Source organism: Prescottella sp. R16 (assembly GCF_030656875.1).
In the GTDB taxonomy this organism is placed as follows: Bacteria; Actinomycetota; Actinomycetes; order Mycobacteriales; family Mycobacteriaceae; genus Prescottella.
Window position 1 is genome coordinate 2178304 of the sequence record NZ_CP130943.1, and the last position, 57671, is coordinate 2235974.

52 protein-coding genes, 1 tRNA gene, 1 pseudogene and 1 riboswitch (2 of these 55 only partly in view) are annotated in these 57671 nt (G+C 69.0%); of the genes and pseudogenes, 22 read left to right on the forward strand and 32 right to left on the reverse strand.

Annotated elements, in window-relative coordinates:
* Positions 1-359 carry the 5' portion of a ScbR family autoregulator-binding transcription factor gene (locus Q5696_RS10270; protein ID WP_370654893.1) on the reverse strand. Its footprint begins 319 nt before the window's first position, so the window shows 359 of its 678 coding nt (coding positions 1-359); its start codon is at positions 357-359; its stop codon lies beyond the left edge, outside the window.
* A gap of 90 nt (positions 360-449) precedes the next feature.
* Positions 450-1472, reverse strand: coding sequence for a nucleoside hydrolase (locus Q5696_RS10275; protein ID WP_305095021.1), 1023 nt, complete (start codon positions 1470-1472; stop codon positions 450-452).
* A 97-nt stretch (positions 1473-1569) separates the two neighbouring features.
* On the opposite strand from Q5696_RS10275, the gene Q5696_RS10280 reads away from it, so the two are divergent.
* Complete coding sequence (locus tag Q5696_RS10280; RefSeq protein WP_305095022.1) at positions 1570-2445, forward strand: class II glutamine amidotransferase; 876 nt, start codon at positions 1570-1572, stop codon at positions 2443-2445.
* A gap of 69 nt (positions 2446-2514) precedes the next feature.
* Positions 2515-3057: a DinB family protein gene (locus Q5696_RS10285; RefSeq protein ID WP_305095023.1), complete on the forward strand. Its 543-nt coding sequence runs from the start codon at positions 2515-2517 to the stop codon at positions 3055-3057.
* An 11-nt stretch (positions 3058-3068) separates the two neighbouring features.
* Here Q5696_RS10285 and Q5696_RS10290 read toward each other — a convergent pair whose 3' ends face one another.
* Genes Q5696_RS10290 through Q5696_RS10305 form a run of 4 tightly spaced genes read right to left on the reverse strand, consistent with a single transcriptional unit; the run spans position 3069 to position 5804 of the window.
* Positions 3069-4316, reverse strand: coding sequence for a saccharopine dehydrogenase family protein (locus tag Q5696_RS10290; RefSeq protein WP_305095024.1), 1248 nt, complete (start codon positions 4314-4316; stop codon positions 3069-3071).
* A gap of 42 nt (positions 4317-4358) precedes the next feature.
* A complete protein-coding gene (locus tag Q5696_RS10295) occupies positions 4359-4727 on the reverse strand; it encodes a DUF2784 domain-containing protein (protein WP_305095025.1) in 369 nt (122 codons plus the stop codon).
* 21 nt (positions 4728-4748) lie between these two features.
* Positions 4749-5150, reverse strand: coding sequence for a universal stress protein (locus Q5696_RS10300; RefSeq protein WP_305095026.1), 402 nt, complete (start codon positions 5148-5150; stop codon positions 4749-4751).
* A 51-nt stretch (positions 5151-5201) separates the two neighbouring features.
* Positions 5202-5804, reverse strand: a complete 603-nt coding sequence (locus Q5696_RS10305) for a hypothetical protein (RefSeq protein ID WP_305095027.1) — start codon at positions 5802-5804, stop codon at positions 5202-5204.
* A 102-nt stretch (positions 5805-5906) separates the two neighbouring features.
* Here Q5696_RS10305 and Q5696_RS10310 point away from each other — a divergent pair, with 102 nt between their 5' ends.
* Together Q5696_RS10310 and Q5696_RS10315 are read left to right on the forward strand one after the other, a co-directional pair.
* Positions 5907-6476, forward strand: a complete 570-nt coding sequence (locus Q5696_RS10310) for a netrin-like domain-containing protein (RefSeq protein ID WP_305095028.1) — start codon at positions 5907-5909, stop codon at positions 6474-6476.
* Positions 6477-6550: 74 nt separating this feature from the next.
* Positions 6551-6736: a hypothetical protein gene (locus Q5696_RS10315; RefSeq protein WP_305095029.1), complete on the forward strand. Its 186-nt coding sequence runs from the start codon at positions 6551-6553 to the stop codon at positions 6734-6736.
* 46 nt (positions 6737-6782) lie between these two features.
* Here Q5696_RS10315 and Q5696_RS10320 read toward each other — a convergent pair whose 3' ends face one another.
* Positions 6783-8240: an SDR family NAD(P)-dependent oxidoreductase gene (locus Q5696_RS10320; protein WP_305095228.1), complete on the reverse strand. Its 1458-nt coding sequence runs from the start codon at positions 8238-8240 to the stop codon at positions 6783-6785.
* Between the two features lie 235 nt (positions 8241-8475).
* On the opposite strand from Q5696_RS10320, the gene Q5696_RS10325 reads away from it, so the two are divergent.
* Entirely contained in the window at positions 8476-9702 is a 1227-nt protein-coding gene (locus Q5696_RS10325) for a S8 family peptidase (protein WP_305095030.1), read from the forward strand.
* 70 nt (positions 9703-9772) lie between these two features.
* On the opposite strand, the gene Q5696_RS10330 is transcribed toward Q5696_RS10325, so the two are convergent.
* Positions 9773-9858: transfer RNA gene (locus Q5696_RS10330), tRNA-Leu, on the reverse strand.
* 196 nt (positions 9859-10054) lie between these two features.
* Here Q5696_RS10330 and Q5696_RS10335 point away from each other — a divergent pair.
* Both Q5696_RS10335 and Q5696_RS10340 read left to right on the forward strand, forming a co-directional pair.
* Positions 10055-11410 (forward strand): M20/M25/M40 family metallo-hydrolase, encoded by a 1356-nt coding sequence (locus tag Q5696_RS10335; protein WP_305095031.1) that lies wholly within the window; start codon positions 10055-10057, stop codon positions 11408-11410.
* A gap of 18 nt (positions 11411-11428) precedes the next feature.
* Positions 11429-11962, forward strand: coding sequence for a YbhB/YbcL family Raf kinase inhibitor-like protein (locus Q5696_RS10340; protein WP_305095032.1), 534 nt, complete (start codon positions 11429-11431; stop codon positions 11960-11962).
* 80 nt (positions 11963-12042) lie between these two features.
* Here Q5696_RS10340 and Q5696_RS10345 read toward each other — a convergent pair whose 3' ends face one another.
* From Q5696_RS10345 to Q5696_RS10380, 8 genes are all read right to left on the reverse strand, one after another.
* Complete coding sequence (locus Q5696_RS10345; protein ID WP_305095033.1) at positions 12043-12594, reverse strand: hypothetical protein; 552 nt, start codon at positions 12592-12594, stop codon at positions 12043-12045.
* Between the two features lie 151 nt (positions 12595-12745).
* Entirely contained in the window at positions 12746-13813 is a 1068-nt protein-coding gene (locus tag Q5696_RS10350; protein WP_305095034.1) for a quinone-dependent dihydroorotate dehydrogenase, read from the reverse strand.
* 55 nt (positions 13814-13868) lie between these two features.
* Positions 13869-14864, reverse strand: coding sequence for an NHL repeat-containing protein (locus Q5696_RS10355; RefSeq protein WP_305095035.1), 996 nt, complete (start codon positions 14862-14864; stop codon positions 13869-13871).
* 35 nt (positions 14865-14899) lie between these two features.
* Positions 14900-15757: a heme ABC transporter ATP-binding protein gene (locus Q5696_RS10360; protein WP_305095036.1), complete on the reverse strand. Its 858-nt coding sequence runs from the start codon at positions 15755-15757 to the stop codon at positions 14900-14902.
* Positions 15757-16815, reverse strand: coding sequence for a FecCD family ABC transporter permease (locus Q5696_RS10365; RefSeq protein WP_305095037.1), 1059 nt, complete (start codon positions 16813-16815; stop codon positions 15757-15759). The genes Q5696_RS10360 and Q5696_RS10365 overlap by 1 nt, the downstream gene beginning before the upstream one ends.
* A gap of 13 nt (positions 16816-16828) precedes the next feature.
* Positions 16829-17848 carry a heme/hemin ABC transporter substrate-binding protein gene (locus tag Q5696_RS10370; RefSeq protein ID WP_305095038.1) on the reverse strand — a complete coding sequence of 340 codons (1020 nt, stop codon included), beginning with the start codon at positions 17846-17848 and terminating at the stop codon, positions 16829-16831.
* Complete coding sequence (locus Q5696_RS10375) at positions 17848-18531, reverse strand: biliverdin-producing heme oxygenase (RefSeq protein WP_305095039.1); 684 nt, start codon at positions 18529-18531, stop codon at positions 17848-17850. Before Q5696_RS10375 ends, Q5696_RS10370 begins: the two co-directional genes overlap by 1 nt.
* Before the next feature lie 119 nt (positions 18532-18650).
* Positions 18651-19586, reverse strand: coding sequence for an aldo/keto reductase (locus tag Q5696_RS10380; RefSeq protein WP_305095040.1), 936 nt, complete (start codon positions 19584-19586; stop codon positions 18651-18653).
* A 172-nt stretch (positions 19587-19758) separates the two neighbouring features.
* Here Q5696_RS10380 and Q5696_RS10385 point away from each other — a divergent pair, with 172 nt between their 5' ends.
* Entirely contained in the window at positions 19759-20604 is an 846-nt protein-coding gene (locus Q5696_RS10385) for an undecaprenyl-diphosphate phosphatase (RefSeq protein ID WP_305095229.1), read from the forward strand.
* Between the two features lie 25 nt (positions 20605-20629).
* On the opposite strand, the gene Q5696_RS10390 is transcribed toward Q5696_RS10385, so the two are convergent.
* Both Q5696_RS10390 and Q5696_RS10395 read right to left on the reverse strand, forming a co-directional pair.
* Complete coding sequence (locus tag Q5696_RS10390) at positions 20630-22297, reverse strand: hypothetical protein (RefSeq protein WP_305095041.1); 1668 nt, start codon at positions 22295-22297, stop codon at positions 20630-20632.
* A gap of 85 nt (positions 22298-22382) precedes the next feature.
* Positions 22383-22766, reverse strand: coding sequence for a hypothetical protein (locus Q5696_RS10395; RefSeq protein WP_305095042.1), 384 nt, complete (start codon positions 22764-22766; stop codon positions 22383-22385).
* A gap of 29 nt (positions 22767-22795) precedes the next feature.
* Positions 22796-22907: riboswitch (SAM riboswitch) on the reverse strand.
* Positions 22908-23043: 136 nt separating this feature from the next.
* Between Q5696_RS10395 and Q5696_RS21460 the strand changes: the two are divergent.
* Together Q5696_RS21460 and Q5696_RS10410 are read left to right on the forward strand one after the other, a co-directional pair.
* Positions 23044-28042 (forward strand): annotated as a pseudogene (locus Q5696_RS21460) (DEAD/DEAH box helicase).
* A gap of 33 nt (positions 28043-28075) precedes the next feature.
* Positions 28076-28699, forward strand: coding sequence for a hypothetical protein (locus Q5696_RS10410; RefSeq protein ID WP_305095044.1), 624 nt, complete (start codon positions 28076-28078; stop codon positions 28697-28699).
* A gap of 98 nt (positions 28700-28797) precedes the next feature.
* Here Q5696_RS10410 and Q5696_RS10415 read toward each other — a convergent pair whose 3' ends face one another.
* Genes Q5696_RS10415 through Q5696_RS10425 form a run of 3 tightly spaced genes read right to left on the reverse strand, consistent with a single transcriptional unit; the run spans position 28798 to position 30463 of the window.
* Positions 28798-29601 (reverse strand): hypothetical protein, encoded by an 804-nt coding sequence (locus tag Q5696_RS10415; RefSeq protein ID WP_305095045.1) that lies wholly within the window; start codon positions 29599-29601, stop codon positions 28798-28800.
* Between the two features lie 32 nt (positions 29602-29633).
* A complete protein-coding gene (locus Q5696_RS10420) occupies positions 29634-29990 on the reverse strand; it encodes a hypothetical protein (RefSeq protein ID WP_305095046.1) in 357 nt (118 codons plus the stop codon).
* Positions 29987-30463, reverse strand: coding sequence for a hypothetical protein (locus tag Q5696_RS10425; protein WP_305095047.1), 477 nt, complete (start codon positions 30461-30463; stop codon positions 29987-29989). Before Q5696_RS10425 ends, Q5696_RS10420 begins: the two co-directional genes overlap by 4 nt.
* Positions 30464-30800: 337 nt before the next feature.
* Between Q5696_RS10425 and Q5696_RS10430 the strand changes: the two genes are divergently transcribed.
* Positions 30801-31598, forward strand: a complete 798-nt coding sequence (locus Q5696_RS10430; protein WP_305095048.1) for a GNAT family N-acetyltransferase — start codon at positions 30801-30803, stop codon at positions 31596-31598.
* Positions 31599-31608: 10 nt separating this feature from the next.
* Here Q5696_RS10430 and Q5696_RS10435 read toward each other — a convergent pair whose 3' ends face one another.
* A complete protein-coding gene (locus Q5696_RS10435) occupies positions 31609-32013 on the reverse strand; it encodes a hypothetical protein (RefSeq protein WP_305095049.1) in 405 nt (134 codons plus the stop codon).
* Positions 32014-32052: 39 nt separating this feature from the next.
* Between Q5696_RS10435 and Q5696_RS10440 the strand changes: the two genes are divergently transcribed.
* Genes Q5696_RS10440 through mgtE form a run of 5 tightly spaced genes read left to right on the forward strand, consistent with a single transcriptional unit; the run spans position 32053 to position 36869 of the window.
* Positions 32053-32736 (forward strand): histidine phosphatase family protein, encoded by a 684-nt coding sequence (locus Q5696_RS10440; protein ID WP_305095050.1) that lies wholly within the window; start codon positions 32053-32055, stop codon positions 32734-32736.
* Positions 32737-32775: 39 nt separating this feature from the next.
* A complete protein-coding gene (locus tag Q5696_RS10445) occupies positions 32776-33369 on the forward strand; it encodes an Rv2134c family protein (RefSeq protein ID WP_305095051.1) in 594 nt (197 codons plus the stop codon).
* On the forward strand, positions 33366-34172 hold the full coding sequence (locus Q5696_RS10450) for an Rv2133c family protein (protein ID WP_370654915.1): 807 nt from the start codon (positions 33366-33368) through the stop codon (positions 34170-34172). Before Q5696_RS10445 ends, Q5696_RS10450 begins: the two co-directional genes overlap by 4 nt.
* A 46-nt stretch (positions 34173-34218) precedes the next feature.
* Positions 34219-35463, forward strand: a complete 1245-nt coding sequence (mshC, locus tag Q5696_RS10455) for a cysteine--1-D-myo-inosityl 2-amino-2-deoxy-alpha-D-glucopyranoside ligase (protein ID WP_305095053.1) — start codon at positions 34219-34221, stop codon at positions 35461-35463.
* A 47-nt stretch (positions 35464-35510) separates the two neighbouring features.
* Positions 35511-36869: a magnesium transporter gene (gene mgtE / locus Q5696_RS10460; protein ID WP_305095054.1), complete on the forward strand. Its 1359-nt coding sequence runs from the start codon at positions 35511-35513 to the stop codon at positions 36867-36869.
* A gap of 3 nt (positions 36870-36872) precedes the next feature.
* On the opposite strand, the gene Q5696_RS10465 is transcribed toward mgtE, so the two are convergent.
* The 8 genes from Q5696_RS10465 to Q5696_RS10500 all read right to left on the reverse strand — a co-directional run bounded on the left by Q5696_RS10465 (position 36873) and on the right by Q5696_RS10500 (position 49856).
* Complete coding sequence (locus Q5696_RS10465; RefSeq protein ID WP_305095230.1) at positions 36873-38078, reverse strand: Nramp family divalent metal transporter; 1206 nt, start codon at positions 38076-38078, stop codon at positions 36873-36875.
* A 136-nt stretch (positions 38079-38214) separates the two neighbouring features.
* On the reverse strand, positions 38215-39072 hold the full coding sequence (locus Q5696_RS10470; RefSeq protein WP_305095055.1) for a glycoside hydrolase family 19 protein: 858 nt from the start codon (positions 39070-39072) through the stop codon (positions 38215-38217).
* A 272-nt stretch (positions 39073-39344) separates the two neighbouring features.
* Positions 39345-43508, reverse strand: coding sequence for a TIGR02680 family protein (locus Q5696_RS10475; RefSeq protein ID WP_305095056.1), 4164 nt, complete (start codon positions 43506-43508; stop codon positions 39345-39347).
* Positions 43509-43521: 13 nt separating this feature from the next.
* Positions 43522-44967 carry a TIGR02678 family protein gene (locus tag Q5696_RS10480; protein WP_305095057.1) on the reverse strand — a complete coding sequence of 482 codons (1446 nt, stop codon included), beginning with the start codon at positions 44965-44967 and terminating at the stop codon, positions 43522-43524.
* A complete protein-coding gene (locus Q5696_RS10485) occupies positions 44964-46409 on the reverse strand; it encodes a TIGR02677 family protein (protein WP_370654916.1) in 1446 nt (481 codons plus the stop codon). The genes Q5696_RS10480 and Q5696_RS10485 overlap by 4 nt, the downstream gene beginning before the upstream one ends.
* A 73-nt stretch (positions 46410-46482) precedes the next feature.
* Positions 46483-47580: a helix-turn-helix domain-containing protein gene (locus Q5696_RS10490; protein ID WP_305095059.1), complete on the reverse strand. Its 1098-nt coding sequence runs from the start codon at positions 47578-47580 to the stop codon at positions 46483-46485.
* A 186-nt stretch (positions 47581-47766) separates the two neighbouring features.
* Positions 47767-48930, reverse strand: coding sequence for an MFS transporter (locus tag Q5696_RS10495; protein ID WP_305095060.1), 1164 nt, complete (start codon positions 48928-48930; stop codon positions 47767-47769).
* Positions 48927-49856 carry a PAC2 family protein gene (locus tag Q5696_RS10500; protein WP_370654894.1) on the reverse strand — a complete coding sequence of 310 codons (930 nt, stop codon included), beginning with the start codon at positions 49854-49856 and terminating at the stop codon, positions 48927-48929. The genes Q5696_RS10495 and Q5696_RS10500 overlap by 4 nt, the downstream gene beginning before the upstream one ends.
* 51 nt (positions 49857-49907) lie before the next feature.
* Between Q5696_RS10500 and metH the strand changes: the two genes are divergently transcribed.
* From metH to Q5696_RS10520, 4 genes are read left to right on the forward strand one after another with little or no spacing between them, the layout of a single operon-like run.
* The gene (gene metH, locus Q5696_RS10505) at positions 49908-53477 is read left to right on the forward strand and encodes a methionine synthase (protein WP_305095061.1); all 3570 of its coding nucleotides are present in this window, start codon (positions 49908-49910) and stop codon (positions 53475-53477) included.
* Positions 53470-54165 (forward strand): HAD family hydrolase, encoded by a 696-nt coding sequence (locus Q5696_RS10510; RefSeq protein ID WP_305095062.1) that lies wholly within the window; start codon positions 53470-53472, stop codon positions 54163-54165. The genes metH and Q5696_RS10510 overlap by 8 nt, the downstream gene beginning before the upstream one ends.
* 2 nt (positions 54166-54167) lie before the next feature.
* Entirely contained in the window at positions 54168-55019 is an 852-nt protein-coding gene (gene trhO, locus Q5696_RS10515; protein ID WP_305095063.1) for an oxygen-dependent tRNA uridine(34) hydroxylase TrhO, read from the forward strand.
* A gap of 44 nt (positions 55020-55063) precedes the next feature.
* Positions 55064-55912, forward strand: a complete 849-nt coding sequence (locus Q5696_RS10520; RefSeq protein WP_305095232.1) for a pseudouridine synthase — start codon at positions 55064-55066, stop codon at positions 55910-55912.
* Here Q5696_RS10520 and Q5696_RS10525 read toward each other — a convergent pair.
* Complete coding sequence (locus tag Q5696_RS10525) at positions 55902-56246, reverse strand: hypothetical protein (protein ID WP_305095064.1); 345 nt, start codon at positions 56244-56246, stop codon at positions 55902-55904. The genes Q5696_RS10520 and Q5696_RS10525 overlap by 11 nt on opposite strands.
* A gap of 74 nt (positions 56247-56320) precedes the next feature.
* Between Q5696_RS10525 and Q5696_RS10530 the strand changes: the two genes are divergently transcribed.
* Positions 56321-56602: a phosphoribosyl-ATP diphosphatase gene (locus tag Q5696_RS10530; RefSeq protein ID WP_305095065.1), complete on the forward strand. Its 282-nt coding sequence runs from the start codon at positions 56321-56323 to the stop codon at positions 56600-56602.
* A gap of 73 nt (positions 56603-56675) precedes the next feature.
* Positions 56676-57524, forward strand: a complete 849-nt coding sequence (hisG, locus tag Q5696_RS10535; RefSeq protein WP_305095066.1) for an ATP phosphoribosyltransferase — start codon at positions 56676-56678, stop codon at positions 57522-57524.
* A gap of 67 nt (positions 57525-57591) precedes the next feature.
* On the opposite strand, the gene Q5696_RS10540 is transcribed toward hisG, so the two are convergent.
* Positions 57592-57671, reverse strand: partial view of a thioesterase family protein gene (locus tag Q5696_RS10540; protein WP_305095067.1) — the end only. The gene runs 730 nt beyond the window's last position; only the last 80 of its 810 coding nucleotides appear in the window; the start codon falls outside the window, past its right edge; the stop codon is at positions 57592-57594.

Below are 57671 nucleotides of genomic sequence, written 5' to 3' on the forward strand. Positions count from 1 at the left end.
TCCCGGCCGCCGACGGAACCGAATTCGAGGACGAGCCGGATACCGGCCCGCACGATCGGATCCTCGATGAGCTGCCGCGCCGTCTCGTGCGTGAGCATCACGAGCTGGCGCAGCGCGTCCGTCCCGGTGTCCGCGATCGCAGCGACCGTGTCGAGCGATATGCGGTGCTGTTCGGCGATGACGACGCTCGCGAGGTCGTCCTTGGATTGGAAGTGGAAGTAGAGGGCGCCCTTGGTGGTGCCCGCGCCGGCGACGATGTCGCCGAGGCTCGCGCCCTCGAATCCGCAGCGCTCGAACATGCGCGCCGCACCGGTGATGATCTGCTGCCGTGTTGCCACGGCTCGTGCTTGCTTTACCACGTGAAATGCCTTTCCCCGACTTTCGACGATCCGGTGTGCCACCCACCGGGCTCGGCGGGGCGCACGCGCGGATCGTCGAAACCGTACCAGTTACGAACCTAACGTTCGGTTGACCTGGTGAACGTCGAGGAGACGGGCGAGTGCCGCCACGTGCCGGACGACGTCGTCGACGAAGGCGTCGGGGTCGGCGTCGACGACGATCCGAGCGTTCGGCGGGCGGCCCCACAGGCCTGCGTGATCGGCGACGGTCTGGCCACGGGTGATCCGTCCGGCGGTCTCGACGTCCACCGCCGTGGGCCGCATCCGGGCGATCCCGGGGTCGAGGGCGACGGCTGCAGCGAACGGGTCGTGCAGGTGCGCGAAGTACTCGTACCCGTGGTCGCGGTGGAACTCGAAGTAGAACCGCAGGGCATCCGAGACGAGTCGCACGACCGGATTGTCCGTGCTCGCCGGACCGCCGGCGAGCACGGACAACCGGTGCAGATGCTCGGGGCGCAGGATCATCCGTTCGGTGATGTCGAGTCCGCACACGATCGGTGACCGCTGCGGTGGGACGACGGAGAACGCGTCGAACACCTCGGCCGCAGCCTCGGGGTCCACCGAGATGTTCCACTCCGCGACCGGGGTCGTGTTGCCGGGGTGCGCGAACGCGCCGCCCATGATCACCAGCTGCCGCAGCCGGTGCGGCAGTTCGGGATCCGAGCGGATCGCCAGCGCCAGATTCGTCAGCGGCCCGGTGACCAGGCCGGTCAGCTCGCCGGGGCGGGCTCGCGTCAGTTCGATCCAGGTCTGCGCTGCGGACCGCGCCGACGGCCGCCGCAGGGTGCGGGGGAGCCGCGCATATCCCAGCCCCCGCGGGCCGTGGGTGTCCTCGGTGGTGCGCAGCGGCGCCGACAGCGGGCCGGGTGCGCCGGCCGCCACCTCGATGTCGGTGCGTCCGCACAGTTCGAGCAGGGCCAGATTGTTCTCGACGACCTGCTCGGTGGGGACGTTGCCGGCCGTGGAGAGCACCGCCACGACGTCCGCATCGTCGTGGGAGAGCAGGTACAGCAGCGCGATCGCGTCGTCGATACCGGTGTCGACGTCGACGATCAAGGGGGTCGGACCGGTCACGCTGTCGAGGTTAGAGCCACCACCGGCGGATGTCGCGGAGGCATACTGGCAGTGGATCCGTGTCGAACGCGATGTCGAGACGAGGAGAGCGACCGTTATGTGTCGACTGTTCGGACTGTCCGCGGCCCCGCACCGCGTCCGTGCCACCTTCTGGCTCCTCGACGCCGAGGACAGCCTCGCCGAACAGAGCCGCCGGATGCCCGACGGCACCGGCCTGGGCACGTTCGACGTCGACGGCACGCCGCGGGTCGAGACGCAGCCGCTCGCCGCGTACGAGGACCGGCAGTTCGCGTGCGAGGCTCGGGAGCGTCGGTCGCGGACGTTCGTCGCGCACGTGCGGTACGCCACCACGGGCGCAGCGGTCCCGGCCAACACGCACCCGTTCGCGCAGAAGGGCCGGCTGTTCGCCCACAACGGGATGATCGAGGACCTGCCGGTGCTCGAAACCGAGCTCGGCCCCTACCAGGACCTGGTCGGCGGGGACACCGACTCGGAACGGTTCTTCGCGCTCGTCACCCGCCGTATCGACGAGCACGACGGGGACGTCGCGGCCGGAATCACGTCGGCCGTCGGCTGGCTCGCCGACAACGTGCGCCTGCTGGCCCTGAACTTCGTGCTGGTCGACGCCGACGAACTGTGGGCGTTCCGGTACCCGGACGTCCACGACCTGCTGGTGTTGCAGCGCCGTCCGGGTGGCCGCAGCGGCCGCCGGCACTTCGACCATGCGAGCGCAGCCGGCACCGTCCGCGCCCGTTCCGGGGAACTGTCGACGCTGCCCGCGGTCGTCGTGGCGACCGAGCAGATGGACGAGGACCCGGGCTGGGAGTCGTTGGGTTCCGGTGAACTCCTCCACGTCGGACCCGGACAGGACGTGACACGGACGACGATCCTGGACCGGCCACCGGCGCATCCCCTGACACTCGACGACCTCACCGGTCGGGCGGCCGCGGCACAGGCGCCGAGCCACCGCTGATCGCCGCGGTCGGGCCCGGACGGCGAGCAACCGCGGCAGCATGTCGGAGGTTCGTCGTACAGTCCTCCCATGGCAGAAAACGAGACCTTCGTCACTACCGGTGAGCGCGCCGATCTACTCGGACTGCTCGCGGATCAGCGCCACAACCTGCTGATCACGGTCCGCGGCATCGACGACGAGCAGGCGCGAGCCCGCACCACCGTCAGCGAGTTGACGCTCGGGGGACTGATCAAACACGTCACTCGAACCGAGCGGAACTGGCTCGAGTCGATCCGGGAACCCGACGAGAACGCCGAGTTCGACATGGCGGACGCGGCGGCCAGTCATGCCATGACCGGCGACGAGACGATCGCCGGACTGATCGACGACTACCGGAAGGTGGCCGCCGAGACCGAGCGCACGATCGCCGCACTGGACGACCTGGACACGCTGATTCCACTACCGACGGCACCGTGGGCGCCGGAACGTCAGTGGTGGACGGCGCGGCGGGTGCTGCTGCACGTGCTGCGGGAGACCGCCCAGCATTCCGGTCACGCCGACATCATCCGCGAATCGCTCGACGGCGCGAACACGACCCGGCAGATGGGTGAGGACGCCGGCATGGAGTTCTGAGCGTCCGGCGCTCACTCCTGCCGCACCGCGATCTCGAATCCGGCGGCGCGGAGTCGGTCGACGAGCACGTCGCCGATTCCGGTGGCCGGGGTGAGAACACCACCCGGGGTGTCTGGGAGGTCGTCGTGTTGCAGGGCGAGGGACAGTGCGGACTCGCCGAGCATCACGGCGGTCGCCGCGTAGCCGGGGTCGCCCTGCGCCGCGACCCGGGACGTGTAGCGGTTGCCCGTCGACGTGGTGGCGTACACGTCGATCGTGAAATGCCCACTGCTGCGGGTCTTCTCGCTCGGACCCTCGCCGGGCTTCGGCAGGACCCGGTCCAGCAGCCAGCGGCTCGGTGGGAACGCGAGTCCCGCGACGGCCGCCCCCATGCCGGCGGCGAGACCACCCGCGACCACCGCCGACAGCGGCGACGAACCCACGTTCATCACCTCCCGGTAGCGGAACCGGGACCCGTACGCGTGACCGGTGAGGGCGTTGCTGCGCCGCACCACCCGCGTGTTGTACGGCCCCATGAAGAACGGCGCCTTCCACCCGGACAGCCCGGGTGCGATGTCGGTGCCGCGAACCACGGCCAGGTCGTTCTGTGAACCGACGTCCGGTTCCGTGGCCCGGTCCGGGCTCAGCGAATACGGCGACAGCGCCACCTTCCGCAGGGCGGCATCGCTCTTGACGGCGTCGATCTGCATCCGCAGCGAGTCGACGGTGCCGCCGCTGACTCCGCCGCGCATCGATGTCACCACCAGGGTGGTGTCGGTGAGCTCACCGGCACGGTCGGCGGACACCTGCCGGTGCAGGGTGTGGACGCCGAGATCGGACGGGACGGAGTCGAACCCGCACGAGTGCACGATCCGTGCCCCCGTCGACGCGGCGACGTCGTGGTAGCGGTCGATGCTCTCGCGCACGAACAACACCTCACCGGTGAGGTCGACGTAGTCGGTGCCGGCCTCGGCGCAGGCCCGCACCAGCGGCAGCCCGTACCGGGCGTACGGGCCGACGGTCGACGCGACGACGTGCGTGGCCGCAGCCAGTTCGTCGAGCGAGGCGTCGTCGGTGGCGTCGGCACGCAGCAACGGCCAGCCGACGGCTGCCGGGCCGAGGTCGGCGCGGATCCTCTCGAGTTTCTCGACGGACCGTCCGGCGAGCCCGATGCGGGTGCCGTCGGGGGCGTGCCGGGCGAGGTACTCGGCCACGAGACGGCCGACGAATCCGGTGGCGCCGTAGACGACGACGTCGAGATCGCGTGCGCGTGAGGTCATGAAGCCGACCCTACTGGTCGGTAGGGGCCGATGCGAGTGTCGTCACACCCGCATGCGGTCGCGGCGACGCAACCGCACGTAGCCGATCCACGACGCGAGCACGGCCGCCGCGACGAGGGCCTGCACGAGCGTCGCCGCACTCGCCGGGTACACGACACCGGTCAGATAGTGGGCGATGAACCCGTCCGGGGGCAGCGGCGGCTCACCGCCGCGGGCGCGCGCCCAATCCTCCAGATAGGTGAGCGGACAGTCGAATCCGATCGCGACGATGCCCGCCGCCCACGCCGCGGCGGCGAGATGCAGCCAGATCGTCCGCTGCCACCGCCACGCCAGGAAGCCGCCGACCACGACATAGCCGATGAACAGCAGATGCACGAGGACGGTGACGTCCACCAGCAGCCGGTACGGCATCGGGCACCTCCCACGACCGGGTCAGTCGTCGTCGAGTGGTTCCTTGACGACGAGGACCGGAACCTCCACCTCCAACAGGATGCGCTGCAGGGTCCGGTCGAGGAGGAACTTGCCGACCGCGTTCCTGCGGCGCGTGCCGGCAACGAACAGGGCCGCACCACTGTCGGCGATCAGCTCGATGAGCGCCCCCACCGGATCACCGCTGTGCTCCGCGGTCCGCAACTCCCACGGCGACTCACCGACACCACCGGCATCCAGCGCCGCCCGCACCGCCGTCCGGACCGACTCCGGCTCCGTCGACGACACATCGTCCACGATCCGTAGCACCAGCAACTGCTCCCGCCGCTGCATCGCCGCCCGCGCGGCATACACGGCCGCCCACCGGCCTTCCGGAGAGTCGTCGAAAGCGACGGCGATAACCATGGAACCTCCCGGACGGGTCGAAACGAGGTGTGTCGGTTCCAGTATCCCCGATCATCGGGGACACGTGATGGTGCCGACGGCTGTGGTCGGAGACCCGTTGTGCCGATCGGCCTTCGCCGCGTTGATCATCGAGAACGCCACCGCCGAACGGTCTGGTGCGCTGTCGACGACGAGGCTGTCGTTGTCCGGCGCGTACATCTGCACGTAGGTCCCGGTCGAGTCCGCGAATGCGATCACGATCTGCGCAGCCCAGGTGATCCCGCCGTCCTGCTGGGGTTCGTCCGGGAGGATGACGGAAAGATGGTAGTAGTCCACGGTCGGATAGTTGTCGACGCCGGAGAACTGCTGTGCCGTAGAGGTTGTGACACTGTAGGTCCAGCGGTGGCTGTTCTCGTCGTAGATGCACGAGAGTTCGGCCGGTTCGTCGGATACCGCTGTACCCGAACACAATCCGTCGAGGGTGAACATCGCGCCGGGTGTCGTCGCCGTCGGCAGCAGCGGCACCTCGGGAAGATCTCTCGGACCGGTGTACCAGTTCCGTGAGAACACTCCTGCAGCTGCCGGGTCGAGAGTCTCGGTTGCCGAACAAGCGGCGAGGAGTCCGGGTGCGAGGAAGAGAGCGCCTACTCGGAGGCTGATCGTCGGTGGCAGCATCGTGAGCACAGTGTGGCACGGCATGTTCGGACAAATCGATGATCGAGATCCGGTGTTTCGGGATATCGTCCGCCGAGTTCACCTACATGATTGGGGGAGGAAATGGTACGTCGACTGCTGTCGATCGTAGTGCTGACGGGATTCGCCGGTGTGCTGCCGTTGATCGCGCAGGCAGAGGCGTCGGCCTGCTCGTGTGTCTATATGCCCGACGATCCCCGGATCCTCGAGCAGGTGTCGCACGCGTCGTCGGTGTTCACCGGGACCGTCGTCTCGGAGCGGGTCGCGGGGCAGACCGCATTCTTCGAGTTCGAGGTGCGGGACGTGTTCGACGGTGACGTCGACGGAACCACCACGGTGTCGTCGAGCATCCAGGGACCGGCGTGCGGGCGCGGTTTCGAGGTCGGCACCGAGTATCTCGTCTTCGCCTCGGACTACGAGACGAACGGCGCGGACTTCTCGGACAACAGTTGCTCGGCGACGACGGTGTCGACGAACCAGCGGACGAGGGACGCCGCGACCACCGTCTACGGGGCACCTCGCACGGTCACTGTCGAAACCGGGACGGCCGTCGAGTCGAACGGCGTCCGGGTATGGGGTGGAATCGCCGCAGGCGTGGTCGTTGTCGGCCTTATCACGTTCGGTTTCGTTCGTCGGCCGAGTTCTCGGTCCTGATACGGTGTCGCCCATGAGCGCGCACCAAGGCTAGCCCCACCGTGGGGCCGGCCACTGGACGAGAGGAACTCTCGATGCGTGCTGCCTTCTGTGACGGTCTCTTCCGGCTGTTCGGGCATCGGGTCTGCTGCGGACCGCTCCCGGACTGGACCGCGAGTGTCGGTCAGACCCCGTGGGACACGTTCGATGTGAAGCCGTGGAATCTGTACAACATGCTCTGGCGGGTACAGCAGTGGATCTGCGCGGGAATGACGCAGTGAGGTAGACGCGGCGGGCGGTGTCGTGGACACCGCCCGCCGTGGACCTCTACCAGGGTGACGGCACGTAGTCCTTGAGGAAACAGCCGTGCAGGTCGACACCGGCCTCGCCCTGCACGATGGGGTCGTAGACGCGGGCGGCGCCGTCGACGAGGTCGAGGGGCGCGTGGAAGCCCTCTTCGGCGAGCCGCACCTTGGTGTAGTGGGGGCGTTCGTCGGTGATCCATCCGGTGTCGACGGCGGTCATGAGGATGCCGTCCTGTTCGAGCATTTCCTTGGCGCTGGTGCGGGTGAGCATGTTCAGGGCGGCCTTGGCCATGTTGGTGTGCGGGTGGCCGGGGCCCTTGTAGCCGCGCCCGAACTGGCCTTCCATCGCGGAGACGTTCACGACGTACTTGCGTCTGGCCGCGGCTGCCGCCATCGCCGGCCGCAGCCGGTCCACGAGGATGAACGGGGCCACCGAGTTGCACAGCTGCACCTCGAGCAGTTCGATCGGATCGACCTCGCCGACGGTCTGCACCCAGCTGTTGGTGTGCGCCAGATCCGGCAGCAGACCGCCCGCATCGATCGCGATGCCCTGCTCGATACGGTCCGGGGTCGCCGACCCGGCAACGAGGGCGAGGGAGCTGACGTCGTCCACCGACAGGTTCGCGGCCGCCGCCAGATTCGCCGTCGACAGCGACCCGGCCAGTGCCGCCGGATGCGCGTCGCTGGTCTTGCCGAACGTCACCACGTCGGGCAGGGCACCGGAGGGCAGCGGACCCGACTCGGCCTCGGCGAGCGCGCTGTACGCGCCGGGGGAGCGGCGCACGGTCTGTGCCGCATTGTTGATGAGGATGTCGAGCGGGCCCTGCGCGGCGACGTCGTCGGCGAGAGCCACCACCTGCGCGGGATCACGCAGGTCGATACCGACGACGCGCAGCCGGTGGATCCAGTCGGCGGAGTCCTCCATGGCGGTGAAGCGGCGGATCGCGTCGTTCGGGAACCGGGTCGTGATCGTCAGGTGTGCGCCGTCACGGAGCAGCCGCAACGCGATGTACATGCCGATCTTCGCGCGGCCACCGGTGAGCAGTGCGCGGCGCCCGGTCAGGTCGGTGCGCTGGTCCCGCTTGGCGTGACTGCTCGCCGCGCACTCCGGGCACAGCTGGTGGTAGAACGCGTCGACCTGCGTGTAACGCTGCTTGCAGATGTAGCAGGGCCGCGGCCGGATCAGGGTGCCCGCCGTCGCACCGGCGGCGGTCGACGTCAACGGAATGCCCGCGGTCTCGTCGTCGATCCGGTCCGGCGATCCGGTCGCGGTCGCGGCCACCACCTTGCGGTCGGCCGCCGAGACCGCGTCGCGGGTCTCCTTGCGTCGCGTCCGCTTCAACTTCTTGAACATGTGGCCGACGGCCCGCTGCACGACCACCGAATCCGGGTGGTCGATGTCGAGGTGCGCCGCCTCCGACAGCACTCGCAGGCAGACGTCGAGTTCGGCGGGATCGATCCCGGTCACGGTGTGGGCCATCGGTGAGTAGCTCGGTTCCTGATCTCGTGCGGGCACGCGGGCCCCGTGGTGGCGGCACCCGCAGCGTGGGGCGGCCCGATTCCGGCGTCCGAGTCTACCGACCCCCGGGATCCGGGCCGACGTCGTGTCCACCCTGGTGACACGGCGTGCCCGGCGGAGGACGATGGAGACGGACCAGGGGACTGCCCCGCGGTGGTCCCCACTCGAGCGACGAACCTCGAGGAGGGCGAGAACCATGAACGAATCGGACGGTGCGCCGGGGCGGCAGGCGACCGCGGTGACGGCCGCCGCGAACCCGATCGGCGGCTTCACCGCATTACATGCAGAGTCGGTGGTCCCGGTCGATCCGCCGCTGCAGAAGGACGGCCCGTTCCTTCCCGAACTGACCGAGATCGCCCCGCTGGTGCAGGCGACGCAGGCCCGACGGGACTTCAACGTTTCCGGGGCGGGGGTGACGGTGGCGGTCCTCGACACCGGACTGCGCACCACCCACGTCGACTTCGCGGGCCGGGTCGTGCCGGGCCGCAACTTCACAGCCGACTACGGCGGCGATCCGACGGAAGTGAGCGACGGCCACGGCCACGGCACATCGGTGGCCGGGATCGCGTGTGCCGGCCGCATCCACACCGGTATCGCCCCCAACGCGCGGATCGTGCCGCTCAAGGTGCTCGGCAACGACGGCACCGGACGGTTCACCGACATCCGCGACGCCCTCGACTGGCTGCTGGACCGTCGTGCGGCACTGGGGGTTTCGGCTCTGTGTCTGGCCGCCGGCGCCCCCGACAACCGGACCACCGACACCGACATGCCCGGTGACGCGATCGGCGCGCTGCTCCAGGAACTCTGCGACGAGGGCGTGTGCTGCTGTGTGGCCGCCGGCAACGACTACTACGCCCACGGCGGCATGCAGGGCATGTGCTATCCGGCGATCTTCCGGCAGACGATCAGCGTGGGCGCCGTGTACGACGCCGACGAGGGCAGCTTCCGGTACCGGGACGGCGCCAAGGCGTTCGCGTCCGACGCCGACCGGCTCACCCCGTTCACGCAGCGTCTGCACCACACGGTCGGCGGGCCGTGCGCGACGGACACGTTCGCGCCGGGTACGCCGGTGTCGTCGTCGGGCATCCTCAACGACACCGGCGAATCCCTCCAGTACGGCGCGAGCCAGGCCACCCCGACGGTGTTGGGGGTGGTGGCGTTGCTGCAGTCGTTCGCGCTGCGTACCACCGGACACCTGCCGACGGTGTGGGATGTGAAGCGCTGGCTGCAGCGGGGTTCGGCCGTCGTCTACGACGGCGCCGACGACCACGACAACGTCGACCACACCGGGCTGACGTTCGGTCGGGTCGGTGCGCTCGGGTCGCTGCTGGTGTGCGCGAAGGATCTCGCGGTGCGGGAACTCGCGAAGGCCGACCGGGCCGGACTGCGGTCCGGGCCGGGCGCCGGACCACCGGACCGGTGACGGACGACCGAAACGAGAAGATCCCCGGTTCTTGCGAACCGGGGATCTTCTCGTCTGTCTCAACTCAGAGTGTCCGAGGGGGGACTTGAACCCCCACGTCCGTTAATAGGACACTAGCACCTCAAGCTAGCGCGTCTGCCATTCCGCCACTCGGACTCGTTGTTTTCCCGCCTGTTCGCGGGGCCTTCAGTTGTTTTCGTTTGCCCCCGCTCTCCGGGTGCCAGGAAAGATTATCCGATATTGCGCCAGGTCCAAAATCGGCTGGTCAGAGGGGGTTTTTGAGCGGTATGTGCGTACTTGTCGGGTCTCGGACGGGGCATCGTGGGGGTGGTAGGAAAGGGATGTGGCAGCAATGGACGAAACACAGCGACCGCAGCAACCTGCAGGCCGCGCCGAAACCGAGGTCGTCGACCTCGTCAGTGCGTTGATCCGGTTCGACACCTCCAACACCGGTGAACTCGAGACCACCAAGGGTGAGCGCGAGTGTGCGCTCTGGGTGAAGGAACAACTCGAGGAGGTGGGCTACGAGACCGAGTACGTCGAATCGGGCGCGCCGGGGCGTGGCAACGTGTTCGCACGACTGCGCGGCGCCGACCCGCGCCGCGGCACGCTGCTGATGCACGGGCACCTCGACGTGGTGCCGGCCGAACCCGCCGACTGGAGCGTGCACCCGTTCTCGGGTGCCGTCGAGGACGGCTACGTGTGGGGTCGCGGCGCCGTCGACATGAAGGACATGTGCGGCATGATGCTGGCGCTCGCCCGCCAGTTCAAGGCCGAGGGCACCGTGCCTCCGCGCGACATCCTGTTCGCGTTCGTCGCGGACGAGGAGGCCGGCGGCAAGTACGGCTGTCAGTGGCTGGTCGACCACCGGCCGGACCTGTTCGAGGGCGTCACCGAGGCGGTCGGGGAGGTCGGCGGTTTCTCGCTGACCGTCCCGCGCGCGGACGGCACGGAGAAGCGCCTGTATCTCGTCGAGACGGCCGAGAAGGGTCTCGGGTGGATGCGGCTGACCGCGAAGGCCACCGCGGGCCACGGGTCGTTCCTGCACGAGGACAACGCGGTGACGATCCTCGCCGACGCCGTCTCCCGGCTCGGCAACCACACCTTCCCCCTCGTGATGTCGGATTCGGTCGCGGAGTTCCTCACCGTCCTGTCGGAGGAGACCGGTGTCGCATTCGATCCGAACTCCCCGGACATCGACGGCGCCCTCGCCAAGCTCGGGTCCATCGCCCGCATCATCGGCGCCACCCTCCGCGACACCGCGAACCCGACCATGCTGAAGGCCGGCTACAAGGCCAACGTCATCCCGCAGACCGCGGAGGCCGTCTTCGACTGCCGGGTGCTGCCCGGACGGCAGGCCGCGTTCGAGCGGGAGGTGGACGAGTTGATCGGCCCGCACGTGACCCGCGAGTGGATCACCAAGCTCGACTCGTACGAGACGACGTTCGACGGCGACCTCGTCGACGCGATGAACGACGCGATCCTCGCGCACGACCCGAACGGCCGGACCGTGCCCTACATGCTCTCGGCCGGTACCGACGCGAAAGCGTTCGCGCGGTTGGGGATTCGCTGCTTCGGTTTCGCTCCGCTGCGGCTGCCGCCGGACCTGGACTTCGCCGCGCTCTTCCACGGCGTCGACGAGCGTGTCCCGGTGGACGCATTGCACTTCGGCACCCGAGTGATGGAACACTTCCTGCTACACAGCTGATCGCAAGAGAGGAACACCATGGCGTACGACCCGTACGACGCACTGCCGTCCCTGCCGTCCTTCACCCTGACGTCCGAGCAGGTCACCGACGGCGCCCCGTTGGGCAACGATCAGGTCAGCGGCATCTTCGGGGCCGGTGGCCACGACATCTCGCCGCAGCTGTCGTGGTCCGGCTTCCCGGCCGAGACCAAGAGCTTCGCCGTCACCGTGTTCGACCCCGACGCCCCGACGGCATCGGGCTTCTGGCACTGGGTGGTCGCGAACATTCCGGCCACCACGACGTCGCTGCGTGCCGACGCCGGCGACGAGACCGGTTCCGGTCTGCCTGCCGGCGCCGTGACGCTGCGCAACGACGGTGGCCTGGCGCGCTTCCTGGGCGCAGCACCGCCGGCCGGTCACGGCCCGCACCGCTACATGTTCGTCGTCCACGCCCTCGACGTCGAACGCCTCGACGACGTCACCGCCGACTCCACCCCGGCGTTCCTCGGCTTCAATCTGTTCTTCCACGCGATCGCCCGCGCCACCGTCACGGGCACGTACGAGCAGAAGTAGGACGACACCGGCCCGCCGCGGGAGGTTGCTGTGCCATTGTTCGAGTGGCGTCCGCAGCAACCTCCCGCGGCGGGTTCAGGTCACGCGATCCACACCGGCCCGGTCGTGCCCGTCACCGTCCACTGCCCGTCGACGTGGTCGAGCACGTAGGTGAGCCAGGTGCCGCAGTCGCCACCACACCACGCTCCGGCTCCGACGTGGACGGTGCCGTCGTCCTGGTGTGCGGGTGCATCGAGGGCGACGACGAAACCGTCCTCGTCGCCGCCGACCACGCCGCCGCGGCCCGCGATCGCCTGTTGCTCGGTGGGGGTGACGAACTCCACCGGCGCGAGGGACGCGGACTGCACCGTGATCTCACGCTCCAGGTCCTCGCCGAACGGTGGACCGTCGGCCTCGGGTCGCAGATCCGCATTCTGCGGAATGATCCTGTCCACCACGCGGATCGCCCCGGTCGGTGCCGACGTGCCGCCGACCGGATTGTCCACGGTCGTGAGCTGCCGCAGGACGCTCGTATAGATCTGCGACTGCTCGCTCGGTGGCGCGGGGGCCGGGGTGTCGTCGGTACCGGTGCCCGCACACCCGGCCGAAACCGCGGCGACGGCAACAGCGGTGATCGCTGCTCGAAGGTTCATGCGCCGAACCCTATGTCCGCGAACACGCGGAATCCGGGCGATCCGGAAATCGGGCGCCGACACGCAGACGGCCCGCCGCGGGAGGTTGCTGCGTCATCGCCCGAGAGGCGTCCGCAGCAACAGCCCGCGGCGGGCCATCCGGTGGATGGGTCTACCGCGCCCCGGCGCCGACCGCCTGCTCGATGGACGAGAAGCCGGCCTCACGAACCTTGCGGGCCAGACCCTTGTGCAGTTTCTTGGCGTAGAACGGGCCACCGTAGATGAAGCCGGTGTAGCCCTGGACGAGGGTGGCGCCGGCGAGGATGCGTTCCCACGCCTGATCGACGGTCTCGATACCACCCACCGAGATCAGCACCAGCTTGTCGCCGACACGGGCGTGCAGACGGCGCAGCACCTCGAGGGAACGCGCCGCGACAGGCGCGCCGGACAGGCCACCCGCCCCGATCTCGTCGATCCGGGCCTGGGAGGTGTTCAGGCCCGCGCGGGAGATCGTGGTGTTGGTGGCGACGATGCCCGCCAGACCGAGTTCCACGGCCAGGTCGGCGACGGCGTCGACGTCCTCGTCGGACAGGTCGGGCGCGATCTTCACCAGCACCGGGATGTGCACGGTGTCGAGCACCGCGGCCAGCAGCGGCCGCAGCGATTCCACGGCCTGCAGGTCCCGCAGCCCCGGCGTGTTGGGGGAGCTGACGTTGACGACGAGGAAGTCGGCGAGCGGCCCGAGGAGCTGCGCGCTCGCGGTGTAGTCGCCGGCCGCCTCCTCCGCGGGCACGATCTTCGTCTTGCCGATGTTGGCGCCGATCGGCACGTCGCCGCGGCGGTGCCGCAGATAGTTCGCCGCGTTCCCGGCGCCGTGATTGTTGAAACCCATCCGATTGACCAGCGCACGGTCGTCGGGCAACCGGAACAGGCGTGGCGCCGGATTACCGGGCTGGGCCTGCGCGGTGACGGTGCCGACCTCGGCGAACCCGAAGCCCAGCGGGCCCCACGTGTCGACGCCGGTGGCGTCCTTGTCGAACCCGGCCGCGAGTCCGACCGGGGCCGGGAACTCCACCCCGAACGCGCGGGTGCGCAGCACCGGATCGTCGACGACGAGCACCTTCGCGACCAGCGCCCGGATCGGAGCGAACCGGGTGACCAGCCGCATCGCCGCGAACGCGAGATGGTGGATGCGTTCCGGTGGAACCCGGAACATCAGACGCAGAAGCAGGTAGTACACGAATCTCCCTAGATACCGGGGACGGATGTGGAGCGACGCTCGGTCACGAGCCGGGTCAGCCGGCCAGTGGGATCCGCTGCAGGCCGTCACCGGTCGCCGAACCGATCAGCAGGGCGCCGCCGGCCGTGTCGACCGCGACGGTGTCGGGCTGGCGGACGGTGTCGAAACGGGCCTGCTCGACGGGAATGCCGGTCGCGATGTCGTAGCCGACCACCTGGTTCTCGGCGGTGAGCGTCACCCACACCAGATCGGTGCGCTCGTCGTAGGCGATGCCGTACGGGCTGCCCGAGACGGGGTAGCGCTGCCGCATGATCAGCTGATCGGTCGTGAACACCAGCAGTTCGCCGCCGCGGGTGTCGGTGACCAGGATCCGCCCGTACTCGTCGGTGACGAGGTTGGTGGCGCCCTCGCCGGCGCGCAGCGCCAGCCCGAGCTTGTCGTCCTCGAGATCGATCGCGGTGAGCGAGGTCTGGCCCCGATCGAGGGCGCTGAGGTCGTCGCCGGTGACGGCCAGTACGTCCACCGAGGCGAGACCGGAGATGGTCCGGTCCACCGTGCCCGACGCGTCGAGGACCAGGATCCGGCCGGACGACAGACCCACCGCGAGCCGGCCGTCCTCGAGGAACACCGCGGACCGGGCGTCACCGTCGACGACGGTCGTATCGGCCTTCCCGGTCACGATGTCGACGATCTGCACCTTGCCGTTCGCGGGTGCCAGCAGCCGCCCGTCGGGGGCGACCGTGAGCTGCGCAGCGGGACCGTCGAGCACGACCTCCCGCGGCTCCTTGCCTGCGGTCTGCAGCAGCACGCGGGTGCCGTCGTCGACGAGCATCGCGGTCGTCGCGGTCGACGGATCGAACACGAGCGCGTCGATCGACCGTCCGAGAGCCTCGACCGTGCCGGCCGGGGTGGTGGCGGCGGGGGAGTCGGCGGCGGTGGCCACCGGGATCGTCTTGAGATCGTCCGCGCTCTGCTCCGTCGAGCATCCGGCCGTCAGCAACAGGGCGACGCCGATCGCGACGGCCGTGACGCGTGGGGCAGGTATTCGCATGGGGGAGCTCCTCGGGAAGATGCGGGCGGGCCCCTCTAGCATTCCCGATCGTCGCGGAGCGGCAGCACCAGGGTCGCCCCCGACCGCGGGTGCGGGAACACCTCGACCGGATGCTTGTAGACACGGGACAGCAGCTCGTCGGTGAGGACCTCGGACGGGGGACCGTCCGCCGACGCCTGCCCGTCCTCGAGGACGCAGATCCGGTCGGCGTACGCGGCCGCGAGCCCGAGATCGTGCAGTACCACCACGACGGCGGCGCCTGCACGCGCCCGGTCCTGGGCGATCCGCATGACGGTTTCCTGGTGGCCGAGGTCGAGGGCCGCGGTGGGCTCGTCGAGCAGGATCGTCTCGGTCGACTGCGCCAGCACGCGGGCCAGGGCGACGCGGGCGCGTTCACCTCCGGACAGGACGGTGAACGGGCGGTCCGCGAGATGCCGGACGTCGCAGATGTCGAGGCAGTCCTCGACCTGCTGTTCGTCGTCGGCGGCCTGCGGTGTCCGCTGCCACGGTGCCCGGCCCATCCGCACCACCTGGCGGGCGGTGAAGGAGAATCCGACAGTGTGCTGCTGCGGCAGCACCGCACGGCGGCGCGCCATCTCCGGGGCGGACCACGCATCCAAGGGTCTGCCGTCGAGTTCGATCGTGCCCGAGACCACCGGCTGGTCCCCGGACAGCGCCGCCAGCAGGGTCGATTTACCGGCCCCGTTGGGGCCCACCAGGGCCAATATCTCGCCGGCCCGGACCTCGACGCTCACGTGGTCGAGGACGGTGCGTCCGCCCCGCTGCACGCTGATGTCGGTGGCACGCATCGTGACCGTGCCGCGGGTGGTGGGGGCGGGAGCGGTGTCGTCGTGCCCGAACAGTCCGCGGGCCCGGTCGAGGAGCGAGGTCATTACGCCCATCCTCCCTGCTTGCTGCGGGTCTTGCGGAGCATCCAGAAGAAGAACGGGCCGCCGACGAGGGACGTGAGCATGCCGAGCGGCAGATCGGCGTTGGTGACGAGGGTGCGGGCACCCAGGTCGGCGGCCAGTAGCACGATCGCGCCGCCGAGCGCGCTCGCGGGCAGCAGGAGACGGTGACCGGGGCCGACGAGTCCGCGCATGAGGTGCGGCACCACCAGACCGACGAACAGGATGATGCCGGTGAACGCGACACTCGAGGAGACGAGGACCGCGACGATCACGATCACGATGATGCGCAGTTTCTCGACGTCGACACCGAGATGCCGGGCGGCGCTCTCGCCGAGCGCGAGCAGATCGAGTTTGGGGGCCAGCACGATCGCCGCCGTGATCCCGGCGATCGCCATGGGCACGACGATCGCGACCGCGTTCCAGGTGGCGCCGTTGAGGCTGCCCATCTGCCAGAACACGATCTGGTCGCGGGCGGCGGGGCTCGCGACGAACGTGAAGTAGGCGATCAGGCCGCCGGCGAACGCGTTGATCGCGACACCGGTGAGGACCAGCGTCACCACCTCGGTGCGGCCCTCGGAGCGGGCGAGGAGATAGACGAGGCCGGTGGTGATCAGCCCGGTGACGAACGCGGCCGTCGCGACGATCGGGCCGGCCGCGAACGCGCCGCCGAGCACGATGACCGCGCTCGCGCCGACCGCGGCGCCCGCCGACACACCGATGACACCGGGTTCGGCGAGCGGGTTCGCGAACACGCCCTGCAGCAGCGCGCCGGCGCAGCCGAGCGCGGCCCCGACGAAGATCGCCAGCACCACCCGCGGGAACCGCACCTGCCACAACGTCACCTCGCCGGCCGGGTGCGCCGGCATCGGCCCGATGTCGAGTCCGATCCGGTGCAGGATCGAACCGAGCACCTCGGCCGGCCCGGTGGGGACCTGACCGAGGCACGCCGACACGAGCGCGAGCGCGACGAGGAGAACGATCAGGCCCGTGAGGACGGAGCCCGCACGGATCCGGGGGCGGGAGGTGGCGACGGTGCTCATGTAGTGGTGCGGCTCATTCTGCGGTGGGATGGTAGATCGCGGTCGACAGGGCCGTGAGGACCTCGCCGGTGTTGGGTCCGAAGGAGAGCAGGATGCCGTCGGCCATGTCGACGACACGGCGATTCTGTCCGGCCGGGGTCTGCGCGATTCCGGGGATCTTCTCGACTCCGTCGACGCCACCGATGGAATCGAGTCCCCCGGTCATCATCAACAGGACGTCGGGGGCGGACGCGATCATCGCCTCACTGGTGATGGGCACGAACTCGGACGTGAGCCCGGACGCGGTTCCGGCGTCGACGGCTCCGAGGGTGTCGATGATCGAGTCGGCGCCCGAGCCGGGACCACCGAGCATCGTGATCGACGACCCGCGCATGTAGAGGAACGCGATCTTCAGCGGGTCGCCGTCGGTCGGGACGGTGGCCTTCGCGGCGTCGATCTCCGACTGGGTGCGGGCGACGAGCTCGGCACCCTGCTGCGGCACGCCGAGGGCGTCCGCGACCGCGGTGATCTGGTCCGGTACCCCGTCGAGGGTCCGGGCCGGGTCGAAGAAGACGACGGGGATCCCGGCCGCCCGCAGCTGATCCTGTACCGCCTTGGGGCCGATGCTGGTGTCGGTGAGTACGACGGTCGGTGCCAGGTCGAGGATCGCCTCGGCGCTCAGCGACACGCCGCCGGGGGTGATGCTCGGAACGTGCTGTGCCGCCGGGAACGCCGACGCCGTGTCCCGGCCGACGACGTTGTCGCCGAGGCCGAGGGAGAACACCGTCTGGGTGAGGGTGCCGTACCGGTCTGCGGTGACGATGCGGCTGACGTCGGTGACGGTGACGTCGGCGCCGTCGAAGCTGCGGACCGTGACCGGCAGTTGCGGCGACGGGTTCTCGGCGATCGGCCGCGGATCGGGATTCGCGACGACCGCGGTGGTCCGGCCCTGCTGGTCGGTGTCACCGGTCGTCGTCGCCGACGTGCACGCGGTGAGACCGACCAGCGAGGCGATCGCCGTCGACGCGGCCAGGACCCGGGTGAGTTTCCTCATCAGACGGCGTACCGGTCGATGTCGGCTTCGAGGTCGGAGAACAGGCCGCTGTTGAGTTCGTAGCCGAGGACGACCTCGTCGATGAACGCCTGCTGTTCGTCGGCGGACAGCGGTGCGGCGTCGAGCTTGGCGCGGTACTCGTCCTTGAACACCTTCGGCTTGGCGATGCCGTCGAAGATGTAGAAACGCAGGCCGTCGACGTCGTAGTCGTAGGCGCGGGACAGCATGCGGCGGATGATCTGGCCGCCGGACAGGTCACCCATGTAGCGCAGGTAGTGGTGGGCGACGAACGCGGTCGGCGCCGTCGACGCGACGTCCTCGATGCGGGTGATGTAGCGGGTGGTGGCGGGGGTCGCGGTGACCTGCTCGCGCCACGCGGGGCCGAGCAGGAACTCGAGGTCGGCCGCCAGCGACGGCAGGCGCACGAGTTCCGGAGACAGGAACGGTGCGACGACCGGGTGGTCGGCGTACGTGGTGGCGACGCGCTCGAGGGCCTCGTACACGAGGTACGTCTGCGCGAGCAGAGCCGCGTAGCCGTCCTTGTTGATTCTGCCTTCGAGGAGTTCCCCGACGAACCGGGAGCTCTCGGTGCTGCGGTGGGCGGCATCGGATTCGGTCCTGATGCGTGCCGAGAAGGCGGGGGTGCCCTCCTCGATCGGGGCTGCCTGATCGAGCACGTCCATGGGGTCTCCTTCGTGACAAACCGTCGTCTGACTCAACGGCTGCGAGGTTAGCCTAGCCTCTCTACTCGAGTCACTGACATTCACCCGGAATCAACCGAAAGTTGGAAGCGTGGACGCGGTCAGGCGCTGACATCGTCCAGGGCCGCCGCGATCGCCGCCGGAAGTTCGAGTTCCTCCGCCGACAACACACCCGTGAGCTGCGCCAGATCCCGCGACCCGACCACGGCGCTCGCCACCCCGGGCCGATCCCGCGCCCACGCCAGCGCCACCGCGAGCGGGGACGTGCCGAGCCCGTCGGCGGCGGTGAGGACGGCGTCGACGACACGGATCGACGTCTCGGTGAGATAGCTGCGCACCTCGGACGCGTGGACGTCGTCGGCGCCCCGCGAATCGGCGGGAATCCCGCCCCGATACTTGCCGGTCAGCACACCCCCGGCGAGCGGGACAGCCGCGAACACCCCGATCCCGTGGTGCGCGGCGGCCGGCAGCAGCTCCTCCTCGACACCGCGGGCCAGCAGCGAGTACTCGGCCTGCGTGGCGACCAGGCGGCCGGGGCCGCGATGGCTCGCCGCCGTGGCCAGCTGCCAGCCGAGATAGCCGCGGGCACCGGTGTAGCGGACCCGGCCACTGGACACCGCGTAGTCGAGGGTGGCGGCGATCTCGCCGACCGGCGTCACCGGATCCCACGTCGCGACCTGCCACATGTCCAGATAATCGGTGCCGAGTTCCCGCAGCGTCGCATCGAGTTGAGCGAGCAGGCTGCGTCGCGAGCAGTCCACCCGGTGCCCGCCCGGGGCGGCCGCGTCGATACCGGCACTGCCACCGATGACCAGGTACTCGCGGGGGACGACGTCGTCGAGGAGTTCGGCGAGGATGCGCTGCGCCTTGCCGTCACCGTAGGCGGGCGACGTGTCGACGAGAGTGCCGCCGGCGTCGACGAACGCCGACAGCTGTGCGGCCGCCTCGTCTCCGTCGGTGTCCCGCCCCCAGTGCAGTGTGCCGAGACCGAGCCTCGACACTCGCAGCCCGCTCGCTCCCACCGCTCTGTATTCCATAACCGCCTTCTCGGAAACCGCGCCGCTTCGACACCGGATGTACTCGTAGATGAACTGTGTTCGCCACCGAGAACATTAGTGCCGCGCACGACGCGCCGAGAACAGCCACGCCGGGTACCGTCTGCCTCGTGAAAATCGGACCTTCCGTGTGTAATCCGGAGCCTCCCGCATGATCGGTGAGGCGATGACCTGGCTCCAGGCGATCGTCCTGGGTGCCGTGCAGGGTCTGACGGAGTTCCTGCCCATCTCGTCGTCGGGACATCTGCGGATCGTGTCGGAGATCTTCTTCGGCACCGACGCCGGTGCGTCGTTCACCGCGGTCACCCAGCTCGGCACGGAGGCGGCGGTGCTGCTGTACTTCGCCCGCGACATCGGCCGCATCGTCGCAGCCTGGTTCCGTGGACTGCTGCACGCCGAGCACCGCAAGGACCTCGACTACCGGATGGGCTGGTATGTGATCATCGGCACCATTCCCGTCGGGGTGCTCGGATTCCTGTTCAAGGACCAGATCCGCACGGGTGCGCGGAATCTGTGGCTCATCGCCACGATGCTCATCGTGTTCGCCCTCGTCATCGCCGCCGCCGAACACTGGGGTCGCAAGACCCGCCCCATCGAGGACCTGCGGGCGCGGGACGGCATCATCATGGGTTCCGCGCAGGCCCTCGCCCTCGTGCCCGGCGTGTCGAGGTCCGGCGGCACCATCAGTGCCGGCCTGTTCCTCGGTCTCACCCGTGAAGCGGCCGCACGCTATTCGTTCCTCCTCGCCATCCCCGCCGTCGTCGCGTCCGGCCTGTTCAGCCTCCCCGACGCCTTCGAACCCGCCGGCGAAGGACTCAACGCCTCCGGCCCGCAGTTGCTCGTCGCCACGCTCATCGCGTTCGCCATCGGCTACGCCTCCATCGCCTGGCTCCTCCGCTTCGTCGTCGACCACTCCATGTACTGGTTCGTCGGCTACCGTGTGATCCTCGGCGTCGTCGTCCTCGGGTTGCTGGCCACGGGAGTGGTGTCGGCGACGTAGGGGGGGCGACGCAACCGACTGTGGGTCAATCCCAGAGGTATGAAACAGGGCGTGCAGCTGCCTGGCGGACCAGATCCAGATGACGTCCCAACTCCCCGCTGTACGAGATGTCGGGCAGATGCAGGGTGTTCTCAGACGTACTCCAGGCCAGCGGCGTGTAGACGTCCGTGCCGGATTCATCACTGAACGAGACCACGACGTACAGCCCGGTACCTCTTCGTTGCCATGCGGCCCGTAAAGCGGCGAGGTCCGGGGCAGGCAGATTCCACGGGGCGTCGAGGATGTTCTTGGTCATGTAGTGAGCGCTGAGAACGGCAGGGCCGGCATCGTCCGACGACACGAATACCTCACGTGCCGCGATCTGCTCGACCGGATTGCGGCGTGTGGGCATCGTCGGCATCGGACCCCACAGCGTCGGACACAATTGCTTCGCTTGATCGAACAGCATCCGATGCACCGGATGCCGGGGGTGTTCGGGCGCGATGTGTGCCACCGAACTGTTCGCTTCCCACCACGTCACCGTGCCGAGTGCCGCTCCGGTCCGAGCGAAGGCTGCGACAGTGCGGTCGTTGCCGTTCTCGTCGGAGACCTCGATACGAATGCCGCTCGGGTCGAACGACTCCCGTGTCACCGGGAGAGTCAGGTCGAACGTCATCGTCGACAGCTCCCCGGTATCGGTGAGTATCACGGGGTAGACGACGACACCCGGTTCCCGTCGACGGTCGGTACTGCGGCGAAGTTGATCGCCGGTGACGACCATTTGTTGTCCGTCGCTGATCACGACGGTGCCGAGACCGAGATAATCGGGATCGGTATCCCCGGTGAGTCGTGGACGTGCCGCCACCCATTCCGTCAGCAATCGATGCAATGGATGTAGCGGATTGGCCGGTTCGATCCGGCGGATCACACCGTCACCGGACCACCAGGTTGCCCTTCCTACGGTGGCCCCGGGGCTGGCCCCGGTTGTCGCCCGCACTTCCCGTAGCCCTTCGCCGCGGGACGACACCTCGAATCGATACCGGCCGGGATCGAACTCCTTCCGGCCCCAATGCGTATTCGCGTCGAGGATCACTTTTTCGGGCCTCCCGCGATCGCTTTCGGTGGCAACTGTCCAGAACTGCTGCCCGTCCGGGTCTGTGTGAGGCTGCGGATCTCCGACGACGACCCGTGCCCCGCGCGCAACGATCAGGTCACCTGGAATGAGGTCCGCAGGATCGGGTGCCCAGTGAGTGGAAGGATCCGGGACCCGCAGGATCGGACACGATTCCTCGGCTCGCGATATCAGCAACTGTCGCAGCGGATCGTGTGGACTACGCGGCGATAGGTTCAGGATGGTCCCGTCGGATTCACGCCACAACACTTCTCCGGATCGGAGTCCGTTCGACCAGGCGCCGATCGACCGGCGATCGTCTCGCGGCGTTTCGACCTCGAACTCGTACCGGCCGGCATCGAACGAGACTCGTTGCACCGGGGTATCGCAGTCGATGACGATTCGGGTGGGTTGCTGATTGCCGTGTACGACCTCGACGACGTGGAAGAGTGAACCGGACGGATCGCTGTACTGCTGCGGCGATCCCACGACGAGCGTCCGCCATCCGATCCCGCGGATACGGATCAAGTCCCCGGGCGAGAACTCTCCGGGGTCGACTGTGCTCTTGTTGCGGCTCCAGGGGCCGGACTTGTTGTTACTCAATACTTCCCCTATGGTGTGCGATTCTTCACAGTCGGCTGGACAGTACATCGACCGGCCGACACTGCAGTGTCGGATCATTGGTGTGTCAAAGCCGGGGCCGGCACGGCTGCCACTGATCCGATTCTTCGATGCTGTAGAGCGCTCGGCCCGCGGGGGTGTGGATCTGCAGTACGTTGAATCCTCGTAGTACGACGCGGCTGTCGGCGCCGAGGAGTGTGGCGGCGACCCCGTCCGGATCGTGGTTGCGGAACCATGTGACTTCGTCGCCGACGGTGGCTCGGATGAGGCCGTCACTGTCCACGACAGCGGTGACCTCGATTTCCGTCTCGGATTCGAACGCTTTGCGTGCCTGGATCCAGTGGACGTGATGGCCTGCACCGTACGATCCGCAGTCGGGTGCGGAGCTGCCGATCCTGCACACAGTGATCTGCGACTCGTTACCGGACTCGGAAGTGATGGGTTCGGTCATGGCGGATTCCCTCCGTCGGGGTCCCCTCGGGGACGCTCCTGCCCGCATCGGTCGACACGGACCACTTCGTCACCCGAACCACCCATGAGCATGGGGTTGGTGTGCGACCCAGTCGGGGCTTGGCGGCCGCATCTCGTGAAGTGCAGACACGATACTGCGAGGCACCGACAATTTCGGTGGGCAGCGGTTCCGTGGCCAGGTCTGTACCCGACCGGCCGCAGACCAGGGCAAGATATCCAGCTGAGTGTTGTCGGGTCTGCGAAGGGGCGGGTTGGTCATGGGTTCTGTTCACGAGGTGATCGAGGCGTTTCGTGAGGCGCCGTCGAACTCTGAGCGGGGTACCCAGTTCGAGCAGTTGATGGTCCGCTACTTCCAGCTCGATCCGTTGCTGTCGCAGCAGTACGAGCAGGTGTGGCGGTGGACGGACTGGCCGGGCCGTGATGGCAAGCCGGACACCGGGATTGACCTTGTGGCGCGGGAGCGGGACACGGGTGCATTCACGGCGATTCAGTGCAAGTTCTACGAGCCGACCCACACCCTCGCCAAGGCGGATATCGATTCGTTCTTCACGGCGTCGGGGAAGAAGCCGTTCACGAACCGGCTGATCATCTCGACCACCGATCGATGGGGAAAGAACGCGGAGGCGGCGCTCGAGGATCAGCACACGCCGGTGCAGCGGATCGGGTTGGCGGAGATCGCCGAGTCCCCGATCGACTGGGATGTGGCGTGGCCGAAGGGCGAACTTACGGTCACGTTGTCGGAGGCGAAGCGGCACGATCCGCGCCCGCATCAGCAGGACGCGATCGATGCGGTGTTCACCGGGTTTGATGCCGGTCACGACCGCGGCAAGCTGATCATGGCGTGCGGCACCGGCAAAACGTTCACCGCGTTGAAGATCGCGGAACGTACCGCCGCCGAGCAGGGTGGGTCGGCGAAGATCTTGTTCGCGGTGCCGTCGATCTCGCTGCTGTCGCAGACGTTGCGGGAGTGGACCGCCCAGACCCTGTTGGATCTGCGGGCGTTCGCCGTCTGCTCGGACACGAAGGTCTCCCGGGCCGCCGAGGACATCGGCGCGGTGGATGTCGCGATTCCGGTCACCACCGACCCGGCCACCCTCGCCGCGGAGATGGGGCACCGCAAGCGGGCGAAGGGGTTGACGGTGGTGTTCACCACCTACCAGTCCCTGCCGGTGGTCGCGGCCGCCCAGGCGCAGGGTGGGGTGGACGGGTTCGATCTGGTGATCTGCGACGAAGCCCACCGCACCACCGGCGTCACCTTGGCAGGTGAGGACGAGTCGAACTTCGTCCGCGTGCACGACGGGGACTTCCTCGAGGCGGCACGCCGGCTGTATATGACGGCGACGCCGCGTCTGTTCGACGAGAAGGTCAAGGACCAGGCGGCCGAGCATTCGGCCGAGCTGGCGTCGATGGATGACGAGACGAAGTTCGGGCCGGAGTTCCACCGGCTGTCGTTCGGGGACGCGGTCGAGCGGGGCTTGTTGACGGACTACAAGGTGATCGTGCTGACCGTCGACGAGGACCTCGTCGCCTCCCCGTTGCAGCAGCAGCTCGCCGGCGAGTTCTCCGAGCTGAAACTCGACGATGCGTCGAAGATCGTCGGCTGCTGGAACGGTCTGGCGAAGCGGGCCGGGCGGACCCCGGACGGCACCGGGTTCGCGCCGGGGGAGCCGCCGATGCGGCGGGCGGTGGTGTTCGCGAAGGACATCGCCGCCTCCAAGCAGGTCGCCGAGGTGTTTCCCGCGGTCGTCGACGCATACCGGGATCTGTTGGACGAGAGCGAGAACGACGGCCACGACATCGCGGCGACGAACCGGGATCTGGCGTGTTCGGTGCACCACGTCGACGGCACCTACAACGCCCTGCAACGCAACGCCGAACTCTCCTGGCTCAAGGCGCCGGTCCCGGAGGGGGAGTGCCGGATCCTCACCAACGCCCGCTGCCTGTCCGAAGGCGTGGATGTCCCCGCCCTGGATGCGGTGATGTTCCTGAACCCGCGTAACAGTGTGGTGGATGTGGTGCAGTCGGTGGGGCGGGTGATGCGTAGGGCCGACGGCAAGGACTACGGCTACATCATCTTGCCGGTCGCCGTCCCTGCCGGCGTGTCCCCGTCGCAGGCGTTGTCGGACAACCGCCGTTTCAAAGTTGTGTGGCAGGTCCTCAACGCTTTGCGCGCGCACGACGACCGGTTCAACGCGATGGTCAACTCGATTGCCCTCAATTCGACTGTGGTGGAGAAGAAGACCGGCAAGGGCTCGTCGATGCTGATGGGCGACCACATCGGCCCCGTCTCGGACGGAACCGGCGAATCTGTCGCCGGCACCGGCAACGGCGCCGATGGTGGCTCGTCGACCGCCGCTGGCTCTGACGGCGCCTCGACCGCCGCCGCGGATGCGGGTGGGCAGGTGGCGCAGCAGATGGCGCTGTTCTCCCTGTCCGAATGGCAGGAAGCGATCGTCGCGAAGATCGTCGACAAGGTCGGCACCCGCGCCTACTGGGAAGACTGGGCCGCCGACGTCGCCGACATCGCCGCCGCCCAGATCACCCGCATCCGCGCCCAACTCGACGCCGCCGACCCGCAGGTCACCGCCGCGTTCGACCGCTTCCTGAAAGGCTTGCGGGACAACCTCAACGACTCCATCACCACCGACGACGCGATCAGCATGCTGAGCCAGCATTTGATCACCAAACCGGTGTTCGACGCCCTGTTCGCCGAACACGACTTCGCGTCCCACAACCCGGTCTCGCGGGTGATGCAGGCGATGGTCGACACCCTCGGCGACGCCGGCCTCGAAGCTGAGACCGCGAAACTCGACGGCTTCTACGCCTCCGTCCGCACCCGCGCCGCCGAGGTCACCACCGCCGACGGCAAGCAGAAGGTGATCGCCGAACTCTACGAGAAGTTTTTCCGCCTCGGCTTCCGTAAGCAGTCCGAAGCCCTCGGGATCGTCTACACCCCCGTCGAGGTTGTCGACTTCATCCTCCGCGCCGCCAACCAGGCCTCCCGGGACGCGTTCGGCCGCGGCTTGACCGACGAAGGCGTCCACATCCTCGACCCGTTCACCGGGACCGGCACCTTCATCACCCGACTGCTGCAGTCCGGACTGATCTTCCCCGAAGACCTGGCCCGCAAGTACGCGCACGAGCTGCACGCCAACGAGATCATGCTCCTCGCGTACTACATCGCCGCGGTGAACATCGAATCCACCTATCACGCTGTGCGTGACGCCGAGATCTGCGGGGGGGGGGGGGTATTCGCCGTTCGAGGGGATCGTGCTCGCCGACACCTTCCAGATCACCGAAGACGGCGACACCATGGACGCGGACATGTTCCCCCAGAACAACGACCGCATCATCCGCCAGAAACAGATCCCCATCAACGTCGTCGTCGGCAACCCGCCGTACTCGGTCGGACAGACCTCGGCGAACGACCTGAACGCGAACGTCGCGTATCCCACGCTCGACAAGCGGATCGCCGACACCTACGCCGCGCGATCGACGGCGACGAACAAGAACAGTCTCTACGACTCCTACCTACGTGCCTTCCGGTGGGCCACTGACCGGATCGGTGACGCCGGCATCGTCGCGTTCGTCTCCAACGGCGGCTGGATCGACGGCAACACCGCCGACGGCATCCGCCTGTCCTTGGCCGGCGAGTACTCCCGCATCTACGTCTACAACCTGCGCGGCAACCAGCGCACCGCCGGCGAACTGTCCCGCAAGGAAGGCGGCAAGATCTTCGGCTCCGGCAGCCGCAACACCGTCGCCGTCCTCATCGGCATCAAGAACCCCGCCCACACCGGCGACTGCGAGATCTTCTACCGCGACATCGGTGACTACCTGAGCCGCGAGCAGAAACTCGAGATCGTCGACGCCGACACCCTCCCCAGCATCGACTGGCAGCCCATCACCCCCAACGCCCACGGCGACTGGGTCAACCACCGCAACGACGACTACCTCGCCTGGCCCGCCATCGGAGAGAAGAGCCCCGCCCCGGGGCAGGCCACGGTGTTCACGATCTACTCATCTGGTTTGAAGACCGGACGCGACTCCTGGTGCTACAACTCATCCCGTACCGGTCTCGTCAAGTCGATCGAGGAACTTGCGACCCAGTACCGCGACACCCAGAAGAAGTTCGCCCAGTACTGCACCGACGTCGGCGAACCCAAGCCCACACCGGACACGGTCGCCACGTTCCTCGCCGCCAACCCGGAACTGACCGGGACCGGGAAGATCAGCTGGAACCGTGGTCTGCGCACCGACCTCGCCAAAGGCACGGACATCGTCTTCGCTGACGACTCTGTCCGGCTCGGCAGCTACCGGCCGTTCAATACTCAGTGGTCCTATCTCGACCGCCGCGTCAACGACATGATCTACAAGCTCCCCACGATGTTTCCCACCTCGCACCAGACGAACATCGGCATTGTGTTGACCGGCGCAGCATCGCATTTCGAGTTCACCCCGTTCATCACCGACTTGCTCCCCAACCTGCATGTCCTGGACACGGCCCAGTTCTTCCCGCGATGGACCTACGCCAAGGCCGAATCCGCCGATGGCGAGCTGGATTTCGCATCAACAGACACCACCGACGTCGACGAGTACGGCTACCGGAGGATCGACAACATCACCGACAGCATCCTCGCCCTCTACCGCGGCGCGGTCGGCGACCAGGTCACCAAGGACGACATCTTCTTCTACGTCTACGGACTGGTCCACGACCCCGCCTACCGGCAGGCCTACGCGGCGGATCTGAAGAAGATGCTCCCGCGCATCCCCACCCCCGAAACCCAGGAACGGTTCGAGCAACTCACCGCCGCCGGCAGGCAGCTGGCTGATCTGCATGTGAACTACGAGACGGTGGCGCCGTACGACCTCGACGTGCAGCTCAAGAAGGGGACTGACCCCGCCGATCGGGAGACGTGGCGGGTGGCGAAACTCAAGTGGGGCAAAAAGAAAGACTCCGACACCGGCAAGAACATCGACGACCGCACCACCATCGTCTACAACCCGAAGGTCACCATCACCGGCATCCCCGAAGACGCCGAACGCTACATGCTCGGATCCCGATCCGCGCTCGCGTGGATCATCGACCGCTACCAGATCAAGCCCGACAAGGCATCCGGCATCGTCAACGACCCCAACAACTGGTGCGACGAACACGGCGACCCCACCTACATCGTCGATCTGATCAAGCGCGTGACGACTGTAGCCGTCGAGACGATGCGGATCGTGGATATGTTGGCCGAGACCAAGATCTGATAGGCAGCGATGGAAGCGACAGGTGCACGGTTCGTGGACGGAGCAATTCAGGTAGACGGCTACCCCGACGCGGTGAAGATTGCCGCTCTACCTCCAGACCTACCGGCGGATGCATCGAAGCGACTCGCAGACCTCGCCGCGCACATACAGGACCTCGTCTTCGCGAGTAGGGCGGCGGCCAGGCTCATCAACGAAGGGGGCGACCCGCCGCTCGTGCGTGACGCGCTCTGGCGATCTGCAGTTGTCGCATTCTGGCGCTGCTTCGACAAGACTTCAAAGCGGAGCCCCCTGGACCCGGCCGAAATCTACGGGGACGGGTTACCGCGCGAGGCGCACGAGTTCGTTCGAAAGCTCCGTAACAAGGGCATCGCCCACGACGATCGGATCTTCACCTCCTACGTACTTGGCGCCGTGATCGGACCCGATACAGAAGAGCGGAAAGTTATCGAGATCCTCTTTCATGGACTACAGGCCCAGGCCTTGACGTCTCCGATGCTGGTCAACTTCAAATTGCTGACGGAGGAGGCTCTTACCTGGGCGGACACGGAGTTTCAGAGCCAAGCCAGCCAAGTAGTGGTTCGCATGCGGTCAATGTCCTATGAGCAACTGCTCGCCTTGCCTGCTCTGTCGATCACTCCTCCCCAGGTGCTTGCGTGAGGCGGCTATCTCGCGCCATCCGAGGGCGCCGTTGTCGTTCCCGAGTGGGCAGCGCCCCCATGTCCTAGTTTCTTGGTCTTCAGGACATCCACTGGCCCTCAGCGAAGCTGACCGTGAACTCCGTCTGGGATCGTCAATGTGAATGCGTCCAAACAGATAGGTGGAAGCCCGAGTGCGTTCCGCACGTGGTGGAGAAGCACCTCACGTTCATGCAGTGTTCTATGCTTGTACGCCTTCACGGCATCACGCGAGCAGTGTGCAGCCTCCGCGGCTGTCGGTGACTCGTTGTCTTGCACGTGCACACTTTCCGCCACGTACCCGTTGGCGAACTCTTCCAGGAACCGGATCTGTACCATGAGCTGCTGGTAGGTCCAGCGAAGCATCTGAGCTGCGTAGCAGGGCTCCTCGTCCGCGACGAATTGGAAGAGGTCGATCGCACGGTTCAGGGCTGCGAGCGCTTCCTCGACCTCCAAGACAAGGTCTATCGGCGGTGGATTCTCCTGAACGAGTCTCTCCCGCGCAGACTCAGGGCCATCCCAGCTCCGGGCAAACGCGACCGATGTCTTCGTAGCCCGATCGACACGCGTGTCGAGCTCTGTTGCCGCCGTCAAGATCGCGGCCGCGGCGTCAACGGTTTGCTCCCGGATCCAGTTCCGTCGTTCCCGTTCCTCGGCAGCGAGGATGGTCTTGTCGACGCCATCGGCGCTGGCTCTCACCGAGCTGGCGACGTTCGCCGCCGCTGCTTCGATAGATCTGTCCGCATTGACTTCTGCAGCTGCGATGGACTTGTCTGCATTGTCGCTGATCGTCTTGACGTTGCGATTGTTGATGTACAGCGCAATGCCGCCTGCGATCAGTGCCGCGACGATCGGCGCCAAGGTCTTCGTCAACTCGAACCACATACACACATCCTTGGGTACTCGCCGAGGCCGTTCTATTCGGTGGCCTTGGGGTGCCCGGTGCCCGCTGCTTTGATCCACAGGGTGCGGCGGGCTGTGTCGACGAGGTACCAGAGGCGTCCGCTGGCGGTGACCTCGTATTGCCACTGCTCCATCACAGTCCCGCCGTGGGCGGCGGTGGCGAGGGAGCCTTTGAGCTGGTGGTGCCGCGGGGTCGGTGCGGGAGTGTCGGTGCGGGAGCGCAGCTCGTTCCAGGCGGTGAGGGTGTTCGCCGGCGCCTGCTGGCACAGCGCATCCCAACCCTTGACGGCGTCAGTGGTGGCGAACCGCAGCTCCCACCCGCCGGCCGGGTCTGCGGGCGGGGCGACCCGGTCGCCGCGTTTCGGGCTCACGAAGCGCCCGGCGCGGGGACAGCACCGAGGTCCTCATCGGTATCGGCCGCGAGGATCGCCGCCAACTCGGGGTCGGCCAGCACCTCCGCGGTGTGCCGCCAGGCCTCGATAACCTGCACCACCGGGGCTGGGTTGTCGAGCGATTCCGCCGCCCGCAGTGTCGCCACCAGCTCGACGACGAACTCCTGCACCTCTTCGCGGGAAAGGAACGCCACCCACGGGAACACTTCGGGCAGCACCTCGGTAACCAACTCCCGCGCCCTCGGATCGCGCTGCATCAACGCCACGAACATTCGTGTCGTCACAGACGCTGCAGTGTGCTCGAGTTCGGCCCGCGCCGCGGTGGTTAGTACCAGGTCCTCGGCGTCGCGGCGTCGCACCCGCAGCGACTGGGCCGGTGAGCGGCGCAGCCGCTCGACTGTCGCTTTCCCCTGTAGCTGCAGTTCCGAGAATGTCACCTCATCCACACTCATACATTAAAAGTACTTCTAAAGTGGCGATCTGTCGAGCGGTCGGTGCCGCGATCGGCTGCAGTCCCCGCACGAGTCGGTGTCCAGCTGAACCTGTCAGCACGCCAGGCAGACGTTGGGCATGAGCATGCACGGAGTAGGAGTGCGCTGGATGTGACTACACGCGGCCGTCTCATTTCCTTGGTAGCGGGACGGTCCATGCTGGCGTTGATACGGGACGGGTCGTTCCAGCTCGCCGCGTCCCAGAACTTCATGTCGAAACTGCGTGTCGAAAGGTGGTGCTGGAACAGTTTCCAGCGCATTCGTCGACTCGAGGTGCTTGCTCCGTAGGGTGGTCGACATGTTCGACGACACCACGCGTGGCCGCATTCTGGACGCGATGGAGCGCAACTGTGCGTCCCATGCGAGCCACCTGCATCCGTCGGTGGCGGGTGCCCGTGTCCTCGACAGCGGTGATCTCGTGGTGGCCGACAGCGGGTTGGCCGACGATACGTTCAATCTCGTGTGCCGGGCCCGGTTCACCGAGGCGACCGCCCGTGCGCGCGTCGACGAGGTGATCGCGATGGCCCGAACGGTCGACAGGCCGTTCTCGTGGTGGGTTGCGCCGACCTCGACGCCGGCGGACCTGGGAACGATCCTGCGAGAGCGTGGGCTGTCGGCGTCGGAGACCGAAGAGGCGATGGTCGCCGTGCTCGCCGATGTGCCGCCGGCGCCGGCCCGCGACGAACTGACCGTTGTCGTCGTGGACTCGGTGGAGCGCCTGTGTGACTACGCCTCGTTGGTGGCCCGGAACTGGAGTCCGCCGTCACCGGAGGTGGTCGAGTTCCACGAACGCGCCGCCCACGCGATCCTCGCCGACGACTGCGCGAGCCGGTTCGTCGTCGGATACCTCGGCGACGAACCTGTCGCCGGCGCCGAGGTCCACTTCGACTCGGGCCTGGCCGGCCTGTACGGCGTCGTGACCCTCGACGCGCACCGTCGTCAGGGCTTCGGGACAGCGGTCACATTGACAGCCCTGGATATCGCCCGGTCGCGGGGAACCACCCACGCGGTACTGCAGGCGTCCGCCGACGGCGCACCCCTGTACGAGAAGATCGGGTTCACGACCATCGGCACCTACACCGAATACGCGGTGTGAGAGCGACCGATCACGCCCCGCCCGACAGCGAGTAGGTCACGTACTTCCCGCTCCATTCGAGGAACGCGCTCGTCGTCGCCTGCCCCCGGATCTCGTCGTTCTGCCACTGGTACACGTCGTGTCCGGGCGGCAGACTACCGACCCGCTCGAGCGTGTAGCGGTCGCGGTGGGCGGGGGAGCGGCGTCCGGCGATCTCGTCGAGGCTCATCGGCGGAGTGCCACCGAGCAGATACGTCCGGCCCAACGAGGAGATCTGTTCCGGCGGCGAGAACACGTTCAGGCTCCGGTACAACACCGCGAGATACAGGTACCCGGCCACCACGGCGAGCGCCAGTAGCAGCCCGCCCACCCGGACGGCCCGCCTCGTGTTCCTCGCTGCCCGGGTTCTCGCCGACACCCCCACCGACTCCTCCATGTCCCGATCATGTCAGCACGGACGCATAGGCTGGCATGCATGACGGTCATTCTGTTGCGTCACGGCCGCTCGACGGCGAACACGTCCCGGACGTTGGCGGGCCGGTCGTCCGGTGTCGCGCTCGACGATGTGGGGGTCGAGCAGGCGAAGGCGGTGGTGGAGCGGTTGGCGGGGGTGCCGGTCGAGGAGATCGTGCATTCGCCGCTGTTGCGGTGCGAGCAGACGGTCGCCCCGCTGGCCACCGATCGGGGGCTCGAGCCGCGGGTCGAGGAGCGTCTCGTCGAGGTCGACTACGGGCAGTGGACGGGGCGTGCGCTGCAGGAACTCGTCGAGGAACCGTTGTGGAAAGTGGTGCAGCAGCACGCATCCGCGGCCGTGTTCCCCGGCGGGGAGGGAATCGCTCAGGTGCAGGCACGGGCCGTTGCTGCGGTCCGCGAACACGATCGGCGGCTCGCCGACGTCCACGGCCGGGACGTGGTGTGGGTGGCGTGCACGCACGGCGATGTGATCAAGTCGGTGCTGGCCGACGCCGTCGGCTCCCACCTCGATGCGTTCCAGCGGATCGTCACCGAGCCGGCGTCGATCAGCGTCGTCCGCTACACCGACGTCCGGCCGTACGTGCTGCGGATGAACGACACCGGCGGCGACCTCGCCGGACTGGGCACCCCGCCGCGGCCCGGCGACACGGCGGTGCCCGGAGGCGAGGTGGGGCATGGTCGGTAGGCGGATAATGAAGCGGTACGCATAGTTCGAGGAGGTGCAATGTCACGCGCGATCCACATTTTTCGCACCCCCGATCGCTTCGTCGCGGGAACGGTCGGTGAACCCGGCGAACGGTCGTTCTATCTCCAGGCTGTGCACGATGCGCGGGTGGTGAGCGTGCTGCTCGAGAAGCAGCAGGTGCAGGTGCTCGCCGACCGGATGGGGTTACTTCTCGAGGAGGTCCACCGTCGTTTCGGTACCGCGGTGCCACCCGAACCCGGTGAGGTCGGCGACCTCAGCCCCCTGCTCACCCCACTCGACGTCGAGTTCCGGGTCGGCACGATGGGCCTCGGCTGGGACGCCGAAGCGGAGGCCGTCGTCGTCGAACTCCTCGCCGTCAGCGACACCGAGTTCGACGAATCCGTCGTCCTCGACGACGCCGAGGAGGGGCCGGACGCGGTGCGGGTGTTCCTGACCCCGGTGCAGGCCCGCGAGTTCGCGTTGCGTTCCGAACGGGTCGTGGCCGCCGGCCGTGCCCCGTGCCCCCTGTGCGGGGAACCGCTCGGCGCGGGCGGGCACGTGTGTGTCCGCACCAACGGGTACCGCCGCATCGCCGGATTCGACTCCACCGTCGAGTTCGGGGAAGAGCTCTGACCCCGGTGCCGGGCGGCGTTCTCGTGGACGGGGAACTGACCGTCGTCGGACGGATCGTGCACGCCAGCAACGCCACCCTCGTCTGCGACGTGTCGAACGACGACGAGACGCTGCGCTGCGTCTACAAACCGGTCCGCGGGGAGCGTCCGCTGTGGGATTTCCCGGACGGCACCCTCGCCGGCCGTGAGATCGCGTCCTATCTGATCTCCGAGGCACTGGGCTGGGGTGTCGTCCCGCACACGGTCCTGCGCGACGGCCCGTTCGGCCCGGGCATGGTGCAGCGCTGGATCGACACCCCGGACCACCGCCCCGAGACGGGGGACCGAGCCGACCTGGTCGACATCTGCCCACCCGACGCCGTCCCGCAGGGCTGGATCGAGGTGCTCCGCGCCTACGACGCCGACGACAACGAGGTGTCCCTCGTCCACGCCGACGATCCGCGGCTGCACCGGATGGCGGTCCTCGACGTGCTGCTCAACAACGCCGACCGCAAGGGCGGCCATGTCCTCGAAGGCGTCGACGGCGCGGTGTACGGCGTCGACCACGGCATCTGCCTGCACGAGGAGAACAAGCTGCGCACCGTCCTGTGGGGGTGGGCCGGGCAGCCGATCGGCGACGACCTGCTCGCCGACATCGACACGTTCACCGGGACGCTCGACGGTGACGCGTTCTCGACCCGGCTCGCCGAGCACATCACGCTCCGTGAGGTAGAGGCCCTGCGCGAGCGCGCCAAGACATTACTGGCGACGCCGGTCATGCCGCTGCCCGAGGGGCCGCGCACCATTCCGTGGCCGGCGTTCTAGACATCGCGCGCACGCCCGGAATCTCCCGTCCACTAGGCTCGCTGGCATGCAGTCTTGGTCCGACACCGCTGTCCCGTCCGTGCCCGGTCAGGGCCCTGCCCTCCGGCTGTACGACACCGCGGATCGGCAGGTGCGCCCGGTGACACCGGGGGCGACGGCGAAGATGTACGTGTGCGGTATCACCCCGTACGACGCCACCCACCTCGGTCATGCGGCCACCTATCTGACGTTCGATCTGGTGAACCGGATCTGGCGGGACGCCGGCCACGACGTGCACTACGTGCAGAACGTCACCGACGTCGACGATCCGCTGTTCGAGCGGGCCGACCGGGACGGCGAGGACTGGGTGGTGCTCGGGATGCGGGAGACCGCGCTGTTCCGGGAGGACATGGAGGCGCTGCGGGTGCTGCCGCCGCGCGATTACATCGGCGCCGTCGAATCGGTGAACGAGGTCGTCGAACTCGTCGAGAAGTTCGTCGCGTCCGGGGCCGCGTACATCGTCGACGACGCCGAATATCCGGACGTGTACTTCCGTGCCGATGCGACGCAGCAGTTCGGGTACGAGTCCGGCTACGACCGGGCCACGATGGAGCGTTTCTTCGCCGAGCGCGGCGGCGACCCGGAGCGTCCCGGCAAGCGGGATCCGCTCGACGCCCTGGTGTGGCGGGCGCAGCGTCCCGGTGAGCCGTCGTGGCCGTCGCCGTTCGGCCCGGGCCGGCCGGGCTGGCACATCGAGTGCGCGGCCATCGCCCTCAACCGGATCGGTTCGGGTTTCGACATCCAGGGCGGCGGCTCCGACCTGATCTTCCCGCACCACGAGTTCTCCGCGGCGCACGCCGAATCCGCCAGCGGCACCGACCGTTTCGCGCGGCACTACGTCCACACCGGGATGATCGGCCTGGACGGCGAGAAGATGTCGAAGTCCCGCGGCAACCTGGTGTTCGTCTCCAAGCTGCGCGGTGAGGGCGTCGACCCGGCCGCGATCCGCCTCGGCCTGCTCGCCGGGCACTACCGCACCGACCGGGCCTGGACCGCGGACCTGCTCACTGCCGCGCAGGACCGGCTCGCATTGTGGCGCAAGGCCGCCGCCCTCGAATCCGGCCCGTCCGCCGAGGACACGATCGCCCGGCTGCGCCAGCATCTCGCCGACGACCTCGACACCCCCAAGGCGCTCGACGCGCTCGACGGCTGGGCCCGCCGCGCCGTCGACCACGGTGGCCCGGACGCGTCCGCACCGGCCGGATTCGCGAGCGCGGTGGATGCGCTGCTGGGTGTCGAGCTGATCGGCTAGCCGGTGCAGCCCAGCGCTTCGTCGCGGATCTGGTTATGGTGCACGCGATGAGCCGAATCGAGGTGTCCGACGCCGAGTCCCGTGTCCGTGTCGTCGAGCGTGCGGTGGCGGATGCGGACCTGCCGACGTTGACCACGACGGTGGCCGACTGGAGTGCCGTGCAGGTGGTGGAGGTGCTCGAGCGGCTCGACCACACGCAGCGGGCGGTCCTGTACCGGGTGCTGCCGAAGGATCGTGCGCTCACGGTGTTCGAGTCGTTGCCGCCGACCCTGCAGCGGGATCTGCTGGACGGGTTGCGGGACGACGACGTCGCCGCGCTGTTCGCGGGGCTGGATCCGGACGACCGGGTCGAGTTGCTCGACGAGTTGCCGGCGGCGGTTGCGACGGCGCTGATGCGGGGTCTGCCCGACGAGGAGCGCACCCTCACCTCGGTCGTCCTCGGATATCCGTCCGGGTCGATCGGACGCCGGATGAGTCCGGAACTGGTCACCACGCACCCGGAGTTGACGGTGGCCGAGACCCTGGAGCGGGTGACGCGGCGCCTCGACGACGCCGAAACCGTGTACACGGTGCCGGTGACGGACGGTGAGCGGACGCTGCTGGGGGTGGTGAGTCTGCGGGATCTGCTGCGGGCCGCACCGGAGACGCGGATCGCCGACATCGTGCAGCCCGCGGAATGGGTGCACGCCACCGACACGGCGGAGGATGCGGCCCGGTTCTGCGCGCAGGTGAAGCATTTGGCGGTGCCCGTCGTGGACGCCGAGACCCGGCTGGTGGGGATCGTCACGATGGACGACGCGCTACGGCTGCTCGAGGACGCCGACACCGAGGACCAGGCGCGCATCGGCGGTACCGAGCCGCTGCGTCAGCCGTACCTGACGACCCCGGTGCGGCGGATCGTCCGGTCCCGGGTGGTGTGGCTGCTGGTCCTCGCGTTGGGCGCGACCCTGACGGTGCAGGTACTCGAGATCTTCGAGTCCACGCTCGACGGGGTGGTGACGCTGGCGTTGTTCGTGCCACTGCTCGTCGGTACCGGCGGCAACACCGGGAACCAGGCGGCCACGACGGTCACCCGGGCGCTGGCGTTGGGGGAGATCGGGTCCCGGGACGTCCTGAAGGTGGTGTTGCGGGAATTGCGGGTGGGCCTGTTCCTCGGGGCCCTGCTCGGTGGGATCGCGTACGTCCTGGCGGGCGCTATCTACGGCTACGACATCGGTCTGGTGATCGGGTTGACGTTGCTGGCGGTGTGCACGATGGCCGCGACGGTCGGCGGCATGATGCCGCTGGTCGCGCGGGCGGTGCGCGCTGATCCGGCGGTGTTCTCCAACCCGTTCATCACCACGTTCGTCGATGCGACGGGCCTGATCCTGTACTTCCTCATCGCCAAGGCCGTCCTGGGGCTGTGACGGTCAGGCGGCCCCGGTCGCCGTCAGCCACAGCAGCGCGACGTTGAGCGCGATGATCAGGCCCGCGCACGCCCAGGCCGCGACGGTGGTGGGACGAGCATTGGTTTCCGGGCCCATGACGTCGGTGTCGGCGGTGATCCGCACGAGCGGGATCAGCGCGAACGGGATGCACAGACTCAGCACCACCTGGCTGACGACGAGGGCCAGGGTGGGGTCGATTCCGATGCCGAGGACGATCAGTGCCGGGATCAGTGTCACGACGCGCCGCGCGAACACCGGTATCCGCACGTGCAGCAGCCCGTGCATGATCTCGGAGCCGGCCGCGCAGCCGACGGACGTCGACGCCAGCCCGGACGCGAGCAGGCCGATACCGAACACGATCGCGACCCCGGGCCCGAGTGCGGCCTGGATCGCGGCGTGCGCGCCCTCGATGGTGTCGGTGCCCGGCACGCCGCGCAGGGCGGATGCGGCGAGCAGCAGCATGCCGATGTTGACGCTGCCGGCGACGACGAGTGCGCCCGTGACGTCCCAGCGGGTGATCCGCAGCAGTCGGCGCAGCCGCGGGCCGTGTCCGGCGGCGCCGTGCCGGTCCCGGGCGAGCGCCGAGTGCAGGTAGATCGCGTGCGGCATCACGGTCGCCCCCAGCATGCTCGCGGCGAGCAGCACGGTTTCGGTGCCTTGGAAGCGGGGCACGAGTCCGGCGACGGTGTCCGGGCCGGAGACGTCGGTGAAGGCGAGGCCGGCGAGGAACCCGATCGTGACGATCGCCAGCAGGCCCAGGACGACGAACTCGAACGTGCGCTGTCCGCGCCGGGACTGGATCGACAGGATCACCATCGACACGACGCCGGTGATCAGCCCGCCGAGCAGCAGCGGCAGCCCGAACAGCAGGTGCAGGGCGATGGCGCCGCCGATCACCTCGGCCAGATCGGTCGCGGCCGCCATCACCTCGGCCTGCACCCAGAACGCCCGCCGGGAGGTGGGGCGCAGGCGGCGGCCGAGCATTTCCGGCAGGGACCGTCCGGTGACCAGGCCCAGTTTCGCGGACAGGTACTGGATGAGAACCGCCATCGCATTGGCGACGACCAGCACCCAGATCAGCAGGTATCCGTACTTCGCGCCCGCGGTGAGGTTGGCGGCGACGTTGCCCGGATCGACGTAGGCGATCGCGGCGACGAACGCCGGACCCAGCAGGGCCACGGAACGCAGACCGCCCCGCGGGCGGTGCGGGGCGGGTGCGGCGATCTCGGTGCTCACGAAACTCCACGGGTGCGTCGGGAACAACCGACCACCGGTTATTCGATAGTTCGCACTATAGAGTTCGGGTCACCGAACATTCAAGCTGTCAGTGCAGGACGCCGAGCGCGCGCTGGAAGCTGTCGATGCGCTTGAGCAGTCCGTGCGTGCCGCCGTTGACGATGCGCGACACCTTCTCGATGCTGCCGCTGTCGGAGACGGCGTTGAGGTTGCGGGACTGCCAGTACCAGGCCGCGGTCTCGAACGCGTTCTCCGGCGTCGCCATCAGCTCGGGGTGGGCCACGAAGTCGACACCGAGGTAGTCGCTCACGCTCTGGTAGTTGTGCCGGCCGGTGACCTGGATGGCGCCGCGGCCCTTGTAGCGCTCGCCGTCGCCGGGGGCGACGTTGCCGAGATCGGCGCGGCCTTCGTAGGCGCGACCGGAGGCGTACTCCTCGAACGTGCGGAACGAGTCCGATTCGACGACGAGCTGCGCGATGAACGCGGCCTTGCGCAGCGGGGTGTCGATCGCAGCCTTCGCGAGCGCGTCGTTGAGCGGCTGGACGTACTGTGCGAGCCTGTCCGGCGACACCTGCGGGACGATCTGCACCAGCTCGTCGAGGGTGACCGAGGCCGGGTTCGGCGCGGGAGCCGGCGGGGGCTCGACCGGTGCGGGGGCCGGAGTGGCGATGTCCTGGGCGACCGGCTCCGAGGCCGGCGTGGTCGCGGGCAGGTCGAGAGCCTTCAGCAGGCCCGCGGACTCGAGGAACTGCACGGGGGCAGCCAGCGGGGCGGGCACGGCGGCCTCGGCGGGCTGGGCCTGGGCGGGCAGTGCACCTGCGACGGCGGAGCCGACCCACAGGCCGGCGGCGGCCAGGGTGGCGATGCCCGCGGCGCGGGTCCGGGTCATGAAACCGCAGCGGGTGGTCGACGTCTGGTCGAAGGTGTTCGTACGCGAATCGTTCAAGGTTCGTGCTCTCCAACTTCGGGCTGCAGACGGGGCAGCCTCCGAACGTGTTCACCGGTACAGTCGAGAGAGGTTGTTTCGATCCGACCGTGTGGATAACTCGGTGATCACGACAAGGTCACAACCAGGTAACAGCTGGATCGCTCAAGATCGCAACCTCGAGAGGTTCATGTCACAGAATGGTGACATTGTGAGCCGGATCACCTAGGATGCGCGGCGTGTGACGCCGGCCACCGATCCGTGAGACGTGGTGGCCGGCGCGATGCGGAGGCTCAGGCGGGAGCGAACTCGAGTCCGCCGTCGACGGTGGTCGGCACGCGACGCCGCATCGGCGACCCCAGTGCGTGGGCCAGATTGCTGCCGTCGTGCTCGGCGAGCAGGCCACCGCCCGACCACACCAGCAGGGCGGCGCCCACCGTCTGCTCGGCCGTCGAATGCGCCAGATCGTAGTGCGCGCACCCCGGCACCCCGGCGTACGTGATCCACAGGTCGTAGCCGGTCATGAACAGATCCAGATCGAACTGCACGCTCAGACCCAGCAGCTCGCTGCGGCCGTTGTCGTCGACACCGGCGAAGGCCTCGTCGAGACCGAGGAGGCGCGGGGAATGCGGATCCGCCGACGACAGCATCACGTGCGCGGCCGCGAACAGCGGAAGGTGCAGCGACACCGACTGCTCGCCGCCCGAGAGGGCACTGTGCCGGGCGACGGTGAGCCGGTCCTCGCTGCCGTCGCCGCCGATCAGGGTGAACGAGAACACCCGCCACCGCCGGTAGTCGAGCGCCGACGCGAGGATCTCCGGGTAGGACCGCTCCGGGTGCGCGGCCCGCGCCGTCCGCACCTGCGCCGCGAAATGCGCTCGGACGGACGCCAACTCGTCGCCGGACAGGGCCGACGGGGCGCGGTCGAGCAGCTTCGACACGGCGCGGGCGTTGGCGTCGAGGTTGTCGGCCAGCACCCAGTGCACCCCGATCGTGGAGCCCGACGACATGTGCCGCTCCCGCATCTCGGAACCCATCCGGGCGATGAGATCACGGGCGTCGGCAGTGCGCTCGTGGATCTGCTGCGCGAGGCCGGTCAGCAGCGCGTCCTCGAGGATGCGGCGCTCCGAATCCGTCAGCAGCACCTCCTGATCCTTGCGTGCCGCGCTGATCCGGGTCGCGAACTCGCCGATCGACGCGTACCCCTGATCGTCCTGCACCCGGACGACGGTGAGCCCGTCGGGTGCGTCCCACTGCAGCCGGTAGTCCTGGCCGGCCGCGGCGAGCTGCGCGTCGAAGTCCTGCAGGGCCGCCGTCAGCGCCGACCGGGTCGCCTTCCGGGCGTGCTCGCTGGTCTTGACGTCGGCGGTCGCCGTCTCCAGCGCCCGCTGCAGGGCTGCGACGTCCGGCGGCAGGATCGGGGCGTCGACGTCGCCCTCGGTGACGATCCGGTACACCAGCTGTTCCGCGGTGAGCCACGCCGCGGAACTCTGCGGCCAGCTGTGGTGGGTCGGCACCCCGAGCAGATCGAGCAGGTCACGCCGCGCGTACGGGGCGAGGCGGTCGGCGTCCGCCCGGGTCTCGGTCAGCGCGGCCCGCAGTGCCTCGACGGCCGCAGTGTGCGCGCCCTCGGCCTTACCGATCTGTTCGACGGCCGCGTCGTACGCCTTGCGGGCGGCCCGCTGCTCCGTCTTGCACACCTCGATCCGGGACCGGGCCTGCTCGAGATCGGCGTCGATCTGTTCGGCGCTCGCACCGAGAGCGTCCCGCAGCGTCTCGAGCCGGGACAGCTGCCGCGTGTAGTTCTCCTCCGCGACGGCGGCCTCCTCGACGAACTCCTCGGTGTTGTCGCGGGCCTCGTCGAGGCGTTCCTCGGCCTCCCGGTGGAGTTCGAGTTCCTTCTCGTGGTCGCGGCGGGCCCGCAACAGCTGCTCGCCCTGCCCTTCGAAGTGCCGGATCGCGGCCGCGAGGGCGTCGACGTCCCGCGGCTCGGACGACATCCGGTGCGTGGCGGCGACCGCGCGGAGCTGTTTCTCCTTCGCGGTGTGGTCGGCGATCGCGTGGTCGAGTTCGTCACCCGCACCGGCCGTCGCCTCGGCCCGTGTGCGCAGCGCGCCCGCCGCCTCGGTGAGCTTCTTGAGCGCGGCGAACACCCCCGATGTGCGGGGCAGTGCCGTCGCAGCGGCCGCGAGCCGGTCCAGCACCGCGGCCGTCTCGGCCTCGGTGTCCTTCGCTGCGGCGAGGGCCTCCTCGGCGGCGGCGATCTCCTCGTCGAGTTCGGTGAGCCGGGCGGCGCGCCGCCGCTCCCGCGCGGTGGTGCCGATGTATTCGGCGTGCGCCTGCACGTGCCGGCCGTGCTGGACGCCCTGCCGGTAGCGGCCGTCGACGGTGACGCCCACCTCGGCGGCGGCGTCGTCGGCGGGATTCAGGGCAACCGACTCGAGGATCGCCTGCACGACCGGTTCCGGCACCCCGGCATCGGGTTCCACCGCGAGCACCGACGCCAGGGTCGGGCCGTGCGGTCGACGCTCGGTCGGCAGCGGCACCAGGAACTGCTCGGACTCGGTCTCGGGCAGAGGGCCGTCGGGCACCCACGCGTCGAGCAGGTTCGCCGCCGCCAGCGCGGATTCGATACCGGCCGCGTCCTCGGCGGACACCCCGTCCGCGAACCGCACCAGCCGCCACAACGGTGCCCCCGACAGGCCACTACGGTCACCGGTGCGGAACGGCACCGCGGCCGGGGCGTCGTCGTGTTCGGCGGCGACCCGGCCGCGGTCGGCGCGCAGCGCGACGATCCGGTCCCGCACCGCTGCCTGCTCGGCGACGGCGTCGCGACGGACCCCGCGCTGCTCGTCGAGCGCCGACTGGGTCTGCTCGTGCAGCACCGACGCCAGGGCAGGGGCGTCGTCGTCGCCGGCGTGCGCGAGCGCGGCGTCCAGCGCGGTGAACGTCTGTGCGGTCACCCCGACCGACGCGTACTCGGCCGAGTGCTCGGTCCACCAGGCGCGCAGCGCGGCCGCGCAGTCGGCGCGCGCCAACTCCACCGACGCCTCCGCCTCGGCGACCGCGGTGCGGGCGGCGTCGAGCAGTTCCCGGCCCCGATCCGCGGCCCGGTCGGCGCGGGCGCGTTCGGTGCCCGACTTGTCGACCGTTGCGAGCGCGGCCCGCACCGCCCGGACGTCGTCGTCGCGTTCGGTGGCCAGACCGCGGACGGTCGTGGTGATCCGATCGGCCCGCGCATCCTGCGGCAGCGGGGTCCACGTGATCCCGGCCTGCTCGGCGGCCGCGGCCAGCTCCTCCTCGGCGTGCACGAGGGCGGTGGTCGCCCGGCGCACCGACTCCGTCGCACGGGACGCCTCACCGGTGCGCTGCTCGAGCGTGGCCTGCGCCTTGCGGGCCTTGTCGGCCTGCTGCGCCGTCGACACCTTCAACTGTTCGACGGCGGCCGCGAGGTCGTCGAGCTGTTGTTTGCCCTCGTACGCGCCCGACCGTTGCAGTGTGTCGAGGTCGGCGCGGGCCTGCTCGAGCGCCCGCTCGGCGGCGGTGAACCGGTCCTCGGCGAGCCGCCGCTCCTCCTGCCGTTCGGCCTGCCGGGCGACCGCATCGTCGAGGACCGTCTTCGCCCGGTCCACCGCCTCGAGGCGACGCGACACCTGCTCGACGTCGGTGCGGGCCTGCTGGGCCAGGTACTTCGAGTACACGGTGACGAAGCTCTGCGCGGCCCGGTCGGCGGCGGCCAGACCCTCGAGAGCGCGGCCCACCTCCTCCATGTCGCTGAACGAGCGGGCCGCCTCGAGCACGAGCTGGTCGTCGAGGGGGCGCAGACCGTCGGTGAGGGCCTGCGACAGGCCCTTCGGGTCGAGGTTCTTCGCGAGCTGCGGGCGGCGCAGCGTCAGGATCAGGTTGATCAGCTGCTCGTAGCGTTGCGCGCCCAACCCGAACAGGCGGGCGTCGATCGCGGCCCGGTAGTCGACGGGGCGGTCGGTGACGGCGTCGCTGCCGAGTTCGTCGGTCAGCTGCTTCTTCGTCAGCGGCCGGTCGTCGCCGTCGAGGAGGGAGAAGTCGACGCCGACGCGGCCCTCGGCGACGAAGTACCAGCGGGTGACCTTGTCGTTCTGCCGGGTGGCGCGCATGCCGATACCGACGGTGACCGCCTCCGGATCGTCCTGCGGGCCGCGGCAGAACTCCATCCACACGTACGAGTGCGCCGAATCCTGCCCGCGGTACAGCAGATTCGACTTCATCGTCCGCTCCTCACCGGCGAACGGGTTGAGCCGGCGCGGCTCGATACGGCCGTCGAACACGAACGGGAACAGCACCTCGAGGGCCTTCGTCTTGCCGGACCCGTTGGGGCCGCGCAGCACCAGCCGCCCGTCGGCGAAGGAGAACTCCTGGTCGCGGTAGTCCCACAGGTTGATGATTCCGGCGCGGGTCGGCTTGAAGCGCGCAGATGCCATGTGAAGGATGCCTCTACTTCTCTACGGAGTTCTCGGGGTCGGTCGCGGTGCCGGGCTCGGACACCGGGTCCTCGGATATCGGGTCCCGGAACAGTTCGGGCTGGGCGCTGCGTTCGCGGACGGTGACGACGACGCCACGGAACCGGGCGATCGCCGGCAGCACCAGGACGCCACCGGGTTCCCCGGTGACGACGCGGACCAGGTCCAGGCGGTCCAGCAGGGTGACGGCCGCGCGGCGCAGCCCGTCGGGGTCGGCCTGCCACTGCGCGGCGAACGTGCGCCCGAACTGGTGGGCCAGTTCGGTGACGGTGCCGGCGATCCACTCGTGATCGAGCAGCGGATACCGGGCCGGGTCGGGACCGGCCTCGGCCTCCGATGCCGGGTCCGCGGCCGGGGGTGGGTCGTCGTCGGCGAGCTGCTCGAAGATCCCGGCGGACGGGACGGCGCCGTCGAGTTCGTCGATCAGCATGTCCTGCGCCGTGGACGGCAGCGGCAGTGCCGGCAGCTCGGGCGCGTCGAGGTCGAGGACCCGGTCGGCCATCTCCCCGGCGAGGAGCAGCGCCACCTGGGAGACGGTGCCGGTGCTCGGGAACCGGATGTCCGACAACCGCCCCGACGTGTCGATCATCGCGATGCCCTCGGCGCGGCGTTCCGCGGCGAGGCCGGTGAGCCGTTCGACGGCGGCCGCCGTACCGGGCAGCGCGAGCTGCAGGCGTTCGTCGTCGGTGAGGTCGTCGGCGTAGACGACGGGCCGCTGCACCAGTGCCCGGCGCATCCGTCGTGCCGTCTCCCGCGGATCGGTGGTCCGGTAACCGCTCGCACCCGGATCGTCGGGGTCCGGGGCCGGTGCGCCGGCGAGCAGCGACCGCACCGACGTCACGTGCTGCAGGGCCCGTGGCGGCCGGAACAGGGCCACCACGACGGACCGGTCGATGTCGTAGAGGGCTTCGCCGGCATCGGGATTCGACGCCCAGCGGCCGGCGTCGCCGTCGGCCAGGACGATCGCGCCGCGCGCGGCGAGCCAGCCGACGGCGTCGACGAACGCGTCACGGTCGGTGGACCGGTCGGTCGACAGCTCCACGCCGGGGATCCGGGTGGCGTCGGCGGCGACGTGATCGGCCAGCTCGGAGAGGGTGATCTGGTTGCCGGCGCGGCCGAGCGCGGCCAGCGCGAGCGCCAGGTAGGCGTAGCGGTGCCGGTCGAAGGTGCGATCGGTGGTGGTGCGGGCCGGGGTGCCGGGCCCGATCCGGTCGGGGACCGTGAACAGCCGGGCCGTGGTCTCGGTGACCTCGAGCCGGTACCCGAACAGCTCGAGGAGGTCGTCGCGCAGTTCGGTGGCCCAGCGCCGCACCAGCGGTAGCGCAGTCCGGTCCGGATAGGACTGCGTCACAAGATGGTTCGACAGGACGACGCGGGCCGCCCGCTGATACGAGTCGAGGTCGAGGGGGGAGACGGTCACTTCACACTCACCTGCAGTCCGTCGAGGTACAGCCGTCCGCGGGCCGTCTGCACGACCGTCGGCTCGGTGTGCGGGCTCAGCGTCAACCGCACCCCGCTGTCCGCGCCCGTCGAATCGGAGACCGCGCCGCTCACCGGGACCCGGGCCGTCAGCGCGGCGTTGAGCAGGCTCAGCAGCACGTCGGTCTCCTCGGTGTCCAGCACCCGGTCGTACGCGCCGTGCGCGGCGAGCGACGACGCCGCCACCGCCCGCGCCCGCTGCGCGGACAGCTGTCCCTCCCGCAGCCGCCGGATGCCGCCCTCGTTGCGCTGCACCTTCGACGGCATGCCGGGCGACGCGGCCCGCCCGGTCTCGGCGAGGGTGCGGGAGATCTCCACCGGTGTGGCGTCCCACCACGACCGCGACTCGGGAATGATGTCGGCGTCCGGGTGCACCGAGGACAGGTGCCGGGGCCGACCCAGATCGAAGACCAGCTCGAACAGGGTGTGCGCCGACTCCTCGGTGGGCGTCGCGGCGAACCATCCGGCCAGGTGCCGCAGCTGGCTTTCCCGGCTCACCCCGCCGCGGCGGGTCTCGGTGACCCTGCGCAGCAGTGACAGTACCGCGGCGATCGCGCTCATCGTGCCCTCGCGCAGCCGTTCCGACTCGCTCGGGCCGGCGGCGGCCACGAACCACTGGGCCAGGCCGGACCAGCGTGCCCGCCAATCGGATTCGCGTTCCTCCCGGGTCAGGAACACTCGCTCGTCGCTGGTGGCGGCCCGGGCGATCAGCTCGTCGACGCCGGTGTCCTCGACGGTGGCGATGGCCTCCGCCAGCTTGGGGGCGTACCGGGCCAGGTCGGAACTGAACTCCTGCATGTGGCGCAGCAGCGCGTCCTTGTGGGCGAGGAACGCTTCGGGGGTGATCTCGGTGGTGCGGACCAGATCGCCGAGCATGAGATAGAACTGTGCGGCGCGGGCCGCCATGTCGGTGAGCGTCGCATCCAGGCGGGACAGCTTGCGGTAGATCAGGTCGGCGTCGCCGCGGCGGTTCGCGGCCGCGAGTTCCTCGAGGTCGGCGAGCAGGTCCGGCAGTGTCAGCCGGGACAGCGTCGCATCCTCGAGCCGGGCACCGAGGACGTCCTCGACGGCCCGGAACGCCAGGTAGCCGGCCTGTCCGAACTGGTACACGAAGTGCCGGTTGCGGTAGTCGGCGAGGGTTGCGGCCCGGCTGCCGTCGTAGCTGCGTTCGAGCACCCCCCACGTGTGCAGTTGCTCGAGCAGGGGAGTGATCTCCGCGGCGGTGAGCCGGCCGGCGTCGTCGTCGGCGATCCGGCCGAGGATGTCGGCGACGTCACCGGCGTGCAGCAGGACGACATAGTTGGCGCGGGCGGTGTCGAACGCGCGCAGCACCCACAGGTACTCGGCTCGTTTCTCGGCCGTCGTGAAGGAGAACAGCCGCAGCCGGTCGTCACCTGAATCGCTCACCGGGACAGCCTAGGGGGCGGGGCCGACACCCGTGCACACCCGCCGGTCGTCACCGGGCTCGCCGGACGGGACGCCGCCACGCGGTCTCGTCGGTGGTCATGGTGGTGAGCAGGTATTCGGCGGCGTCCGGGTGCCGGAACGGGCCGGCGACGAGGTCGGCGTACGCGTGCGACGGTGCGACGCAGCGCAGTCCGTCGCGGTACTGCAGGCGGTCGAACACGACGGCCGACCACGGCGTCGCCACCACGATGTCGGCGGTGGCCGCACCGGCCCCGGTGTCCGTGGGGCGCAGGTCGAGGGCGGCGGCGAACGCGTCGACGTCGTCGGCGTACACCTCGAGGACGGTGGGGGCGGCGTAGTCGGTGGCGCCGATGCCGGTGACCGCGTACCCGAGATCCGGTGCGGCCGAGGCGAGTCGTTCCCGCAGGTTGTCGATCCCGCCGGGGGCGGCGAAACTCCGTGTGGGGCAGGGTTTGCGGTCGGCGGCCCAGGCCCGCAGCATGTGCGGCCAGTGGACGTCGGTGACCGGGCCGCGGGGCAGGCGGGTGATCAGTTCGCGTTCCTGGAGGACCTCGACGACACGGTATGCGGCACCGGTCGACGCCCCGGACAGTTTGATGAGGTCGGGGACCGACATCTCCCCGGCGTGGTCGGCGAGGGCGCGCACGACCCGCTCGGACGGTTCGCCGGTGAGGACACCGGACGGGCGGCCCGGCCCGCGCCACGGGTCGGCGTCCGCGCCGCGGTTGCGCACCCAGATCGCCGGCCGGTCCGCGACCAGGGCGACGTTGCCGGTGGCGTCGGCGTAGGAGATGCCGTGACCGTCGAGTTGCCGGCGCACCGGATCGGACAGGTAGTGGGCGCACACGAACGCCCGGTCGCTGTCGGCGAGTTCGGCGACGATGCGGGCGACGTCGCCGCTGAGAACGCCCTTGGGGGTGCTGATCGCGTAGGAGACGCTGTCGCCGTCGGGGGCCGTCACCAGCAGCCGGGCGGGGGCGGCGGGGGAGCGGGGCCGATCGGAGGAGATCGACCAGCCGGGCGGGAGGTGCGTCTCGAGCCATGCCACCGCCCGTCGGTAGATGTCGATCGCGCGTTCGGGGCGGGGATTCGGGGAATCCGAGGGCGGGGAGGCGGCGCTGGTCACGATTCCAGGGTAGTCGCTCGGTGGTGAACGGAACCGAAGGAAAAGCCGAAAACTGTGGCCGCGTCGCCGACGGACAAAAATTCGTTCAAGACGGAAACTGAAAATATACCGAAACTCTCGGTGCCGGTGAGCCCGTCACCTCACAGTTTCCGAAAGAGCGCCCCGATCCCCGGCCGGGCGGCGAGCCTAACGGGACCCGGTTGCGCTGTCGCGGCTCCGGGGCATGAGCAGCGGTGGCAGCACCGCCAGCAGCAGGGCCGGCACCAGGAACGCTCCGTAGGGGTGTGCGGCGTAGACGGGGGTGAGGGCGAGGGGCGCGAGGGCGGAGCCGCCGAAGCGCAGCGACTGGACCACGGACACCGCGCCGCCGCGGTTGCCGCCGTCGCCGCCCAGGACGGCGGCGTTGACGCCGACGAGGATGAACTGGGACGCCACCCCGGAGACGAACCAGGCGGCCGCGACGACGGCGACCGATCCGACGGTGCCGGCGACGGCGACGAGGACGGCGCCCGCGACGGCGCCCACGAGAACCGTTCGGCGGGCACCGATCCGGTCGATCAGGTTTCCGACCGGGCGGGCGGTGACGATGCCGGCGACCCCGAAACCGGTGAGGAGCAGGCCCCGCATCGCCGGGTCGAGGCCGAAGACGTTCTCGGTGCGGAACGCGACGAGGAAGCCGAGCCCACCGAGCGCGCCCCACCCGAGCAGGGCGACGGCTCCGACCCGCAGCACGGTGGGACGGAGGGCGTCCCGGAGCCGGGCGGGTGGTCCGGTGGGGGCGGCGCGGGCGGCGTCGGGCAGTCCGACGGCGCCGAGTACGGCGGCGACGACGGCGATCGCGAGGAACGCGAGCCGCCAGTTCGCTTCGGCGGCGAGCCCGCCGATGAGTGGTGCAGTGGTCTGTCCGGCGGCCTGCAGCGCCCCGAACGCGCCGAGTGCGCGGCCCAGGGTCTGCTGCGGTGTCATTGCGGCGAGCGCCGCCAGCAGCAGCGGGGTGGTGAACGCGTTGGCGCATCCTTGCAGGACGCGGGCAGCGAGGAACAGGTCCAGGGTGGGTGCGACGAAACAGGCCAGTGACGCGGCCAGGTAGACCCCGTACGCGATGCGGACGGTCCGCATCCGGCCCCAGCGGGCACCGAGGGTGCCGGAGACGAGCATGACGAGCGCGAACGGCAGCAGGTATGCCGTCAGCGAGGTGGCGGCCGCTGCTGCGTCGACACCGAGACCGTCACCGATCTCCGGCAGCATCGAGGTGACGACTCCGCCGCCGAAGGGGCCGAGGAATCCACCGGCGTACAGCGCGGTGAGCTGTAGTCGAGTGCGGATCCCGGGAGTCCTGGAGGCGTTCACGCCCCGAAGCGGCCCGGGCCGCGTCGGCGCAGGTACTTCTCGAACTCGGCGGCCAGCGCGTCCCCGTCGATCTTCGCGATCGCGTCGTCGATGTCGGATTCGGCGTCGCCGCGTTCCTCGAGGGTGCGCACGTATTCGGCGATCTCCTCGTCGTCACGGGTCATCTCGGTGACGGATTCCTCCCAGTCCTCGGCCTGGTCGGGCAGGTCGCCGAGCGGTACCTCGACGTCGAGGACGTCCTCGACGCGCTGCAACAGCGCGATGGTCGCCTTCGGGTTGGGCGGCTGGGACACGTAGTGAGGGACCGCCGCCCAGAACGAGACGGACGGCACCCCGGCCTTGACGCAGGCGTCCTGCAGGACCCCGGCGATCCCGGTCGGCCCCTCGTAGCGGGAGCGTTCGAGGTTGAAGCGTTCGGCGGCCTCGGTGCTGTGCGCGGTGCCGGTGACCGGCACCGGCCGGCTGTGCGGGGTGTCCGCGAGCAGCGCCCCGAGGATGACGACGGTGTGGATGCCGAGTTCCTCGACGAACTCGAGCAGTTCGGCGCAATAGCTGCGCCAGCGCATGTTCGGTTCGATGCCGCGCAACAGCACCACGTCCCGGTCGCCGCCCGGGGGGCTGCACAGCGACATCTGCGTGGTGGGCCACACGATCTCGCGGGTCACGCCGTCGATCTGCCGGACCATGGGCCGGTTGACCTGGTAGTCGTAGTAGTCCTCGGAGTCGAGCTCGGCGAGTGGTTTGGCGTCCCACGTGAGCTCGAGATGTTCGACGGCGCCGGACGCCGCGTCGCCCGCGTCGTTCCAGCCCTCGAACGCGGCGACGAGGACCGGGTCGCGCAGGACGGGCACCTCGGTGTCCGCGGCGATGTCACGGTCGTCGGTATCCGACGCCGGTTCGGGGTCGAAGAACTCGGGGGAACTCACGCACCCAGCCTACGGCCAGGGGTGGTTCGGTCGCCCACTAGTGTGGACGGCATGTCTGCACCTTTCCACTCGGCCCTGTTGGATGCGCTGGAGAAGCGCGTTGTCATCGGCGACGGCGCCATGGGCACGATGTTGCAGGCCGCGGATCTGACGCTCGACGATTTCCTCGGCCTCGAAGGCTGCAACGAGATCCTCAACGAAACCCGCCCCGACGTACTGAAGGACATTCACCGCGCCTATTTCGAGGCCGGTGCCGACGCCGTCGAGACCAACACGTTCGGCTGCAACCTGCCGAACCTCGCCGACTACGACATCGCACACCGCATCCGGGACCTGTCCGAGCGCGGTACCCGTCTCGCGCGTGAGGTCGCCGACGAGATGGGGCCGGGCCGGGACGGGCTGCCGCGGTTCGTGCTCGGCTCGATGGGGCCGGGTACCAAGCTGCCCACCCTCGGGCACGCACCGTTCGCGGTGCTGCGCGACGCCTACACCGAATCGGCGCTCGGCATGATCGAGGCCGGCGCCGACGCGATCCTCGTCGAAACCTGCCAGGACCTGCTGCAGGCGAAGGCCGCCGTCATCGGCAGCCAGCACGCGATGGAGAAGTTGGGACGCCGGCTACCGATCATCACGCACGTGACGGTGGAGACCACCGGCACGATGCTCCTCGGCAGTGAGATCGGGGCCGCGCTGACCGCGCTCGAACCGCTCGGGATCGACATGATCGGCCTCAACTGCGCCACCGGCCCGGACGAGATGAGTGAGCACCTGCGGCACCTGTCGAAGCATTCGCGGCTGCCGGTGTCGGTGATGCCGAATGCGGGTCTGCCGGTCCTGGGGGCGAACGGGGCCGAATATCCGCTCGGCGCAGAGGAACTCGCCGAGGCGCTGGCCGGGTTCGTGCGCGAGTACGGGCTGTCGCTCGTCGGCGGCTGCTGCGGTACGACGCCCGAGCACATCCGCCGCGTCGCGGACGCGGTCGCGAAGGTGGAACGCGCGCAGCGTGATCCGCAGCCGGAGGACGGCACGTCGTCGCTGTACCAGTCGGTGCCGTTCGAGCAGGACGCGTCGATCCTCATGATCGCCGAGCGCACCAACTCCAACGGTTCCAAGGCGTTCCGTGAAGCGATGATCGCCGAGGACTACCAGAAGTGCATCGACATCGCGAAGGACCAGATCCGCGACGGTGCCCACATGCTCGATCTCAACGTCGACTACGTCGGCCGTGACGGTGCCCTCGACATGGCGGCGCTCGCGAGCCGGTTCGCGACCGCATCGACGCTGCCGATCATGATCGACTCCACGGAGCCGGAGGTGATCCGCGCCGGCCTCGAGCATCTCGGTGGCCGCTGCGCGGTGAACTCGGTGAACTACGAGGACGGCGTCGGCCCGAACTCGCGCTTCAACCGGATCATGACGCTGGTCCGGGAACACGGTGCCGCCGTCGTCGCGCTGACGATCGACGAGGAGGGGCAGGCCCGTACCGCCGAGCACAAGGTGCGGATCGCCGAACGCCTGATCGAGGACATCATCGGCAACTGGGGGCTGTCGCAGTCGGACATCATCATCGATGCGCTGACGTTCCCGATCTCCACCGGGCAGGAGGAGGTGCGGCGCGACGGTATCGAGACGATCGAGGCGATCCGGGAGATCAAGCGCCGCTACCCGGACGTGCACTTCACGCTCGGTATCTCGAACATCTCGTTCGGCCTGAACCCGGCCGCGCGGCAGGTCTTGAACTCGGTGTTCCTGCACGAGTGCACACAGGCCGGCCTGGACACCGCGATCGTGCACGCGTCGAAGATCCTGCCGATGGCCCGCATCCCGGAGGAACAGCGGGAGACCGCGCTCGATCTGGTCTACGACCGTCGCCGCGAGGGCTACGACCCGCTGCAGAAGCTGATGGAGCTGTTCGAGGGTGTGTCGGCGGCGTCGGCGCGCGAGTCCCGCGCGCAGGAGCTGGCGGCGCTGCCGCTGTTCGAGCGGCTCGAACGCCGTATCGTCGACGGCGAACGGAACGGGCTCGAGGCCGATCTGGACGAGGCCATGACGACCGTGCCGCCGCTGGCGATCATCAACGACACCCTGCTGTCGGGCATGAAGACCGTCGGTGAGCTGTTCGGGTCCGGCCAGATGCAGCTGCCGTTCGTGCTGCAGTCCGCGGAGGTCATGAAGGCTGCGGTCGCGCACCTCGAACCGCACATGGAGTCCACCGGGGACGACGGCAAGGGCCGGATCGTGCTCGCCACCGTCAAGGGCGACGTCCACGACATCGGCAAGAACCTCGTCGACATCATCCTGTCCAACAACGGGTACGAGGTCGTCAACCTCGGCATCAAGCAGCCCATCGCGACGATCCTCGACGCGGCGATCGACAAGAGGGCCGACGTCATCGGCATGTCCGGTCTGCTGGTGAAGTCGACGGTCGTGATGAAGGAGAACCTCGAGGAGCTCAACGCCAAGGGTGTCTCCGAGCAGTTCCCGGTGCTCCTCGGCGGCGCGGCCCTGACCCGGTCGTACGTCGAGAACGATCTCGCCGAGGTGTACGAGGGCGAGGTGTCGTACGCTCGCGACGCGTTCGAGGGCCTGCACCTGATGGACACCATCATGGCGATCAAGCGCGGCGAGGGCCCGGATCCGGACAGCCCGGAGGCGATCGCCGCCCGCGAGAAGGCCGCCGAGCGCAAGGCGCGGCACGAACGTTCCAAGCTGATCGCCGCGAAGCGCAAGGCCGCCGAAACCCCGGTCGTGGTGCCGGAGCGTTCCGACGTCGCCGCCGACGTCGAGGTTCCGGCCCCGCCGTTCTGGGGGACGCGAGTCGTCAAGGGCATCGCGCTCGCCGACTATGCGGGCCTGCTCGACGAGCGGGCCCTGTTCCTCGGCCAGTGGGGGCTGCGTGGGCAGCGTGCCGGTGACGGGCCCACGTACGAGGAGCTCGTCGAGACCGAGGGCCGGCCGCGGCTGCGGTACTGGCTCGACCGGCTCACCGCCGAGGGCATCCTGCAGCATTCGGCGGTCGTGTACGGCTACTTCCCGGTGGTCTCCGAGGGCGACGACGTGATCCTGCTCGAGTCGCCCGAACCCGATGCGCCCGAGCGGTTCCGGTTCACGTTCCCGCGCCAGCAGCGGGACCGGTTCCTGTGTGTCGCCGACTTCGTGCGCTCCCGCGAGGACGCCCGCCGGACCGGGCAGGTCGACGTGCTGCCGATGAACCTGGTGACGATGGGCCAGCCGATCGCGGACTTCGCGAACGAGCTGTTCGCGGCGAACAACTACCGCGACTACCTCGAGGTGCACGGTATCGGCGTCCAGCTCACCGAGGCACTCGCCGAGTACTGGCACCGTCGGGTCCGTGAGGAACTGATCACGGCGGCCGGCACGGCTGTCGCCGCCGAGGATCCGGAGGACATCGAGGAGTACTTCAAGCTCGGCTACCGCGGCGCCCGCTACTCGTTCGGTTACGGCGCGTGCCCCGATCTCGAGGACCGGCGCAAGCTCGTCGCGCTGCTCGAGCCGGAGCGGATCGGCGTCGAACTGTCCGAGGAGCTGCAGCTGCATCCCGAGCAGTCCACGGACGCGTTCGTGCTGCACCATCCGGAGGCCAAGTACTTCAATGTTTGATCGAACCGGGGCGGCGTCGAGCACGCTGCGCGCTGTGCTGTGGGACATGGACGGGACACTGCTCGAATCCGAGCACCTGTGGGACATCGGGGTGCGGGAACTGTCGCTGCACCTCGGCGGTCCGATGTCGGAGGAGACCCGGCTCGCGACGATCGGCGCGTCGAGTGCGAACGCGCTGTCGATCGTGTTCTCCGCCCTCGGGCTCGAGCAGACGCCGCAGGCACTCGCCGACGCGAAACGCTGGCTGTACGACCGCATGGGCGAACACTTCTCGGCCGGATTGCCGTGGCGTCCCGGGGCCCGGCAGGCGCTGCGGACGGTGCGCTCGGCCGGGCTCGGGTCGGCGTTGGTGACCAACACCGACCGCGAGTTGTGCGAGTTCGCGCTCGAGACCCTCGGGCGCGAGCACTTCGACCACTCGGTGTGCGGGGACGAGGTGCCGGCCGGTAAACCCGACCCGGCGCCCTACCTGCGCGCGGCCGAACTGCTGGGGGTGGATCCGCAGCACTGTCTGGCCGTGGAGGATTCACCGGTCGGTGCGGCGTCCGCCGACGCCGCCGGCTGCACCGTGCTGGTGGTCCCGTCGATCACGACGGTGTCGGAGTCGCCGCGCCGGATCTTCCGCACCACGCTCGAGGGGCTGACCGCGACCGATCTGCACGCCCTGCACTCCGGCACGGCGGTGTAGCGATGGCGACACCGAAAATCGTGCTGTTCTACCGGTTCACGCCGCTGCCCGACCCGGAGGCGATCCGGCTGTGGCAGCACACACTGGCCGCGTCGAACAACCTCACCGGCCGCATCCTGATCTCCGAACACGGCATCAACGCCACCGTCGGCGGCGACATCGCCGACGTCAAACGGTACGTGCGCGGCACCCGCTCGTACGGCCCGTTCTCCGACGCCGACATCAAATGGTCCGACGGCACCGGGGACGACTTCCCGCGCCTGTCGGTGAAGGTGCGCCCGGAGATCGTCACGTTCGGCGCCCCCGACGAGGTGAAGGTCGACGAGAACGGCATCGTCGGCGGCGGAAAGCACCTGTCGCCGAACGAGGTTCACGAACTCGTCCGGCAGCGCGGCGACGACGTCGTGTTCTTCGACGGCCGCAACGCCTTCGAGGCGCAGATCGGCCGGTTCCGGAACGCCGTCGTCCCCGACGCCGCCACCACCCGCGATTTCGTCGCGGAACTCGACAGCGGACGCTACGACCACCTCAAGGACAAGCCCGTCGTCACGTACTGCACCGGTGGGGTGCGGTGCGAGGTGCTGTCCGTGCTCATGCGCAATCGTGGCTTCGACGAGGTCTACCAGATCGACGGCGGCATCGTCCGCTACGGCGAAACGTTCGGCGACGAGGGCCTGTGGGACGGCTCGCTGTACGTATTCGACAAGCGGATGAACGTCGAATTCACCGGCAACGCGGTCACTTTGGGGCGCTGCACCCGGTGCGAGGCGCCCACGTCGCGGTACCGTAACCATCCCGATGTGAACGGCCGGGAGTTGACGCTCGTGTGCGAGTCGTGCGTGCCCGACGCGTGACGCCGCTCCCGGTCCGCGGCGGGCTCGGCCCGGATCGGATCCGGATGCCGGCAGACGGGACGGCCGGCACCGTCGTCGAGTTCCTCACCGCCGCGTGCCCCGACGAGGACTGGTCGGCCCGGCTCGCGGCGAGAGAGGTCGTCGACGAGCACGGCCGGGTCGTCGACGCGACCACCGCCTATCAGCCCACCCGGTTCGTGTACTTCTACCGCGAGCCCGCACCCGAGGTGCCGGTGCCGTTCGGGATCGACGTCCTGTACCGGGGCGACGGGCTCGTCGTCGTCGACAAACCACACTTCCTGTCGACCATCCCGCGGGGCGCGCACATCCGGGAGACCGTCACCGTCCGGTTGCGCCGCGACCTGGACCTGCCGGATCTGGTGCCGGTGCACCGGCTGGACCGGATGACCGCCGGCGTGCTGCTGTGTACCACCGATCCGGCGCTGCGTCGGCCCTACCAGGAGCTGTTCGAACGGCAGCGGGTCACCAAGGTGTACGAGGCGATCGCGCCGGTGGTGCCCGGAGCGTTCCCGCGCACCGTGCGCAGCCGCATCCGCAAGGTCCACGGCGAGCTGACCGCCACCGAGGAAGCGGGACAACCCAATTCGGAGACCCGCATCGAGGTCGTCGAACGCCGCGGCGATCTCGCCCGCTACCGGCTGCACCCGCGCACCGGTCGCACCCACCAGCTGCGCCTGCACCTGAACTCCCTCGGCGCACCCATCGTCGGCGACAACTTCTATCCCGAGTTCCGGCGCCGCGACCCCCACGACTTCACCGACCCGCTTCAGTTGCTCGCCCGCAGCCTCGCCTTCGACGATCCGATCACCGGGACGCCCCGGCGTTTCGAGAGCCGCCGGGTGCTGGAGTGGCCGACGACGTTCACATCTTGATGACCTGCACATAGGTGCGCAGGACGTTGTCTCCCGCAGGATCCCAGGCGACACGCAGGACGCCGTCGCCGTGCATCTGGATCCGGCAGGACCAGACCCTCGCTGTCGCTGGGGGACGGTACTCGTGTGGGGCGTCCGTAGGGGGCGTGAACGGTCCGGACTCGCAGGCCGGCACCGGCTCGCGGCGCAACTCGTCCGCGTGGGCGCCCGACGCCGAGTCGACCACCAGATACGCCGACGGATCAGGGAAGGAACCGTCGTACCAGGCGTAGACGACGGTGTCGTCGCCGCGTCCGCTTCCGATTCGGCTCCATCGCGAAAGCAGACCACACACCGCACGGAAAGTTCCAGGAAGATCATCATGGTGCGTCGCCTGCTGCACGCTGGATGCAGGCTGTCCGGTGTCTCGTGAGAGAATCGATTCCCGTGAAGACCTTCGAATCCCTGTTCGCCGAGCTGACCGAGCGCGCCGCCTCCCGCCCCGAGGGATCCGGCACCGTTGCCGCGCTGGACGCAGGTGTCCATGCGCAGGGCAAGAAGGTGCTCGAGGAGGCCGGTGAGGTGTGGATCGCCGCCGAGCACGAAAGCGACGAAGCGCTCGCCGAGGAAATCTCGCAGCTGCTGTACTGGGTCCAGGTCCTGATGGTGGGCAAGGGGCTGAAGCTCGAGGACGTCTACCGACATCTGTGACGGCTCGCCGTCGTCATCTGCGAGTCGACACACTTCGGATCCTCGACATCTCCGTTTCCCGGAAGGACAATTCATGCTGCGCGTCGCAGTGCCCAACAAGGGCTCGCTCTCGGAGTCCGCGAGCCAGATCCTGTCGGAGGCCGGCTACCGCCGTCGCACCGATTCCCGTGATCTGACGGTTCTCGACCCGTCGAACTCCGTCGAGTTCTTCTTCCTGCGCCCCAAGGACATCGCGATCTACGTCGGATCCGGTGAACTCGATCTCGGCATCACCGGCCGCGACCTCGCCCTCGATTCGGGCGCACAGGTCGTCGAGCGTCTCGCGCTCGGGTTCGGCCGCTCCACGTTCCGGTACGCGGCCCCCGCCGGACAGGAATGGGCCGTCGCGGATCTCGCGGGCAAGCGGATCGCCACGTCGTACCCGAACCTGGTGCGGTCGGATCTCGCCGCCCACGGCATCGACGCCGAGGTCATCCGCCTCGACGGCGCCGTCGAGATCTCCATCCAGCTCGGTGTCGCCGACGCGATCGCCGACGTCGTCGGTTCCGGCCGCACCCTGCGCCAGCACAACCTCGTCGCGTTCGGCGAATCGTTGTGCGACTCGGAGGGCGTGCTCATCGAACGCGAGGGCGCCGACGTCGACAACCGGGTGCGCACCCAGCTGATCAAACGGGTGCAGGGTGTCGTGTTCGCGCAGCAGTACCTGATGCTCGACTACGACTGCCCCAAGTCGGTCCTCGACGAGGCCGTCACGATCACCCCCGGCCTCGAATCGCCGACCCTGTCGGCACTCGTCGACGAGAACTGGGTGGCGGTCCGCTCGATGGTGTCCCGCAAGGAACTCAACACCGTCATGGATCAGCTCGCCGAACTCGGCGCCAAGGCGATCCTGGCGTCCGACATCCGGTCCTGCCGGATCTGACGCGAACGTCCGCGAGGGCGGCGGCACCGGAGTCACCGGTGCCGCCGCCCTCGTCGCGTTCACGGCGTCAGCGTGCCCGGACCTGCACCGTCTGGCTGATGCGGCCCACCGCGCCCGTCTCGTCGTAGACGACGCCCGCGCACATGC

What these genes read in the sequence shown, in the direction of transcription:
- Q5696_RS10445 (WP_305095051.1), top strand. Translation starts at nt 32,776, where the DNA reads ATGTCACGCGCGATCCACATTTTTCGCACCCCCGATCGCTTCGTCGCG.
- Q5696_RS10435 (WP_305095049.1), bottom strand. Translation starts at nt 32,013, where the DNA reads ATGGAGGAGTCGGTGGGGGTGTCGGCGAGAACCCGGGCAGCGAGGAAC.
- Q5696_RS10355 (WP_305095035.1), bottom strand. Translation starts at nt 14,864, where the DNA reads ATGCGAATACCTGCCCCACGCGTCACGGCCGTCGCGATCGGCGTCGCC.
- Q5696_RS10415 (WP_305095045.1), bottom strand. Translation starts at nt 29,601, where the DNA reads ATGTGGTTCGAGTTGACGAAGACCTTGGCGCCGATCGTCGCGGCACTG.
- mshC (WP_305095053.1), top strand. Translation starts at nt 34,219, where the DNA reads ATGCAGTCTTGGTCCGACACCGCTGTCCCGTCCGTGCCCGGTCAGGGC.
- Q5696_RS10475 (WP_305095056.1), bottom strand. Translation starts at nt 43,508, where the DNA reads ATGGCATCTGCGCGCTTCAAGCCGACCCGCGCCGGAATCATCAACCTG.
- Q5696_RS10315 (WP_305095029.1), top strand. Translation starts at nt 6,551, where the DNA reads ATGCGTGCTGCCTTCTGTGACGGTCTCTTCCGGCTGTTCGGGCATCGG.
- Q5696_RS10305 (WP_305095027.1), bottom strand. Translation starts at nt 5,804, where the DNA reads ATGCTGCCACCGACGATCAGCCTCCGAGTAGGCGCTCTCTTCCTCGCA.
- Q5696_RS10340 (WP_305095032.1), top strand. Translation starts at nt 11,429, where the DNA reads ATGGCGTACGACCCGTACGACGCACTGCCGTCCCTGCCGTCCTTCACC.
- trhO (WP_305095063.1), top strand. Translation starts at nt 54,168, where the DNA reads ATGGCGACACCGAAAATCGTGCTGTTCTACCGGTTCACGCCGCTGCCC.
- Q5696_RS10310 (WP_305095028.1), top strand. Translation starts at nt 5,907, where the DNA reads ATGGTACGTCGACTGCTGTCGATCGTAGTGCTGACGGGATTCGCCGGT.
- Q5696_RS10280 (WP_305095022.1), top strand. Translation starts at nt 1,570, where the DNA reads ATGTGTCGACTGTTCGGACTGTCCGCGGCCCCGCACCGCGTCCGTGCC.
- Q5696_RS10285 (WP_305095023.1), top strand. Translation starts at nt 2,515, where the DNA reads ATGGCAGAAAACGAGACCTTCGTCACTACCGGTGAGCGCGCCGATCTA.
- mgtE (WP_305095054.1), top strand. Translation starts at nt 35,511, where the DNA reads ATGAGCCGAATCGAGGTGTCCGACGCCGAGTCCCGTGTCCGTGTCGTC.
- Q5696_RS10365 (WP_305095037.1), bottom strand. Translation starts at nt 16,815, where the DNA reads ATGAGCACCGTCGCCACCTCCCGCCCCCGGATCCGTGCGGGCTCCGTC.
- Q5696_RS10425 (WP_305095047.1), bottom strand. Translation starts at nt 30,463, where the DNA reads ATGAGTGTGGATGAGGTGACATTCTCGGAACTGCAGCTACAGGGGAAA.
- Q5696_RS10380 (WP_305095040.1), bottom strand. Translation starts at nt 19,586, where the DNA reads ATGGAATACAGAGCGGTGGGAGCGAGCGGGCTGCGAGTGTCGAGGCTC.
- Q5696_RS10300 (WP_305095026.1), bottom strand. Translation starts at nt 5,150, where the DNA reads ATGGTTATCGCCGTCGCTTTCGACGACTCTCCGGAAGGCCGGTGGGCG.
- Q5696_RS10395 (WP_305095042.1), bottom strand. Translation starts at nt 22,766, where the DNA reads ATGACCGAACCCATCACTTCCGAGTCCGGTAACGAGTCGCAGATCACT.
- Q5696_RS10440 (WP_305095050.1), top strand. Translation starts at nt 32,053, where the DNA reads ATGACGGTCATTCTGTTGCGTCACGGCCGCTCGACGGCGAACACGTCC.
- Q5696_RS10325 (WP_305095030.1), top strand. Translation starts at nt 8,476, where the DNA reads ATGAACGAATCGGACGGTGCGCCGGGGCGGCAGGCGACCGCGGTGACG.
- Q5696_RS10320 (WP_305095228.1), bottom strand. Translation starts at nt 8,240, where the DNA reads ATGGCCCACACCGTGACCGGGATCGATCCCGCCGAACTCGACGTCTGC.
- Q5696_RS10345 (WP_305095033.1), bottom strand. Translation starts at nt 12,594, where the DNA reads ATGAACCTTCGAGCAGCGATCACCGCTGTTGCCGTCGCCGCGGTTTCG.
- hisG (WP_305095066.1), top strand. Translation starts at nt 56,676, where the DNA reads ATGCTGCGCGTCGCAGTGCCCAACAAGGGCTCGCTCTCGGAGTCCGCG.
- Q5696_RS10370 (WP_305095038.1), bottom strand. Translation starts at nt 17,848, where the DNA reads ATGAGGAAACTCACCCGGGTCCTGGCCGCGTCGACGGCGATCGCCTCG.
- metH (WP_305095061.1), top strand. Translation starts at nt 49,908, where the DNA reads ATGTCTGCACCTTTCCACTCGGCCCTGTTGGATGCGCTGGAGAAGCGC.
- Q5696_RS10335 (WP_305095031.1), top strand. Translation starts at nt 10,055, where the DNA reads ATGGACGAAACACAGCGACCGCAGCAACCTGCAGGCCGCGCCGAAACC.
- Q5696_RS10375 (WP_305095039.1), bottom strand. Translation starts at nt 18,531, where the DNA reads ATGGACGTGCTCGATCAGGCAGCCCCGATCGAGGAGGGCACCCCCGCC.
- Q5696_RS10430 (WP_305095048.1), top strand. Translation starts at nt 30,801, where the DNA reads ATGTTCGACGACACCACGCGTGGCCGCATTCTGGACGCGATGGAGCGC.
- Q5696_RS10290 (WP_305095024.1), bottom strand. Translation starts at nt 4,316, where the DNA reads ATGACCTCACGCGCACGCGATCTCGACGTCGTCGTCTACGGCGCCACC.
- Q5696_RS10520 (WP_305095232.1), top strand. Translation starts at nt 55,064, where the DNA reads ATGCCGGCAGACGGGACGGCCGGCACCGTCGTCGAGTTCCTCACCGCC.
- Q5696_RS10360 (WP_305095036.1), bottom strand. Translation starts at nt 15,757, where the DNA reads ATGACCTCGCTCCTCGACCGGGCCCGCGGACTGTTCGGGCACGACGAC.
- Q5696_RS10510 (WP_305095062.1), top strand. Translation starts at nt 53,470, where the DNA reads ATGTTTGATCGAACCGGGGCGGCGTCGAGCACGCTGCGCGCTGTGCTG.
- Q5696_RS10295 (WP_305095025.1), bottom strand. Translation starts at nt 4,727, where the DNA reads ATGCCGTACCGGCTGCTGGTGGACGTCACCGTCCTCGTGCATCTGCTG.